Here is a 56,229-nt window from a genome sequence, read left to right on the forward strand (position 1 = left end):
GGTCCTGCGATCGTCAGGGTGTGAAACGACCCCCGGCCCGCCACGATTCCGGCCCACGGATGCACCCGGTCACACCCCAACGACCACCCAGAACCGGACATCCCGCCCAGCCAAGCATGTTTTGGGGAGGATCCCCGGGGTGATCGACTCGGGATTCTGGATGTCGGGGGGTCCCGGTCCTTCGGATGCCCCGGTTTCCAGGAACGCGAGTCGATCAGCGCGGCTGTCCGCATCGGGACGCGCCACAGGCCGTGGGGAGGCGTGACGTGGGGCTGGCGCCCGTCGCAAGATCCGACGGGCGCCAGCCTGAGGTGCGATCCGGGCACTGCCCGGTGGTGGTGCCGGTTAGTGCGCGGCCCCGCCGAAGCGCTGGCGGCGACGCCAGGCCAGGGTCAGCAGCAGCATGATCGCGCCGGCGCCGACGAGGCCGCCGCCGAGCTTGATGGGCGTACCGATGCTGTCACCGGTGACGGGCAGCGGCTGCCTCTTGTGCAGCACCCGCAGCTCGGCGGTGGCGGTCCGGCCGGATTCCCGGCCCGTGGCGGTGAAGGTCAGGTGACCGGTCACCGACGGCTTGTAGCTCTTGGTGAAGCGGCCCTGGGCATTGGTGAACGCCGTGAAGTTGAGCGGAGCGCTCGCCTGGAACGCTACCGGCGCCATGGCCACGGTGGTGCCGTCGCTGCGACGCGCCGGTGCCTGACCTCCTGCCGGAGCGGCGAACGGGGCCACCGTCACCACGATGTCGACGGTCTCGTTGGGGCCGAAGCCCGTGCCGGTCAGGATGACCGTCTCGCCGAGGAAGATCGTCGGCCGGTTGACGGTCAGGTTCGGGCCGGTCGGCGGGTACGGGGGCGGCTGGGGCGGGTCGGTGGTCGCGCTCGGCTGCGGCTGCGGCGCAGCCGCCCCCGCTGCCGTCGGCACGGCCACCACGGCCAGGCCGACCGTGAGCGCCATGATGATGCGGGATAGCCGCATGATTGGTTCCCTCCTACTGGTCACAGCTTGGTGCGGAATGAACTTGGGTGGTCCACGGGCTGGCGGTGGGGGTCAGCCACAGCTCGGCCTGCCCGACGCCGGTCTTGGCCGTCAGAACGGTGACCTCCAGCGCCCGCTCGGCGCCGGGGCCGATGTCGACGTTGGCCGTCGCCACCTGGCGGCGGCGTTCGATACCGCTGCCAACTGCCGTCTCGGCCCCGTCGAGCCGGGCTTCGAGGACGGTGCCGCCAGCCGGACTGAAGATCGACACCAAGGTGCGAACGGTGTACGGATCACCGGCCAGGCCGAGGCCGAGGACCGACTTGCTCAGTCCTGACTTCGGCGCCGTCGAGCGCAGGGTCACCCGCAGCCGGAGCTCGCGGCGGCCGTCGGGCCGGCATTCGCCGACCGTGAGGCTCGCCGTCGGCCGCAGGTAGTAGCCGAGCTTCGCGCCGCTGCCGTCGTTGAGGAACACGCCGACCGTCGGCACGGTGTCCTGTTCTGGAAGCGTCCCGGCCATCCGGCTGTCACCGAATGTCCGCTGTTCTTCAGGTCGGGCACTCCAGAACAATATCCGCCGTTCCGTGATAGCACGGTCGAATGCGGACAACAACACCCTCGGGTTGACATTCTTCTTGAAGAAGGCGTCGAACACCGCGGCGGCGGAGGACGCGAAGTACGCGTCCTGTTGCGCCGTGTCCAGCCTCTGGTAGGTCTCGTTGAGCAGGGTCTGCACGACCTTCTCGCTGGCCAGCGGCACACCACCGGGCACCAGCACCGGCCCGGTCGCCTTGAGCAGGTAGGACAGCACCACCGGGTCGACAGCGAGCACGCCGTCGACAGTGGTTCCGGTCTTGCGTCGGAACATCTCTCGGTACAGAGCGGCAGCGGTCGGGAAGTGCGGGGTGAGGTTGACGTCGGCGGGATAGATGCCCGGCAGGTCGGTCCAGACCGCCCGGGTCTCGGCGGGCAGCTTCAGCGCAGGCGTGAACCGGCCGAGAGAGGCGCTGCTGCCCTGCTGGCCCATCCGGACGCGACCGTTCTCGGCCTCGATCATCGCGTACGCGCCGAACATGCCGCCGGTCGCGCGCAGCTCGGCCAGGTTCTGCGACACGAGCAGGTAGCGCCGCGGGCCACCCGCGCCGAGCAGCGGCGGCAGCAGCCGCGCGCCCTGGTCGGCAGCCGCCGTGAGGCTGGCCAGTCGGTCGATCTCACCGCGCAGGTCGGTCAACGCCTGGCGGACCTGGCTGACCAGCCGGTCGGCGGGCACGGCGTCCAGGTCACGACGGGTGCCCTGCACCGCGTCGTTCACGCGGGTCAGCTCGGCGGAGACCGACGTGAGCCGGGGCAGGTCCAACCGGCCCTCGGCCGGCACCAGGCTGGTCAGGTCCGTCCGCAGCAGGGACGGAAACGCCCGCCGGGCCAGGTCGTCGATGGCGACGGCGATCTGCCGGACCGCGTCGAGGTCGTCGCCGGCGAGGGGGGTACGCCGACCGAGCTTCCAGCTGGGGTCGGAGGTGGCGGCCCGGGCGGCGCCGGACTGCTCCTGCAGGGCCGACAGAGTCCGCAGGGCCCGATCGGTGTCCCCGCCGACCACCTGCGCGCTCAGTTCCCGGGCCAGGCCGGCGGCGTTGAGCAGGTGGGCACGCGCCTGCCAGCCGCGGAAACCGACCCATCCGCCGGCGGCCAGCAGCAGCGATCCGACGACCAGGGCACCGAGCAGGGCCCGTCGCAGTCTCGCCCGCCGGCGACGCCGCGATCGGCTTCGCCGTCGACGCGGCCGTTCGCTCTCCGTCACACCCACACTCCCGTTTGCCCGAACCGGACAGTACGTCGGATTCCCTGACGTTCTTAGCACGTCGAGGGGAATCTCGTACCGTTATGGCGTTTCTCGTCCTTTACGCGAGGTTTCCTCGCGGCTCCCCCGCCGCCTGCGGATTCCGGCCGGCGGCCTCGTGCAGCAGCCGTTCGATCCGGTCCACGCCGGCCGTCAGCGACATCTCCCGCAGGTACGTCTGTCGACCCCGGCGGCCCATCTCGGTACGCGCTGGCGGCGGGATGGTGGCGGCCAACCAGAAACGGTCGGCCAGCGCGGCCCAGTCCTCCGGCGGGCAGGACAGGCCGGCACGGGCGCGTTCGACCAGCTCAGCGGTGTCCCCACCGGCCGACGCCACCACCGGCGCGGCGCAGGAGAGCGCGGCCTGGAGCTTGCCGGGCACCATGCCGCGAAGTTCCGGCAGGTCGCGCAGCATGATCAGCTGGTAGTCGGCGGCGGCGTACAGCTCGGGCATGTCGACAGGGGACCGCCGCTCCAGGAAGCGCACGTTCTCCGCCTTCAGGTCGGCGGCGAGCCCGCGCACCCGCCGCTCGTCCGCGCCCGACCCGACCAGGACCAGGTCCATGGTGCGGTCCAGCGCGGCAGCGGCCCGTACCGCCGTCTCCAGCCCCTGGCGCGCGCCGATGGTCCCGGCGTGCATGACCACGCACCGGCGGTCCCGGCGGACCATCTGCCGGGCCGCCGCGCCGGGTGTCGCCGGGTAGAAGATGCGCTCGTCGGTCCAGTTCAGCACCAGCTGGACCCGGGACGGATCCGCCCCGGCGGCGACCACGAGATCCCGCATCGACGGCGCGGCCACCGCGACCCGCGCGGCGGTCCGGTAGATGCGGGTCATCGCGGCACCCATCCGCGCCGACCAGCGTCCCTCGCCCGCCGCGTCCACCCCGTCGCGTGCCCACACATCCTGTACGTGCAGCACGGCCGGCACCTTCGGAAGCAGCCGGAACACCGCGGCGGTGGCGAACGTGGTGGCCGGCAGTTGGAAGACGTAGAGCGCGTCCACGTCCCCGAGGAACCGACGCGCCGCCAGTGACGCGCTGCCGGCGAACGACAGGTAGCTGGCCATCCGCGCGCCCGTGGAGGCGGCCCCGCCGGAGAAGCGCGGCACCCGCCGGACCGCCAGCCGTTGACTGTGCGTCTCGTGGTGCCAGCGCTGCCGCCACCCCGGATAGATGTGGCCGCCGGGGTAGTCCGGGAACCCGGTGAGCACGCGGACCTCGTGTCCGCGCGCGGCCAGTTCCTCGGCGAGGCTGCCGGGGATGAAGGCGGGCTCGGGCGGGAAGTGGTACGACAGGATGCCGATCTTCACCGGGGCACCGCCGGCGAGCACGGATCGGCCTCGGCCGGCGCGGCACCGCGGCCGGTGGGCGTGACGCCCGCGTACGATGCCGACAACCCCTCCCCGCGCGGCCAGCGGCGTCGACGCACCGCCCTCGCGGTGTGGCGACCCCTGTCCGCACCCACGAGAGGGCTTCCGATGGCCGACCGCGTGTTGTTCGTCTGCCACGCCAACCTGTGCCGTTCGCCGATGGCCGAGTACCTGGCCCGCAGGCTGCTGGCCGACCGGCCCGTGCTGGTGTCCAGCGCCGGCACCGACGCGATGGACGGGATGGCCATGCACCCGTACGCCGCGCAGATCGCCGCCGAGGGCGGCGGCGACCCGGCGGCGTTCGCCAGCCGGACGCTGCGTCCCGAATACCTGGCGGACGCGGCGCTCGTGCTGACCGCGACGCGGCGGCAGCGTTCGGTCTGCACCGCGCTGGCGCCCGGCGCGCTGCACCGGACGTTCACCCTGCGCCAGTTCGGCCGGCTGGCGGCGGCGGCCGAGCCGCCCGACGGGTCGCGCGACGACCCACTGGCCGCCGCCATCGCCGCCGCCGCCCACGCCCGGGGGCGGTTGCAACCCGCCGCCCCGGACGCGGACGACCTGCGGGACCCGATCGGCGGGACCGCCGCCGACTTCCGTCGTTGCGCTGAGGAGATCGAACGCTCGCTACGACCCCTCGCCGCGCTCATCGGGGCAACCGGGTGAGTTCCTGCGTGCGGTCGCTGACGCCGTTGACCCCGGCGCCCTCGCTGTGTCGGGCGGCGGTGGCCCGGTCGGTCGGCACCGACGGCGTGGCCTGCGAGGCGACCACCCGGTAGGCCTCGTACTGGTACGCCTCGGCCTTGGCCACCTTGGCCATGTTCAGCACACAGCCGAGCAACCGCACCGAGACCGAGTGCAGCGAGCGGGCGGCAGCTGCCACCTGGGCTCGAGACGTACGGCCCTGCTGACTCACCAGCAGCGCGCCGTCGGCCTGCACGGCCACCACGACACCGTCGGTCACCGCGAGCAGCGGCGCGGTGTCGATGATCACGATGTCCGCGGACTCCCGCAGCGCGAGCAGCAGATCCGCCATCGCCTTGGAGCCGAGCAGTTCGCTCGGGTTCGGCGGCGCGGAGCCGCTGGGCAGCACCAACAGGGACTTGTCGCCCCACCGCTGCACCACGTCACCGACCTGGACGTCGCCGACAAGCACGTCGGTGAGTCCGACCCCCGCGTCCAGGCCCAGGTACTCGTCGACCTTCGGGCGGCGCAGGTCCGCGTCGACAAGCAGCACCCGCCAACCCGCCTCGGCCAGCGCGATGGCCAGGTTGCAGGAGAGCGTCGTCTTGCCCTCGCCCTGCAGGGCGCTGGTCACGGCGATGACGCGGGCCGGCTCGTGTACGTCCACGAAGCGCAGGTTGGTCCGCAGCTTGCGGATCGCCTCGGCACGGGCCGAACTCGCGGCCTCACCGATGATCAGCGGCGAGGTACGGGCGCTGCTCTCGAAGGGAATGTCACCGAGCAGCGGGCTGCCGGTGGCGCGTTGCAGGCCGGCGGCGTCCCGCAGGCGGATGTCGGCGACGCCGCGCAGGATCGCCAGGCCGACGCCGAGCACCAGACCGACCAGACCGCCGAGGGTGAGGTTGCGCATCGGTCGCGGTGAGACGGGGCTGGCGCTGACCCGGGGGCCGCTCACCACCTCGATCTTGATCGGCGCCTTGCCCTCGGGCGGCGTCTCGACCTTCTGCACGAGCTCGACGAACTTCGTGGCGAGGGTTTCGGTCACCCGCAACGCACGGGCCTGGTCGGTGTCGGTGACGGAGGCGCGCAGCAGGACGGTGCCCGTCTCGGTGGAGGTGGTCACCCGGTGCTGGACCTCGTCCGCGGTGAGCCCGACCGGGGTCTCGGCCACCACGCTCTGCGCGAGACGGTCGCTGCTGAGCAGGTCGGCGTACGACTTGACACGCTGCTGAAGGAACAGCCCACCCTGGTAGGCGTCGGTGACGCCCTGGTTGGGGGTGGTGACGAAGAAGGTCACCGAGGCGACGTACCGGGGCTGGGCCCGTACGGTCAGGAACGCCGAAATGCCCAGGGTCACCATGACCGTGACCAGCACGACCCACCAGTGCCGACGCACGTGGCGCAATTGGCGGAGCAGGTCCATCAGGAGTGCCTCCGTGCGGGTCCGGTTACGCCAAAGAACTTCACGAAAACCCCCAAGGTCGTCTGCCAACTCGTGAAACCATTAAAGCCGCTCATACGGCTTATGTCCGGAGTTACGTAGTTTCGGGGGCGAACAAGTGCGCCCGCATGACCAACCCGGCAAAGGGCCATTCGGCTGCGGCGATATCCGGGAAAAGTCCACGACCAATCGCCGGCACCTCGACCTGCGCCCGGCACCCGGGCCGGCGACGGACCTTCTTCGGGGCGGAGCTGGCCCCAAGCGCAAGTTCGTGGTCGACGACCTCCGGGGGCCGCGAGGCGGGCGCTTCCGGTGGTGGCCGCCATGGGCGGCGAGATGGTGCTGCCCGCGCCGACCTGGATGAGTAAAGCCTCACTCAGGCCGGGGCTGGGGTCTCGGCGTGGGGCGCTGGCCAACGACCGTGTCCGCCCCCACGAAGGGGACCGAGGGTCACCGCGTGCCGGCCGTGCTCGCGGTGGTCAGCCCACACCTGACACCGGCCGGCAGAAAGTGGCGGTCGCGGACGGAAACTCGTCGGCCGTGACCGGAAGGACGCCGACGGTCGCCCGCACGGGGCGACCGTCGGCATGGGGAACGCGTCAGCGGCGGCGCTCGTTGGGCCGGCGCTCCTCGGTCTCGTCGGCCAGCGCGTCGGTCGTCGGCGCGGTGAGATCGTCGCCGGGCACCGCCACCTCCTCCGCGAGATCCTGCTCGTCGGGCTTGCCGCCGGGCTGGGGCTCGGGAGCGGTGGCGCCGCCGGCGTAGCCGTACTCGTTCGGTTCGTCGTGCCGGCTCATGTGGTTATCCTCCCGCTTTTCCCTGTTTCGCTGCTACCGCCCACGCTAAGTGGTGGTCGTCGTCCGCGCAGCGCGGCGGGGATTGTCGACGCGACCATGGCGGCGTGAAACTCAACGCCGCCGCGAGCAGTTGGCGCAGCGCGACGATCGCCGCCGCGGTGGCCAGTCCACCCCACTGCGGATCACCTGCGAGGCGGAGCAGACCGGCCGCCGTCAGCAGGTCCAACAGCACCCGGACCGCGACCCGGAGGGCACCGGTGCACAGCGCCGTCACCACACCGGCGACCAGGGCCAACGCGGTCACCACCTCGACCAGCGCGCCGATCACGACCGCTGCTGCCCATCGCTGACCTGTCGCTGCTCCTGCCGGATCTCTCGGCCCAGGAAGTAGTTGAGCGCCGTCCGGATGGTGGCGATCGCCGCCAGCTGGCCGATCTGGGTGAACGACGGCGACACGGCGGTCCGCAGGACGTCGGCCGCCAGTTGGAACTCCAGACCGAGCGTCAGAAAGCGGCCCAGGGACAGCCGGATCGGGGTGAAGACGGCGGCGGTGCGGTGCCGCAGCCCTTCGACCGCGAACCGCACCGCCGCCCACAGGGCGCCCACGAAGATCACCAGGGCCCCGGCCACCTCCACCACGGCGACAAGCACCTCGTCGCCGTGGCGCAGCAGCTCCGCCGGCTCCACCCGCAGGCGTTACCCGCCAGCGGCGCAGCTAGTCGGTGCTCAGGTCAGCTCGTTGACGGCCTCCAGGATCAGCCAGAGGCCACTGATGGCGAAGAGCACCGCGGCGCCGTACCTGATGGTCTTCTCCGGCAGGCGGCGGCCGAGCATCCGGCCGACCAGGATGGCCAGCGCGTCCGCGGCCACCATGCCGATCGTGGAGCCGAGCCAGGTGCCGAACCAGCCGTACTTGGTGGCCAGGGTGATCGTCGCGAGCATCGTCTTGTCGCCCAGCTCGGCCAGGAAGAACGCCACAGACACCGCCACGATCGCTCTCTTGCTGGTCCTCTCGGCCTTGCGCTTCTCCTCCTCGGTGAGCGTGTCACCGCGTAGCGTCCACGCGCCGAAGCCGAGGAACGCCACACCGGCCACCAGGGAGATCCACTCGGTGGGCAGCACGGCGCCGAGACCCGAACCGATGGCGACCGACGCCAGGTGCACCACCGCCGTGGCGACGGTGATGCCGATCAGCACCGGCACCGGTTTGAACCGCGTGGCGAACGTCAGCGCCATCAACTGGGACTTGTCTCCCAGCTCGGCCACGAAAATGACGCCGAAGCTGACGACCAGCGCGGCGAGGAATCCCTCCATGACATCCTTCCCGTTCACGCCGGGAGGAGGTACGGGGGCGCCCTCGACCCGGCTGCAACAGCCTGAGTCGAAGGTCTCGCCCGCCCCGGAGACCGGGGCCGCGTGGCCGGGTGCGGAACGCACCAGTATGTCGACCACGACATTGGGGGCTACTCCCCTTCGCGCGACAAGCCTAACCGATCACCGAACGGGCCGGGTGTCGTGGGTGAACAGCCTCATCGTGCCTGCGCCAACGTCACCCCGAAGAGCCCGTCCGGGTCGGTCCAGAAGTGTGCCGCCGCGAAGCCCGCGTCGCGCAGCTCGGCGGCCACCCCCTCCGGGCGGAACTTCGCCGACACCTCCGTCCGCAGCTCCTCCCCCGCAGCGAACTCGACAGTCAGGTCCAGCACCCGGACCCGCATCGGCCGCGTCGCCCGCAGCCGCATCTCGATCCACTCGTGGTCCGAGTCCCAGTGAGCGACGTGCGCGAACGCCTCCGGGTCGAAGTCGGCGCCCAGCTCCCGGTTGATCACGTACAGCACGTTGCGGTTGAACTCCGCCGTGACCCCCGCCGCGTCGTCGTACGCGGGCACGATCACCGACGGGTCCTTCACCAGGTCGGTGCCGAGCAGCAGCCAGTCACCCACCTCCAGCGCGGCGCGCATCGCCGCCAGGAAGTCGGCCCGCTCGGCCGGCAACAGGTTGCCGATCGTGCCACCCAGGAACACCACCAACCGCCGACCACCGGTGGGCAGCCGGTCGAGGTGGCGGGTGAAGTCCCCCACGATGCCCCGGACCCGCAGCCCCGGATAGTCGACGGCGATCTGCGCAGTCGACCCCAGCAGGGCACTTACCGACACGTCCAGCGGTACGAACGTGCCCAGACCGCCCCGACGGGTGAACGCGTCCAGCAGCAGCCGGGTCTTCTCCGACGAGCCGGAGCCCAGCTCGATCAGGGTCTTGACATCCGTCAGCGCGGCGATGTCAGGTGCGTGCGCGGCCAGCACCGCCCGCTCCGCCCGGGTCGGGTAGTACTCGGGCAGCCGGGTGATCTCCTCGAACAGCTCACTGCCCCGCGAGTCGTAGAACCACTTCGGCGGCAGCCACTTCGCCTCGGCGGTCAACCCGGCCCGGACGTCCTGACGCAGACCACGCTCCAGGTCCTGCGGCTCAAGGTAGATCTCCAACGGTTCCGCGGTCATCGGTCCTGCCTCTCTGCTCCGTCACACACCTCGCGTTGCCCGACCGGCGCGACTCACGCGGTCGGCAGTGGGCACATCCGCACCTCGTCCACGGTGGCGGTGACCAGGTGTTCCTCCGGTACCGGCCGCCACCCGGGGTCGTCGTCGTGTGGCTCGGAGGCCACCAGCACCGAGCCCGCCGCCGCGCGCACCGACAGCGCATGCCCGGACGTGGTGGCCACCACCCGCCGCCCGTCGGTGAGCAGCACGTTCAGCCGCGACCCCGGGGCGGCCCCGGCGACCTCGGCCACCGTCGCGGCCACCGCCTCCGCCGGGTCGTCACCGGCGCGCAGCCGGTGCCGCACCAGCGCCCACAACAGCGCCGAGTCGGTGGCCGCGTCCAGGGTCAGCAGGTCACGCACCGGCAGGCCGGCGGCGAGCGGCACCACCGCGTCCGGCCAGCCCCGGACCACACCGTTGTGGCTGAACAGCCACCGCCCCTCGGCGAACGGCGCGGCGGCGCCGTCGAGCACCGCCATCCCGACGGTCGCCGAGCGGACCGCGGCCAGCACCGCGCCGGTGCGGGTCACCGCCGCCAACTCGGCGATCGTCGGGTCGCTCCAGATCGGCTGGGCACGCCGGTACCGCACCGGATCGCCGTCGTCCGGATACCAGCCGACCCCGAACCCGTCGGCGTTGATCGTGCCGCCGCCGCGCATGTCGCGCGGCGCCCACGACTGGCGTACGAGGGCGTGCGCCGGCTCGAACAGCAGCTCGGCAAGCGTGACCGGCGGCCCCAGATAGGCCAGGTGACGACACATCAGCGCAACCCGGCCGCCAGCGCGCCGGCCCCGTGGGACGTCACCGCTGCGACTCGTCCGGACCGGCGTCGCGGGCGCAGCGGAAACCGCTGAAGATCTGCCGCCGGATCGGATAGTCCCAGTTGCGGAACGTCCCCCGGCACGCCGACCGGTCCGTGCCGAACGACCCGCCGCGCAACACCCGGTAGTCGTCGCCGAAGAAGACCTCCGAGTATTCGCGGTACGGAAACGCGGTGAAGCCCGGATGCCCACGGAAGGTTGTCGACGTCCACTCCCAGACGTCCCCGATGAGCTGGTGCACACCCAGCGGCGACGCGCCGGCCGGGTACGCGCCCACCGGCGCCGGGCGCAGGTGACGCTGGTCGAGGTTGGCGTACGCCTCGGTCGGGTCCCCGTCGCCCCACGGGTAGCGGCGCGACCGGCCCGTCGCCGGATCCCACCGGGCGGCCTTCTCCCACTCCGCCTCGGTCGGCAGACGCTTGCCGGCCCACGCGGCGTACGCCTGCGCCTCGTAGAAGCACACGTGCACCACCGGCTCGTCGGCGCGCACCCGATCCCACCGGCCGAACCGCCGGTACGCCCAGCCGTCGCCGTCGCGGCGCCAGTGCATCGGCGCGACGAGTTGCTCGGAAACCCGGTGCTCCCAGCCCGCCGCGCTCCACCAGCGCGGATCGGCGTAGCCGCCGTCGGCGATGAACGCCTCGTACTCGCCGTTGGTGACGGGTGTGGCATCGATGACGTACGCGGGCAGGTCGACGCGATGCGCGGGGCGTTCGTTGTCCAGCGCCCACGGGTCGGTGTCGGTGCCCATCGTGAACTCGCCCGCCGGCACCAGCACCTCGCCGCCGACCCGGGCGGTCGGCTCGGGCGGTGGCGGGGCGTGCAGAACCGCCGCACCCGCCCGCAGCTGGTGGGTCGCGAGCATCGTCTCGTCGTGCTGCTGCTCGTGCTGCACGATCATGCCGAAGGCGAACCCGTCGGCGACCAACGGCCGATCGGTGAAGCTCACGGCGTCGAGCAGGTCGTGCACCTTGTCGCGGACCGTACCCAGATAGGCGCGCGCCTCCGCCGGTGGCAGCAGCGGCAGCGCGGGCCGGTCCCGGCGGGGCTGCTTGAACGCGTCGTACAGCTCGTCGATGTCACAACGGACCGGCTCGCGGCCACCCACATCACGGACCAACCAGAGCTCCTCCTGATTGCCCACGTGCGCCAGATCCCAGACCAACGGCGACATCAACGGAGAGTGCTGACGCATCAGGTCGTCGTCGTCGACCGCCTCGGTCAGCAGAGCCGTACGGGACCGGGCGCGTGCCAACTCCTCCGCGATCCGGCCCCGCAAAACCTCCCCCTCGGGATGTTCCGTCGTGCGTACGCTCACCGTCTCGCCCTCCACCGCTTTCCTCGCGCTCACCGGTCTCCCCTCTGTGCGGCGGCCAGCCGCCGCCGTACGCCTCGTTGGACCTCGTCGTGGGTGTCGGCCGGCAGTTCCAGGCGGGGCAGTGCCGCCAGGGCCAGGTCGAGAAGCGCGGCCGCGGCGGCGGCCAGCGGCGGGTCGGACAGGCCGTGCCGGGCGGCAGCCGACCAGCGGTGCGCCACCGGCGCGGCGATCGCGTACGCCGCCCGCACGGTGCCCGCGTCGACGAACAGCGCGCTCAGCACCGCCAGCGGGAGGCGCCAGTCCCGGTCGGGCTGAGCGTCCAGATAGCGCAGCTCCAGGTAACCGCGTGGGCGCACGGGTGGAAAGAGGGTGCTGACGTGGTAGTCGAGATCATCGGTGGTGGGCGGGCGAGGCAGCGCGCCGTCGAGCCAGTCGGCGAAGGTGACACCCGGCGGCGGAGCCCAGTCCGGGCCGCGTCGACGCAGGCAGAGCAGCGGCGCGGCGAGCACGTACCGGATCCAGGTGGCCGTCGGGTCCTCGTCGGCGTTGCCGGGCACCCACACCGGGCGGGTGCGGGCCGGGTCGATGGCCAACCAGGCGGCCATCCGCGCGGACGCCCAACCGGTGCGCCGCCCGGCGTGCCGGCTGGCCGAGGCGAACGCCGCGAGCAACGGCGGCCCGACCGCGTGGGCCGCCGCCCAACGCGCCGCCAGCTGGTCGGGCTCGCCGATGTCGAGGCAGACCTGCAGACCGGCGGTGCTGTACATCATCGTCCGGCCGGCCGGACCGCGCCTGTCGAAGGCGCGACGCATGGCGCGGTAACGGGGGGTGTCCACCACCGGGCGAGGCCGACGGTGGGGATCGATGCCGGTGCGACCGAGGGTCAGCCCCGCGGCGGCCAGCAGGCCGGTGACCTGGGCGATGTCGGCCTCGGTGGCCCGGATCAGGGAGCCGGTCGAGGAGCGCGGCGGGGTGGAGATCTCCAACTGGCCGCCCGGTTCGACTGTCACCGTGCCGCCGTGGCGCAGCGGCTCGGCGGGACTCGTGGCGTCCAGCGTGACGGGGCTGTGACGCCCCAGCGCCGCCCGCAGCCGCACCGGATCGACAGGTCGGGCAGGGTCGGCGGCGTCGTGCACGGTCCATTCCAGTTCGACGCCCGTGTATGTCGGGGGGCCGGTCTTGAAGCAGATGCGGGCGAGATGCCGGCCCGCGGCGGCGGACTCCCGCAGGATCGCGCTGCGGTCCAGCTCGGGTGACGTCACCATGGGTGCAGCCTCCTTCGTCGTGCGCCAGCTCCGGGACACTGTGCCACCGTAAACCCACCCACCGACACTCTCGGCGGCGTCGACAGTGCCACCAACCCCTGTCTAACAGACGAATTTCCCGGTGCACGCCAGAACGAACCGCACCGGCCGGACGCTCAGTCCCGAGCCGGTCCCGCCGGGTGGGAGGGCTTGATCCGCGCCGATCCGGGCGGCGTCGCCGCTGTCGACGGTTCGGCGGGGGGAGACGGCCGCGCCGGGTCGGACGGCGCCGCCGACGGGGACGGTCCCGCCGGAGCGGACGGCTTCGCCTCGGGCACCAGGCGCTGGCAGTACGCCTCGACGGCGCCGACGCCACCGGCGGCCGTCACCAGCCGCTGGAAGGACGGCGTCCGCAGCGCCTTCTCCCGCTGCTCGGGCTTCTTGGCCAGCCAGGCCCGACACAGTCCGTGCAGCTGACCGTTCGGGGTGGGTCCGACGGACGGAGTGCGGGACGAGGACGGCGGGCCGGACGGCGTCGACCGGTCCGGCGAGGCCGGCGGGGCCGACGCGGTCGCTGCGGGGCCACTGCCGGTCGGTGGCGCGCTGCTCGGCGCCGGCGGCAGCGGGTCGGGTGCCCGGTCCAGGCCGGCTGCGGCGAACGCGGCGCCCGCGGTGGCGGTGGCGGTCAGCGCGCCGATCCACGCCAACGCACCGGTGGTGAGCCGCCGGCGGCGGGGACGTCGGGCCGCAGGTGACACCGGGGCGGCGGTCCGGGCGGCCCGGAACGCGGCCAGCGCGGCCTCCTCGCCCGCCAGCTCCCCCGGCCGGACCGGGCCGGCAGCGGCGGAAAGCAGCCGCGCCAACGGGTCGGCCGCCGCAGCCGAGGCGGCGGTCGCGCCGGATCGCTCGGTCGCGTCGAGGTCGAGGGTCGCGTCGGAGTCCATGGCCGCGTCGACGCGGGTGCCGTCGAGACCGGGAGACGCCTCGGAGTCGAGAGACGGGTCAGGGCGGAGAGACGCCTCGGGATCGACTGCCGCGTCGATGCGGGTGGCGTCGAGCAGCCGTTCGGTCTCGGCACGGCCGCCGTGGCGGTCCGGCCGGTACGGGTTCATCCGGAATCCCCTCACGTCAGCCGTCCGCCTGCTCGGCGTGTGACGTCCGCCGGGATCGGCCGGTCCGCCCGCGACGTGGCGGAACCACCTCGGCGCCGACCGACGGTACGACGCCGTCGGCGCCGAGGGCCGGCGCCGAGGTCGCGTCCGGCGCGGACCCCGGGCCCGGCGCACCGGGCGCAGGCGCAGGCACCGTGTTCGGCGGGCCCTGCGCCTCGGGCGCAGGCCGTGCGGACGCCGGGCCCTGCCCGCCGGGCGCAGGGGCAGGCCGCGCGGACACCGGGTCCGGTACGCCTGTCGCCCGGGTCGCGCCGGCGCCCTCGGCCGGCGGCTCGGTCCCCGTCTGCCGGTCCAGCAGGGTGGCCAGCCGCCGCAGCCCACGGTGGGCGGCGGTCCGGACTGCTCCGGCCCGGCGTCCCAACACCCGACCGGCCGACTCCGCGTCCAGCCCGATCACGGCCCGCAACAGCACCGCCTCGGCCTCGCGCGGCGGCAGCGTGGCGATCAGCGCCAGGGCCCCTTCGGTGCTGATCGTCTCGTCGGCCCGCTCGGCGGTGTCGCCGTCGCCGGCCAGGTCGGTGAGCGCCTGCACCGGGACCGGCAGCGACGGTCGTCGACGCAGCCGGCGCAGATGGTCCATGGCCCGGTTACGGGCGATGGTGACCGTCCAGGCGCGGAACTCGCCGCCGGTGAAGCGGGGCAGGTCACGGGAGATCTGCAACCAGGTCTCCGACGCCACGTCCTCGGCGTCCGCGCCGACCAGGGCGGTCAGGTAGCGGAGCAGACCCGGCTGGAGGCTGCGGTACAGGAAACGGAAGGCGTCCTCGTCCCCGGCCTGCGCGGCGATGACCGCCTCGGACAACTCGCCGGTCATCGGCGGCTCGCGGGTGGCTCGGGGTTGCGGCCCGGCCCGACGCGCCGCGCCGGCGCTGTCCGCGCGCGAACCGTCGGCCCCACCGGCTCCCGCACCCGCACCGCCCTCCACCGAATCCGCTGTCGCGCCCGTGTCCGGGCCGGCCGGGCGTCCGCGCCGGCGCGAGGGCTCTCGACGCGCGGCCCGCCGGACGGCTCCGAGCCGGGCTAACGGTAGGAGGCGGCCATCGGAGCGACAAGCCGGGATCGCGTCACGGAAGAGTGACAATTATCAAGCCGTCCGAACGGCGTGCCGCCGTAACAGGTGCGAAACACCTGACGCTCCCCGCGCCGGGACACGGACCGCGGCGGTTATCCGCCAAGCGTACGCCGGAATGTGTCGGGTTTTGTCACATGCTGCTGTCGCACCGTCACAGAGAGGCCGCGTCCATAAAGGTCAGACCGGACGGACCGGAGGGTACGACCACGTGGCCGATCAACCGCAGCGCGCCGTTGTCCGCCACTCTGGGTACGGTAATGCTGTGTTGTCATCGGAGGTCGTGCTCAGCGGGCGGTACCGCCTGGACGAACGTGTCGCCACCGGCGGCATGGGAGACGTCTGGCGTGCCTCGGACCTGGTCCTCGGCCGACAGGTCGCGGTAAAGGTCCTGCTGCCGGCACTGGTCTCCGACCCGGACTTCATCGCCCGCTTCCGGGCCGAGGCGCGGATCATGGCAGCTCTGCGGCACCCCGGCATCGTGCAGGTGTACGACTCCGGTGAGGACGACCTGCCCGACGGCGGCCGTGCGGACTATCTGGTCATGGAGTTCGTCGAGGGTGAGCCGCTGTCCAAGCGGATCGAGGCGGCCGGCCGACTCGACGTGGCCGAGACGATGTCGATCGTGGCCCAGGCGGCGCACGCGCTGGGCGCGGCGCACCGCGGCGGCATCGTGCACCGCGACGTCAAGCCCAGCAATCTGCTGGTCCAGGAGGACGGCACCGTCGTCCTTGTCGACTTCGGCGTCGCCCGTTCCACGAACGTGACAAGCATTACCAGCACCAACGCGGTGCCGGGCACCGCTCTCTACATGGCGCCCGAGCAGGCCGCGGGCCGTCCGGTAAGCGGCGCTACCGACATCTACGCGCTCGGCGCGGTCGCCTACTGCTGCCTCACCGGCGGTCCACCGTTCACCGGGGACAACCCCCTCCAGGTCGCCATCCGCCACCTGGACGACGAGCCGCCGGAGCTGCCGCACGACATGCCGGAGGCGGTCCGCGCCCTCGTGTCGCGGGCCCTCGCGAAGGATCCGCTGGATCGCTTCACCAGCGGCTCGGCGATGGCCGAGGCCGCCCGCACCGCGGTCACCGGTGGCGAGCCGCCGACCGCGATGGCGGCGGCGGTCCCCCTGCGCGAGGCAGGGTCGGGCACCCGCACCGACGCTCCGGTCGGCGCGGCGGTGGCGAGCCCGGCGGACGCCGGCCGGCTGCGACGGCGCGGGCCACTTGTCGGCGCGGCGGCCGCGATGCTTGTCGCCCTGATCGGCCTGGCGGCGGCATTGGGCGCGGCGCGCAACACCGGCGACGACGAGCCGGCCGTCCGGCTGCCAACGACCTCCGTGACGCCTGGCCCGACCCAGCAGGCGGAGTTGCCGGCGGCGAACGAGCAGGTCACCGACGACCCGCAGCGCCCCAACCGGCCGACCGCCCCGGACGCCACCGTGTCGGCGTCGACCACCGCCACGCCGAGCGTGCAGCCCTCCCAGTCGTCCACCCCGCCGTCGGCGACGCCGAACGCCACCACCGCGCCGCCGCCCAGCGACCCGCCGAAGAGCGATCCGCCGCCGAGCAACCCGCCGCCACCGTCCGACCCGGCCCCCAGCACGGGGGCGTCGACCGGTCCGGAGGACCCGGCGGGCGAGTGACCCGGCGCCCCACCAGCACCGATATCCCCAAAACGGACTTACGCCGCCGAAGACCCCTCTAGGCTCTCAGCAGGTCATTTCACCATCTGCCGCGGGAGCCCGGGTGAGCGCTGAGAAGCTGGTCGTGATCGGCCAGGGGTACGTCGGACTGCCGCTGGCCATGCGCGCCGTCGAGGCGGGCCTGGACGTCGTCGGCCTCGACGTCGACGCCGACCGGGTGAAGCGGCTCGCCTCCGGTGAGTCCTTCGTGGAGGACATCCCCACCGACCGGCTCGGCCGCGCGCTGGGCAGCGGTCGGTATCACCCCAGCACGGAGTACACCGACGCCGAGGGTTTCGACATCTGCGTCATCACGGTGCCCACCCCGCTGCGCGACGGCACCCCGGACCTGAGCTTCGTCGAGCAGGCGGGTGTCGGCATCGGCCCGTACGTGCGGCCGGACTGCACGGTGATCCTGGAGTCGACCACCTATCCGGGCACCACCGAGGAGCTGCTCCGACCGCTGCTGGAGTCGGCCAGCGGGCTGACCAGCCCCGGCGACTTCCACCTCGGCTACAGCCCGGAGCGGATCGACCCGGGCAACCCGACCTGGCGACTGGAGAACACCCCGAAGGTGGTGTCAGGTGTCGACTCGGTGTCGCTGGCCCGGGTGCAGGGGTTCTACCAGCGCCTCGTGGAGCGCACCGTCGCGGTGGACTCCACGAGGGTCGCCGAGCTGACAAAGCTGATCGAGAACACGTTCCGCCAGGTCAACATCGCGCTGATCAACGAGCTGACGATGCTCTCGCACCACCTGGACATCGACGTCTGGCAGGCGATCGACGCCGCCGAGACCAAGCCGTTCGGGTTCCTGCCGTTCCGGCCCGGCCCCGGCGTCGGCGGGCACTGCCTGCCGATCGACCCGTGCTACCTGTCCTGGCAGGTCAAGCGGCGTCTCGGCCGGCAGTTCCGGTTCATCGAGCTGGCCAACGACATCAACCACGAGATGCCCGAGCACGTGGCGCAGCGGATCATGGCGGGCCTGAACCGCGCCGGTCGGGCCGTGAGCGGCGCACGACTGCTGCTGCTCGGGCTCGCGTACAAGAAGAACACAGGCGACATGCGGGACTCCCCCGCCGTCGACGTGGCCCGCCGGTTGCAGGCCCTCGGCGCCGAGGTCCACGCGGTCGAGCCGTACGCGGAGGCCCACCAGATCCCCGCCGGGGTCACAGTCGTCGGGCTCACCGAGCGGGAGGTGCGGGCCGCGGACGCGGTGGTGGTGGTCACCGACCACGACAGCTTCGACTACGACCTGGTGGTCCGGCACGCCCGCTACGTCTTCGACACCCGTAACCGCTGCGTCGGCGAGATGGTGGAGCGCCTCTAGACCCGGCACCGCTGGCCGGTCCCGCCGCCGGGGTAGACGGCGGGGCCGGCCGGCGGATGTCCGCCCGGGGGCCGCGAGGCAGAACGGGCCGGGATCACGTGTCGGCGAGCGCCTCCACGACGGGCCTCGACAGCGCCCGGCGGGCCGGCAGCACCGAGGCGGCCAGGGCGGCCAGCACGGCCACGCCGAGGATCAGCCCGAGCTGGCCGAGCGGCAGCACCACGTGGAAGTCCCCACCGAGGCGGGCCAGCAGGGCCATCGCGGCGGCGCTGACGCCGGTGCCCAGTCCGATGCCGAGCACCGCGCCGACGAGCGCCATCAGGACCGCCTCCACCGCGAGCATGGCCCGCATCCGGGCCCGGGTCAGACCGACCGCCCGCAGCACCGCGTTCTCCCGGGTGCGCTCGACCACCGACAGGCTCAGCGTGTTCGCCACACCGACCAGGGCGATCACCACGGCCAGGCCGAGCAGCGCGGTGACGAAGGCCAGCAGCATGTCGACGGTGCCGGTGAGCATCTTCTTGTACGCCCCCTGGTCCATCAGGTTCACCGTCGGATAGCGGGCCAGCACGGTCTCGATCGCGGCGCGGGCCTGTTCGGCGCTGACGCCGCCGGCGGGGTCGATCTCGGCCAGGAAGCCCCGCTCGCGGGGAAAGAGCGCGGCGAAGTCCGCGTCGTCCAGGTCGATGACGTGCCCCTCGGGCACCGAGCCGGCGACCATGTCCGGCGCGTCGTCGGCGACGACCGCCGCCACCGTCAACGCCCGTCCCGCGACGGTGACCGGGGAGCCGACCTGCCAGCCGCGCGCCCGCGCCAACTCCCGGTGCACCAGGACCTGCCCCGGCCCGAGCCGTCCGACGTCCCCGGCCAGCACGGCGCTCAGCGTCCGACCGACAAGTGCCGGGTGGGCGGCCCGGACCTCGATGCCGCCGGTGACGATGCTGCGCTGTTCGTGCACCACACCCAGCTCGGGTCGCGCGGCCAACTCACCGGCGAGCGTGGCGGGCAGGTTCTGACCGATGCCGCTGACCACGAAGTCCGTCCCGATCTCGGCGTCGACGCTGCGTTCGATGCCGTCCTTGGTGCTGCGCGCGCCGACCACGAACGCCGACACCAGTCCGATCCCGATCACCAGGGCGGTCGCCGTGGCGGCGATCCGGCGCGGATTGCGGACCGCGTTCGCCACCGCCAGGCCGGCGGTCATCCCGAACAGCCGGCGGGCCGGCCACCCGATCACCCGGACCAGCGCCGGGACGAGCACCGGCCCGAACAGCACGATCCCGAAGAACGCCAACACGCCGCCGACGGCCACGAGCAGCACCTGACCGGCGCTGGCGGCACCGGCGAGGGCCGCGACGCCCGCGCCGAGCACCACCGCGCCGAAGATCAGGCGCAGCCGGCCGGCGCCCCGGCTGGGCTGCACCGCCGCGTCGGTGAGCGCGGCCACCGGGGCGACCCGGGTACCGCGCCAGGCGGGCAGCAGGGCGGACGCCACGGTGAGCACGGTGCCGACGAGCAGGCTGGTCAACACCGTCGAGCCGGCGACGGTCAGCCCACCGGAGAACGGCACCTCCAGCTGGGACATCAGCAGCCGCATGCCGGCGGCGAGGGCCACCCCGAGCAGCACCCCCAGCACGGAGGCGACGAACCCGACAAGCGCGGACTCCAGCACTGCGGCCCGGAAGACCTGTCCACGGGTGGCACCCACCAGGCGCAGTAGCGCGGTCCGTCGGGTGCGCTGCGCCAGCACGATCGCGAAGGTGTTGGCGATCACGAAGCCGGCCACCACCACCGCGACCCCGACGAAGATGAGCAGCAGCATCATGAACTGGTTCAGGTTGCGGACCGCCTCGTCGACGGCGTCGTCGAGGATCTGCTGACGGTCCTTCACGGTGGTGCCGGTGCCGGCGACGGCCCGCACCCGGTCGACCAACACGGCTTCGGAGGTGCCCGGCCGGGCCGCCACCATGATCCGGCCGTACCCGCGCATGTCGGCGACCGCGAGCGCGTCCGGCCCGACGAGGCCGATGAACGGCCCGCCGATGTCGCGGACCGTGCCGGCCACGTCGACGGTGCCGACCAGGGTGTACGGGCGGGCCGCTCCACCGGTGCCGCCGATCTGGACCGGGGCGCCGAGGCTGAAGCCCTCCTCGGCCACCGTGGGCGCGTCGAGCACCACCTCGCCCGCGCGGTCGGGCAGGCGGCCGGCGACCACGTCGTACGAGCGCAGGGCGGGCTCGGTGGGGATGGCGGCGAGCACGGCGTAGCCGAGCACCGGCCGGCCGTCGGCGCCGAGAAGTCCGCCGGTGGCGGTCAGCTCCCCGGCTGCGGCGGCCACGCCGTCGACGGCGCGGACCCGATCGACGAGGCTGGCCGGCAGCGCCTTGTCGCCGCTGGGGTAGACGCCGAGGTCGGTGTGCCTGTCGAAGGTGCCGGCCCGGTCGTACGCGCCGGCGCGCATGCCGTCGACGAAGATCAGGGTGCCGGCGATGAACGCGACGCCGAGCACGACGGCCAGCGCGGAGAGCAGCATGCGCAGCGCCTCGGCGCGCAGCGAGCGCAGGGTCAATCGGATCATGTGCGGGCTCCCGGTGCAGGTGCGGATCGGACCCCTCCGACGCTATGGCCGGTCCACCGGGATTGATCTCCACCTGCGCGCTCGACGCGTGTACGCCCGAGGTAGCGCCCGATCCGCCGGCCGTACGACCCGGGTCGTACGGCGTGTCACCGGCCGGGCGTGACCAGGCCGCTCTCGTACGCCAGCACGACCGCCTGGACCCGGTCGCGCAGGTGCAACTTCGCCAGGATCCGCCCGACGTGGGTCTTCACCGTGGCCTCGGCCACGTGCACCTTGGCGGCGATCTCGGCGTTGGACAGGCCCTGCGCGACCAGCAGCAGCACCTCCCGCTCCCGCTCGGTGAGCTGGGCCAGTCGGGGGTCGGCGGTCGGGCCGGCGCCGAGCTGACCGGCGAAGCGGTCCAGCAGCCGCCGCGTGATCGACGGGGCGACGACCGAGTCGCCGGCCGCCACGACCCGGATCGCCTCGATCAGCTCCTCCGGCGGCACGTTCTTGAGCAGGAAGCCGCTGGCACCGGCCTGGAGCGCGGCGAACGCGTCCGCCTCGGTGTCGAAGGTGGTCAGCACCAGCACCCGGGGCGGGCCGGACGGCCGGTCGGCGCAGAGCCGGCGGGTCGCCTCCACACCGTCCATGGTCGGCATCCGGATGTCCATCACCACCACGTCGGCCTCGATGCGGGCCAGCACCCGCAGGGCGTCCGCGCCGTCGATGGCCTCCCCGACCACCTCCAGGTCGGGCTGCGAGCTCAGCACCATCCGGAACCCGGCGCGCACCAGCGCCTGGTCGTCCACGATCACCACCCGGACCGTCATGCCGCGATCACCTCCGTTGCGGGTTCCGACGGTAGCGGTAGCCGGACCTCGACCTGCCAACCCCCGGTCGCCTGAGCGCCGGCGGTGAGGCTGCCGTCGTACACCGTCACCCGCTCGCGCATGCCGAGCAGACCGTGACCGCCCGACGGCGCCGGGCTGACCACGGGGCGGCCCCGGCCGTCGTCGGCGACCCGGACCACGACGGCGTCGGCGCCGTACGCCAGGGTGACGTCGACGGCGGCCCCGACGCCCGCGTGTTTGAGCGCGTTGGTGAGCGCCTCCTGCACGACGCGGTAGACCGTCAGCTCCAGGCCGGGCGGCAGGGTCGGCGTCTCGCCGGTGGTGGTGTCGTGGATGCGCAGGCCGGCGGCGCGGAAGCGGGCCAGCAGGTCGGGCAGCTCGGCGAGAGCCAGCCGCCGGTGCTCCGGGTCGGCGGCCACCACCGATCCGGCGGAGGGACCGGCGTCGCGCAGGACGCCGACCAGCCGGCGCATCTCCTCCAGGGCCGCGCGGCCGGTGTCGGCGACCACCTTCACGGCGGTACGGGCCTGCTCGGGGTCACGGTCGAGCATGAACCGCGCCCCGTCCGCCTGGACGATCATGACGGCCATGCTGTGCGCCACCACGTCGTGCAGCTCGCGGGCGATGCGGGTGCGCTCCTCGGCGACCGCGGCCCGGGACTCGGCCTCCCGCTCGCGTTCCAGGGTGGTGGCGCGCTCCTCCAGGGTGAGCACGTAGAGCCGACGGGTCCGCACGTTCAGCGCGACGAGCCAGACCGCGCCGGTGACAAGCGCGTACCACAGCGCGGTCGCCCACCAGGCGCCGACGCCGGGGGTCTGCGCGGCGGCGAGCAGCACGCCCACGGCGGCGACCGCGCCGGCCAGCACGCCGTCGCGCAGGCGCTCGCCGTACTTCACCACGCTGTAGAGCGCGATGAGGACGGCGACGTCGTAGGGGAGCGGGCCCCACCGGGCGATCACCTGGACCAACGCCAGCGCCGCGACCACCACTGTCACCGCGCTCGGATGGGTGCGGCGCAACAGCAGCACCACCGCCATTGCCGCGCCGACACCTGTGGAAGCCCAGCCACCCGGCTGGTTCACCGCCGCGGTGAGGCTGAAGAGCACGACCACGCCGGAGACGGCCACGTCGAAGGCGACGCCGCGCAGGGGGCGGCCGAACAGCGTGCGTCTCACGGTCACCCAGCGTACGTGTCGTGGCTGGTGGTGGCCGGGCGGCAGTCGGTCAGGGCGGGGTCAGCTCGCGCAGGCGGGCGATCTCGATGGCCTGTTCGGTGGCGAGCGAGGTGGCCAGCTCGTTGAGGGTCGCGTCGACGCCTACCGACAGCAGGTCGGTGGCCATGGTGACGGCCCCCTGGTGGTGGTCGGTCATCATCGCGATGAAGAGCCTGTCGAACTCGACCCCTCGGGCTGCGGTCAGCCGCTTCATCGCCTCGGGTGACTGCATCCCCCGCATCCCGGCGTGGTCGTGGCCGGGTGCCGTCTCGGGCAGCCCGCGGCTGGCGAGCCAGCTGCGCAGGACCTTGATCTCCGGGCCCTGGCCGGCGCGGATCCGGTCGGCGTAGGCGCGGAGCCGGGGATCGGCCGCGCGCTCCTGGGCGAGCGTGCTCATCTCCAGCGCCTGCTGGTGGTGCGGGATCATCATCTGGACGTAGATCGTGTCCAGGCCGTTGTGGCGGGGCGGGGTGTCGTCGCGCAACTCCTGGGCGGACCGGGCGACGGCGGGCTCGCCGGGGCGGCCCGGCACGAGCACCGGCGGGGGCGGGGGGCCGGTGGGGCCGGCCGCCGTCGGGCTGGGCGACGCCGAGCGGGCCGAGGCGGCCGGGCGGCCGGGGTCACCGGTGGCCCGGACGGCCAGCACCGCCAGCACCACAATGAGGGCCGCCGTTATGACGACGGCCAGTAACCGACCACGTCGGACGGTCATGCCGTACCCCCCTCAGGTCGAGGTCGCAGCGATCCTATCCATTGACGAGTCGGCGCAGATGTGACCCGGGTCACATCGATGATCTCCGAGGGTCGGTAAGGTACCGACCATCGCCATCCCCTTTCGAAGGGCGCCGCCGATGATCCGATTGGCCACCGCACGGCTCCGACAACTCCGCATCGTCAGCCTGGCCGCAACAGGTCTGCTGCTGACAAGCGTCGCCGTGGCGACGCCGAGCAGCGCCCAGGAGGCCGCGCCAGCGGCGGCACCACAGGCCGCCGCGAGCGACATCCCGGGCGTCGACGAGATCCGCAGCAGCCCCAACCTGCGGCAGATCGCCAACCTCCCCAAGCAGGCGCCGTTCGACACGACGGCCGCACTCAACAGCGACATGGCGTTCCAGGGCAAGTACGCCTTCGCGGGCAACTACAACGGGTTCGTCGTCTACGACATCTCCCGGCCCAGCGCCCCGAAGATCACGGCGCAGGTGTCCTGCCCGGGCTCGCAGAACGACATCTCCGTCTACGGCGACCTGCTGTTCGTCTCCACCGACTCGTCGCGCAGTGACGACTCGTGCGCGAGCGTCGCCCAGCCCGCCTCGGTGAAGGAGTCGTGGGAGGGCATCAAGGTCTTCGACATCAGCGACAAGGCCAACCCGCGCTACATCAAGTCGGTGGAGACCGCCTGCGGGTCGCACACCCACACGCTGGTGCCGGGCAAGGACCGCAAGAACGTCTACCTGTACGTCTCGTCGTACAGCCCGCGGGCCGAGTTCCCCGACTGCCAGCCGCCGCACGACTCCATCTCCATCGTCAAGGTGCCGGTGAAGAAGCCGACCCAGGCGGCTGTCATCTCGACGCCGAACCTCTTCCCGGACGGCGGTTTCCCGGGCAGCGAGACCGGCTCGGCGACCGCCGGCTGCCACGACATCACCGCGTACCCGGCGAAGGACCTGGCCGCCGGCGCCTGCATGGGTGACGGCATCCTGCTCGACATCAAGAACCGCGAAGCGCCCCGGGTGATCACCCAGGTCCGGGACACGGTCAACTTCGCCTTCTGGCACTCGGCCACCTTCAACAACGCCGGCACCAAGGTCGTCTTCACCGACGAGCTGGGCGGCGGCGGGGCGGCCACCTGCAACGAGACCGTCGGCCCCAACCGTGGGGCGGACGCCATCTACGACATCACCGGTCGCGGTGACGCCCGGACGTTGGCGTTCCGCAGCTACTACAAGATCCCCCGGACGAACGCCGAGACCGAGAACTGCGTGGCGCACAACGGCTCGCTGATCCCGGTGCTCGGCCGGGACATCATGGTGCAGGCGTGGTACCAGGGCGGCATCTCCGTCTGGGACTTCACCGACTCGCGCCAACCCAAGGAGATCGCGTACTGGGAGCGCGGCCCGCTCTCCGCCACCGAGCCCATCACCGGCGGCGCGTGGTCGACGTACTACTACAACGGCAACATCTACTCCAACGACATCCAGAAGGGCCTGGACGTTCTGGAGCTGAACGACTGGCGGACCTGGACGGCCAACCTGGTCCGGTTCAACGAGCTGAACGTGCAGACCCAGCCCGGTTACCTGAGCTGGTAGCACCGACCGCGCGATCCGGGCCCGGCCTCTCGTCGAGGGGCCGGGCCCGGCCACGTCCGCCGGGTGAACCAGGCCCCGCGCGCCGATCGGGGGTGCCACGGTGGGGCCGGTCACCTCAGCGGGGGTTGGCAGCCGGCTGACCGAACTCTGTGCGACCGTGGTCAGCTGTGAAGTCTGCCGCTGGCGCGCCGCCGGCCCCGCCCGAGCCGACCGCGCGCTGGCGTCCCCATCCGCTCGACGTGGTGGCGGTCGTCCTCGCGGTGGCCGGTGCGGCCTGCGCGCTGAGCGGGCTGCTGCCCCGCGCCGAGACCACTGCCACCCTGCACCGCATCCTGCCGCTGCTGCTCTTCCTCGGCACCGTGATCGTGCTGGCCGAGCTGACCGCCGTGGCGGGCGTCTTCGACGTGCTGGCCAGCCGGCTGGCCATCGCCTCCCGGGGCCGCTGGGCGGCGCTGTTCCTGCTCTGTGGTGGCCTCGCCACGGTCACCACCCTCGTGCTCAACCTCGACACCACTGCCGTGCTGCTCACCCCGGTGCTGCTCGCGCTGGCCCGCGGCCTGCGCGTCCCGGCCGGGCCGCTCGCAGTCACCACGGTCTGGCTGGCGAACACCGCCAGCCTGCTGCTGCCGGTGTCCAACCTGACGAACCTGCTGGCCGCCGACCGGGTCGGGCTCACTCCACTGGCGTACGCCGAGCGGATGGCACTGCCGCAGCTCGCCGCCGTGACGGTGACCATGGTGCTGCTCTGGTACGCCTGGTGGCGGCGCGAACGGCCGGCCGCCGGACGCTTCGTCCCGCCGGCACCGCACGTGCCGGCCGACCCGGTGCTGCACCGCACCGCGCTGGCCGGTTGCCTGCTCTTCGTCGCCGGGATCCTCGCCGGGGTGGAGATCGGGCTCGCTTCCAGCGTCGCGCTCGCGCTGGTGCTGCTCGGCTTCGTGGTCCGCTCCCCCACGACGCTGCGCGCCGGGTTGGTGCCCGTACGGCTGCTGCTCTTCGTCGTCGGCCTGTTCCTGGTGGTGCAGACCCTCGGCCGGCACGGACTGGACGACCTGGTCGCCGATCTGGTCGGCGCGGACGGCGGGGCGGCCGGCGCGCTGCGGGCCGGCGGCACCGGAGCGCTGTTGGCCAACGCGGTGAACAACCTGCCGGCGTACCTGGCCGGTGAGGCGGTGCTGCCCAGTGCCGACCACACCCGCCTGCTGGCCCTGCTGATCGGCACGAACGTCGGCCCGCTTGCCGCGCCGTGGGCGTCGCTGGCCACCCTGCTGTGGTTCGAGCGGTGCCGGGCGGCCGGCGTGGCGGTGCCGGTGCGACGGTTCGTGCTGACCAGCACCCTGCTCGCCGTCGTCGGCACGCTCGCCGCGGTCGGCGCGCTGCTGCTGGTGAGCTGACGGTCGTCAGCCGGCGGCCCGCTCCACCACGAACATGAAGCAGCCGTAGACCACGTTGCGGCTGTGCAGCTGGCGCACCCGGGGGTCGGCGAACAGCTCCGCGATCACCGTCTCCGGGTCGGTGCCGTCGTGCAGCCGGCCACCGCAGATCCGTCCCTCCCTGTCGTACGCCCGCAGGACCTGGGGACGTCCCCGCCAGGCCGGCGGGTGGCCGCCGCCGTGGTCCGGGCCGGGGCAGGCGGCGGCGTGCGCGAAGACCGGCCCGATCTCCCGGTACGGGTCGGCGTCGATCGGCGGGGCGTACCCGAACAGCAGCAGCGCCTCGCCCGCCTGGGCGTCTCGCAGGCAACAGCGCAGCGGTTCCCCGCCGCCGGCAAGGCACGCTTCGACCCGATGACCGCCGGCGTCGCGGCCGGTGCGACGGACGAGGTCGAGCGCCGTGGCCGGCACGGCGTGGACGCGGAAGGTGGCGGTGGTCGTCATGCGTCAAGCCTTCTCCGCTGGCGGCGACGATGCTGGCGGCGATCGGACCTGGCGTTGGCGCGCGATTTCCGCCGTGTCGTCGTGTTCTCGCCATACCGTGCCGAATGACCGTTTATCCTGGTCAGGACCCATACGAGTAGGGAGAACCCATGACAGCGCACCGCGAGCTGGAGACCACCGAGACGGCCGTGCCGGACTACCGGCCGCCGACGATCCGGCGCCTCGGCACCCTCGCCGAGCTGACCAAGGGCGGCACGGTGGGCCCGGACGACGGCCTGGGCGGCGGGGGCGACGGCTCGCTCTGAGCGGTCCCCACCAGTGGGAACACCGCCGATGCTGTCCGTCCGCCGGGCCCAGCGCCGGTTCGGCCGTCGGGTGATCTTCACGGACCTCGACCTCGACGTGTCGGCGGGCGCCCGCGTCTTTCTGGGCGGCAGCAACGGATCCGGCAAGACCACGCTGCTGCGGTGCCTGTCCGGCACGCTGACCCTCAGCGCCGGACAGGCCACCGTCGGCGGCCACCCCGTCGGGTCGCTGCCCGCGAGACGTCTGACAGGTGTGTGTCTCGCCCCGGAGCAGGGCCTGTACGAGAAACTGTCGGCGCGGGAGAACCTGGCTCTCGTCGCCCGGCTCCGACTGCCCCGGCGGGCCGTCGCCCCGGCCGTCGCCGACCTTGAGCAGGAACTCGACCTGACCGGCTACGCCACCGTCCCGGTGGAGCGCTGTTCGGCGGGAATGCGGGCCCGGGTGAGCATCGCGCGGGCCCTCGTCGGCGCGCCCGCCCTGCTGCTGCTCGACGAGCCCAGCCGGTCGCTCGACGATCCCTCCCGGCTGCTGCTGTGGCAGGCGCTGGACCGGCGACCCGAGCTGAGCTGCGTGATCGCCTCGCACCACGTCGACGACCGACGCCGGTGCCAGTCCGCCCTGACACTCGCGGCGGCGGCATGACCCCGACCGCCGCGACCGCCGCCCGCGCCACCGGCCGCCGGGTGGGCAGAGCCGGCAGGGCGGGTGGGGCCACCGCGGTGGGCATGGTCCTCGCGCTGGTCCGTCGCGACCTCGGCGACCCGCGTCAGTTCCGGCTGCCGCTGCTGCTGGACGTCGCCTTCGGCGTCGTGAACCTGGTCGTCTTCCTGTTCATCTCAAGGGTGCTGACGCCGGCCACCGGCACCGACCTGACCCGCTCGCCCAGCTACTTCGACTTCGTGGCGGTCGGCATCACCTTCCTGCTCGTCCTGCAGGCCGCGAGCACCCAACTGACCGGTCGGGTGATCCGGGAACAGCGCAGTGGAACCCTGGAGCTGCTGGCGGCGCAACCCGTCCCGGTTTCCGCGCTGGCCATCGGGACCGCGGGCTACCCGTTCCTGTTCGTGCTGCTGCGCTCCGGCGTCTACCTGGCGATCCTGGCCACGGTGCTCGGTCTACGCACGGAGCACGCCGACTGGTGGGGTGTGACTGTGGTGCTGGTCGCCGGCAGCGCGGCCATGATGGGCGTCGGTATCGGGCTGGCGGCGTTCACCATCGCGGTCGGGCACGGTGACGGCGCCGCCCGGCTCGTCGTCGTCGGGCTGTCCTTCGTGTCCGGCACGTACTTTCCGGTGTCCGAGCTTCCCGGCCCGCTGCCGGAGGTGACCGCGGTGCTGCCCAGCCGGATCGCCCTGGACGGCCTGCGCGCCGCCCTCACCGGCGGTCACTGGGCCGGTTCGGCGGCCGCGCTGCTGGTGGCCACCGCCCTGCTGCTGCCGTCGGCGAGCTGGGCCTTCGGCCGGGCGCTGCGCGTCGCCGCTCGCCGGGGCACCCTGAAACGCGATTGAGGTGACAGTGCTCCGTCCGACCTCGTTCGACATCTCCACCGGAACGGTGCTGGGTGTCGCCCCGCCACGTCGGCCCACGCCTACCGGCTCGCCATTGCCGCGTCCACCCATGCCCACCGGTCCGTCGGACCCGCTCGGCGCGCTCGACGCCGCCGTACTACCCGGCCTGGCCCGACCGCCGTGCGTGATCAGCTTCTCCGGCGGGTTGGACTCGTCGCTGGTCCTGGCGGTCGCCGTCCGGGCCGCCCGCCGGGAGGGCCTGCCCGACCCGATCCCGGTCACCTGGCGGTTCGCCGGGGCGCCCCGGGCCAACGAGTCCGACTGGCAGGAACGGGTGATCCGGGCGCTGCGTCTGGACGGCTCCTGGCAGATCCTGCGGGCCGACGACGAGCTGGATCTGGTGGGGCCTGTCGCCCGCCGGCTGCTGCGCCGCTACGGGGTGGTCCATCCGGTCAACCTGCACCTGCACCTGCCCCTCGCCGAGCTGGCCGCCGGCGGTTCGCTGCTCACCGGCGGTGGCGGGGACCAGATCCTGGCCGGGTGGCGTCGCCCTCCGGCGACCTCTCTGCGCGCCCGGCTGTGGTGGCTGCGGCACGACCTGCGGACTCGGCAGGGGCCGGTGGAGCAGTTCGGGTGGCTTCGCCCCGAGGTGGCCCGCGAGGTGCAGCGGGCGCACCGGGCCGAGGAGCGCGCCGAACCGCGCCGGCTGCGGCACCGGATCGCCTGGCACGCCCGCCGTCGAGACCTGCTGCTGACCTGCGCGGCACTGTCCAGGATGGCCGGCGATCACCAGGCCGCGGCGATCCAGCCTCTGCTCGACGAGGGGTTCCTGGCCGCGGTGGCGCACTGCGGCGGCGATCGGCGCGGGGTGGGGCGGGACGCGCTGCTCGCGGAGATCGTCGGGGACGCCCTGCCGGCCGAGGTCATCGCGCCGCGCCGCAAGGCACGGTTCAGTGCGGTGTTCCTCCGGGAGCCGACGCGGGAGTTCGTCAGGTCGTGGGACGGCACCGGTGCCGACACCGACCTGGTGGATCCGGACCGGCTGCGGGACCTGTGGTCGCGCTGGCCGATTCCCGGCGGCACGGCCAGCCTGGTGCAACAGCTCTGGCTGGCCGCGTACCCCGCCGAGCGGGCGGGCGGCGCCAGGCCCGCGGGCCCACCGACGGGGTCCGACACCGGCGTGGAGATGCGGCCGTGACGCAGGAGGCCGGCACCGGGCGGGATCGGCCGGGCACGGTCAGCCGCGGTTGCGGCGTCGGGCCTCGCGCACCTCTCCCAGCGTGGCCGGGAGCCGACCGGCGTTGCGGGCCAGTCGGGTGAGGTGCGCCGCCAGCAGCCCGACCCGGCCGCGCCGGGCCAGCGGGCTGGCGTGACGCATCGACGCCGACGTCGGAAACAGTCGCGGCCCGAGGTGCCGCAACCTGCCGCTCAGCGTGGGCAGCTCGGCGAGCTGGGCCAGCGCCACCGCACCGGGAGATGCCCGGTGGGCGCGCAGCCACCGCGCCGCCGAGCGGTGCCCGGGCAGGGAGAGCGTGGCGGCCAGGGCGGCGCCGGCCGGGGTCAGGCGCAGGCCGAGCGCGAACGACGCGACCGCCCCGGTCCGCTCGGCGAGGTCGGCCGCCGCCCGCCAGATCTCGGCGGGTAAGACCTCCACGGCCCGCGCCAGATCGGCGCGCGGCCGGTCGGACAACCCCGGTGCGGCGGCGTGCAGCGCCACCAGCAGGGCCGCTCCCGCCTCGTCGGGTACGGCGATCGTGCCGCCGGCCAGCGCGATGCGCTCCGCCGAGGCGGACAGCACCGCCCAGAGCGCGTCGGGATCGTCCACGCCGTGGAAGCCGCGATGCAGGTCGACGGTGAGGGACAGTGGGCCGGGCAGCAGCCACGGCCGCTCGTACCAGTGCGACCGGTGGTCGGGTCGCCCCTCGGGGAGGGCGCTGCGGCAGCCGAGGTTCGCCAGCGCCGCCTGCGCCCGGTCGAACGACTCCGGGGCGACCAGCAGGTCGACGTCGGTGTAGACGCGGTGCCGCTCCTGGCCCAGCCGGCGGGCCAGCCCCGCGCCCTTGAGCAGGACGGCGTCGACGCCGCGCTCGGCCAGTGCCGCGCTGACGGTCACGGCTGCCGCGTCGAGGCTCAGACAGCGCACCGCCTGCGGCAGGGCGGTCATCGGGCCGACCCCACGGCTCGGTTGGCGGCGATCGTCTCGGCGAGCAGCCGGTGGGTGGCGTCGAGGGCGGCCCAGTCGCGGGGCCGGGTCAGGTCCCATCCCGGCAGGGCCGCGATCGACAACAGTGCCTCCGGGTCGGACGGCAACTCGCCGAACGACCGCAGGCCGGCGAGCCGGGTCAGCAGGACGGTCTGCGGCAGCCGGGTCAGGCCCACCGTCGCGCCCCAGCGCAGGAACAGCCAGCCACCGAGGGGAACGTGAGGCGCGATCGGGGCCAGCCCGACCCGCAGGCGGTCGCCGGCACGCACCCGCCGGCTGGGCAACGTCACCCCCGGCACGGGTTGTCGCAGGTCGACGCAGCGCGGGCCGGCGAACGCGGCGACGCCGTCGGTCACCAGGATGTCGTCGGTCAGCACCGGCACACCCCGCGCGGCCAGGGCCGCGAGCAGGCTGCTCTTGCCTGCGGTACGCGGGCCGAGCACCGCCCAGGCGCGACCGGCCAGAACGAAGGCACCACTGTGGAAGGCCTCCCGCCCGGCCCACCTGTTGACAGTGGTAGCCACCGGCGCGAGGTAGGGGTGGGCCAGCACGTCCGGGGTGAGCGGCGGCCCGTAGAAGGTGGCGGTGCCGTGCTCCCGGTCGACGGCGAGGGTACGCCCGTCCGCGAGGACCCTCGTGCCCCGCCTGTCGTCCAGCGGCACCGGCGGTGGTGGGGGTGTGTCGTATTGGCTGACCTGCACCGCGGGCCAGTCCAGGGCGGCGTCGTCGGCCGGTGGGAGGTCGGCGACCTCGTCCAACCCGTGCACCCGCAGCCCGTACGCCGCTCGGCCGGATGTGGGCATGGTTCCCCCGTTCATGCGCTGGTCAACGACCTTTGGCGTGCGACGGTGCGGGTGACGCTCGTGGTGACGCGCCACCCGCACCCTCATCTTTTGAACGTCAGCGCAGCGTGCCGCGCTCGACTGTCAACTTCTGCGACTCCTTCAGCCGCTTGGCTTCCGCCGCGCGCTGCTTGGCCGCCTTCTCGCCCTTCGCCGACGCCGCGACAGTGGGGACGACGCCCCCGCCGAGCGCGTCGACGTCGTACGCCAGCCACCACGATCCGGGTGTGTCCACCGCCAGGGTCAGCGCGATGTGGATCGACGCGCCCGGCGCGAGCCCACCCAGGTCGATGGGGATCGTCAGGGTGGTGCCCAGCCCACCACCCGGCGGGCTGGTGGCCGGCGTGTCCATGGACAGGTTGCGCACCAGCAACGTCCGGCCGTCGCTGATGGTGACCGAGGTGGTCGCGTTGGTCGGGTTGACCAAACGCAGGTTGGAGTGCACCTGCGGCGACGACCCACCGGGGTACGGTGCGCCGTTCTCCGCGCTCAGCGACGTGATCCGGATGCGGGCCTGGGTGATCGGCGCGGACGACCTGTTGGTTAGCGTCCGCCGGATCACCAGGCTGTTCGCGGTGCGGACCCGGTTCGGCACGGCCGACACGGCCACGTTCGGATCGAACAGCGTCGACTGCACGGCCGCGTTCTGCTGGTAGGTGCCCAGCGTGTTCTGCGGTGAGGGACTACCGAGTGTGGACGGCACCCCGTTGATCGGCCCGATCACCGTGGCGACCAGCCGGAAGTCGGCCACGTTGTTGGCGGTGTCCTTCAGGTTGCCCCCGATGCGCAGACGGTTCCAGGCGAAGGGAACGAACGGCGGCGAGTTGAAGGCGGGCAGGGGCGGGCCCTCGGAGAAGCCCGCCGTCGACCCGGCCCGGTCGGTGACCGTGTGCGCCGCGTCCGGTGCGACAAGCCGGAAACCGCCCTGACCGAGGCTGGGGACGATGAGGTCGGGTTGGATGTTGAACAGGGAGTAGTTGGTGGCCGCGATCAGGTAGCCCCGCTTGGGCGGCAGCGGCCGCGCGCTGCCCGGGATGGTGATGGACAGTCCGCCGGGCGCCTCGACCTTGAACCCGGCGATCGGCAGGTTGATCGCCGTGCCGTTCACGATCGAGACGAACTGGTCGGCGATGCCGCTGATGCCGGACTGCGCGAACTGGTCGATGACCAGCTGGCGCGGTGCGGCCGAGACCTCGATGGCGACCTCGTTGGACACCGCCTCGCCCAGGGGGCCGGTCCCGTCGTACTGCGCTCGGAACTGGTTGTGACCGAACGCCGGCACGTAGACCTGGAAGGTGGCCACATTCAGGTTCAGCGGGAAGGTGCCCAGTGGGGTCTCCACCCCGTTGGGCAGCTCGTCGATGAGGGTGACGCTGCCCTCGGCGACGCCGGGGCCGACAATGACCTGGAACTGCACCGAGCTGCCGAAGTTGATGGCATTGGTGGACACGCTCAGCGTGGCCACGCTCTTGGGCTGGATCAGGATCCGGATCGCCCGGTTGGCGGCGAAGCCGTTGGCGTCGGTCACCCGGACCGTCGACGGGTACGCGCCGACAGTTGTCGGCCGGCCGGACAGCAGGCCGGTCGTCGGTTCGAGGGTCAGGCCGGGCGGAAGCGTCCCGGAGGGCAGGGACCAGGTGAACGGCCCGGTGCCGCCGATCACGTTGAGCTGCTCGGAGTAGGGCGCGTCGACCTCACCGAGTGGCGGCGCCGGGAAGCTCAGGATCGGCGCCTTGTTGACCACCAGGGTGATCAGCCTGGTGCCGGTCTCGCCGTCCGCGTCGACGACCCGGATCACCACCGGGTAGACGCCCGCGGTGGTCGGCACGCCGGAGATGCCGTTGGTGACGGGATTGAGCGAGATGCCGGGCGGCAGGGTGCCCGAGTCGACGCTCCAGGTGTAGGGCGGCACGCCGTGCGTGATGTTCAGGGTGGCGGTGTACGCGATGCCGACCGTCGCGTCGTTCGGGTGGTCGAACAGCAGCGTCGGCGAGACGTTGGCGATCACCTCGTCCGAAAGGACGGACTCGGGGCCGACGCCCTCGGCGGTGCGGGCCGCCACCGTGAACCGGTAGGCGGTGGTGGGGAACAGGCCGGTGACCGTGTTGGTGGTGGACGCCCCGAAGGTCTGGGCCGGCTGCCGTACGCCGTTGACCCAGGGGGTGACGATGTAGTTGGTGATCGGTGACCCGCCGTTCGGGCCGGGCTTCCAGCTAATCAGTGCCGTGGCGGTGTCGGCGGTGACCGCGATGATGGTCGGCGCGCCCGGCAACGCCATGATCTTGGCGCCCTTGGACGCCCTGCTGGCCGGGCCGGTGCCCTCGGCGTTCTTCGCGGCGACGGTGAAGGTGTAGGTGCCCTTGGCGGTCAGCCCCTCGACCTTCTGGCTGGTCTTCGACGCGTCGAAGGTCGCCGTCTTGACCTTCTTGGCGTTGCGGTAGGCGGTGACCACGTAGCCGGTGAGGGCGGCGCCGTGGTCGGCGGGCGCCTTCCAGTGCACGGTCGCGGTGCCCGCCCGCCAGGACGCGGTGGGCGTCGCCGGCGCGGCAGGTGGTTGCGCCGGTGCGGCTGCCACGGCCACCCGCTCCAGGGCGGCGGCCGGCGCGGTGACCGGGGCGGCCGCGGCTGTCGGTGTACGACTCGGGGCACGGGCAGAGGCCGCCGTGGGGGCGACCAGCAGGCTGACGAGCAGCGCCAGGATGGCGGCGCACGCGGTGACGACCCGTGGACGGGCGCGGAGCAGTGGGGACATCGATGTTCTCCCTCTCCGGGGGACGAGGACCGCAACGGATGGAGGAAGAAGGCGGGCGACCGGGACTGTCCACGGTGGCCGCTCGCCTGGTGCCCCCGGCCGCAGGGCGACTGGTAGAAACACGATCCGCCGCTCGCGAAACGACTTTCGCGTATTGATCGACGCATCTATTGTGGTTCTAGCAGTTTTCCCAGGTCAGAGGCCATGTGCGCTGCGGGAAACCGTCCCCCTGAACGCACAGCCTGTCCGGAACCCGACTGCCGTCGCGTCCTTTTGCCGAGGACGCGACGGCAGCGCGACGCTCAGGCGCGGTCGACGGTGAGCTGGAGTTCGGTGACGCCCTGCTCCGGCGCGTCCTGGCAATATTCCAGGTACACCTCGCGGGCGAATCCGTCGGTGCGGTAACCGTTCTCCTCGATCCACCGGGCGAGCACCTCGATGCTCTGCTCGACGTCGTCCATGTCGCCATGGTGGACGATCGTCGCGGCAGTGCCCACCGCCGGCAGGTCCCGTACCGCCAGGTCGTGAAGTGCCAGAACGCCGGTGCCGACGGTCACTCCGGCGTGCACGACGACCGCGTCGCCGTCGCCGTCGGCGGCGGGCTCGTACCAGGCGATGGCCGGGCCCGTCGGGGTGATCCCGGCCTCGGCCAGCCGGCGGAACAGCTCCGGGTAGAGCGGCTGGATCACCGGGCCGATGTCCTGGCTCGCATAGCTGGGCGCGACGGCCGTCACCTCCGCGACGCGCACCGGCGCGATCTCCTTGAGTACGACGTCCTGGGTGGTCATCCGACCCTCCGATTCGATCATCCGGAGCCTCGCCTCGACTGCCGCGAGCCGGGCGGTGTCGGCGGCCAGTTGTGCCGCGAGCTGGCTGCGCCTCAACCGCAGCATGCCCCGCAGCTCGGCCACGTCGACGGCGTCGTCCAGGATCGCCCGCACCTGGTCCAGGGTGAGACCCAGGTCCTTGAGGGCGATCACCCGGTTGAGCCGACGCAGCTGGTCCGCCCGATAGAAGCGGTAGCCGGTGTGCGCGTCGACGTCGGCCGGCCGGAGCAGGCCGATGCTGTCGTAGTGGCGCAGCATCCGCACCGACACACGGCCCAGTCGGGCGAAGTCTCCGATGGTGAACATGGTCCCCTCACGCTCGTCCCTGACACGGTGTCAGAGTCAAGCGGCCGGTGGGTGCTCAGGCGACGGGTGAGCGGCGGGGCGGGCGGGGTCCGACCAGTCGGCGAACCATCGGCGCGGCGTTCCACTTCGCCGCCCCGACCAGGTCGCGGGCGTGTTCCAGGACCGTGTAGTCGGGCCGGTTCATCCCGTCGGCGATGGCCCGGTCCAGGTCGTTGCCGCAGCGGCTGAGCACTGTGTCGAAATCCCGGCGGACCGGTTCCAGCAGGTCGTAGCCGAACGACCTGTGCATCCGGGCGAACAGCGGCTTGTAGAGCCGGACCCGTTCGTGCAGCCCGGTGGAGTACGACATGGGGTTCTTCGGCCGGCGCAGGACGTAGTCGGGCAGCACGTCGGCGAACGCCCGCCGCACGATCCACTTCTCCTGGCCGTCGCGTACCTTCAGATCCAGGGGCAGACGCATCGCCAACTCCACCACGCTGAGGTCGAGGAACGGCACCCGCGCCTCCACCCCGTGTGCCATGGCGGTCCGGTCGACCCGCTGCAACTCCGTACGGCACAGGTTGCGGATGCGGTGCAGGAACAGGCGGCGCGACGCGATCGGGTCGACCTGGCGGTACATGGGGTATCCGCCGAACAGCTCGTCGGAGCCGTCGCCGGTGAGCACCACCTTGACGCCCAGGTCGCGCAGTCGCCGGAAGATCGGCACCGAGACGACGGCGTTGATGATGTCGCCGTACTCGGTCAGCTCGGAGATCCGGATGGCCTCGCGCACGTCGGCCAGCCGGATGTCGCGCGGACGCAGCTCGACCACCACGTGCGGCACGTCGAGGTCGGCGGCGAGCCGCCGCGCGTACGCCACGTCGGGGCTGTCCGGGACACCGACGGTCACGGCTACGCAGTCCGGGTGGATGTCGCGCACCTGCCGCAGCGTCAACGAGCTGTCCAGCCCGCCGGAGAGCACCACCCCGACGGTCAGGTCGGTCTCCACCCGCATTCGGATGGCGTCGGTCAGGGCGGCCCGGACGAGCAGTGTGGCCTCGTCCGGGTCGTCGATGACCGGCAGACCCGCGCCGATGGTGAGCAGGTCGACGTACGGGCGCAGCCGCACCGGCCCGTCCGGCTCGGCCCAGCCGTGGTGTCCGGGTGGCACCTCGGCGACCGGGGCGTGGTGGCCGACGAGCGCCTTCACCTCGGAGGCGAGGTACAGGCAGCCGGGTCGCCGGGACCAGTAGAGCGGCTTCACCCCGAGCGGGTCCCGGGCCAGGTACGCCCGGCCGGTGGCGCGTTCCACGATCGCGAAGGCGTACTCGCCGCGCAGCCGCGTCACCGCCGACTCGCCCCACTGTTGGAACGCGGCCAGCAGCACCTCGGTGTCGCTGTCGGTGCGGAACGCCTGCCCGAGCCGGGTGAGCTGCGCGCGCAGCTCCCGGTGGTTGAAGATCTCGCCGTTGAAGCAGAGCAGCCAGCGCTCGTCGGTCGAGGTCCAGGGCTGCACCGCCCGGTCCCGGTCGACGACGCGCAGTCGTCGGGTGCCGGCGAGCAGCCCGTTCTCGGAGCGGGTCTCGGTGACCTCGCCACGTGGGGCGAGGACGGCGAGCATCCGCCGGAAGGTCGCCGGGTCGGCTTCGGGGCCGAGGCTCAACGCGATGCCGCACACGGGTTCAGACCCCCATCTCGGCCTCGTATGCCCGGCGCAGACGACGCCGGGCGCCGGGCGCGAGACACAGGTGCCACGCCTGTCCCTCGTCGATCACGTTCAGCTCGCCGGCGTCCTGGCGGGCCAGCAGCAGCTCCGCGAGCGTGTCGCGGGCACCGAACCGCTCGAACCAGGCCAGCTCGACGTCCGCCGAGTAGCCGAGGCAGTGCCCGCTGGGCAGCATCGCGGCGTAGCCCAGGCGACGCAGCCGGTACTGGTGTTCGGTGCTGCGGACGAGGCTTGTCACCCACAGCGGCGGGGTGGCCGGTGGCGCGGCGGCGGCGAACTCCCGGCCAAGCTCGTTGAGCAGGGCCACCACCTCCCGGCGGGCACGACGGAACAGCAGCCCGGCGGTGTGCGGGCTCGCGTCGGGGCGCAGTCGCCGACGCAGTCCGCGCGCGGCGCGGCCCAGGAGGGTGGCGGGTTGCTGCTGGTACCGGAAGCGCAGCAGATCCCGACGGCGTAGCCACTCCAGGTCGACGAGGTCCGTGCTGCCGTTGACCTGGTCGTCGGTGACGAAGATCGGGGCGTTCTGCCACCACAGCACGTCGATGCGGGAGAGCAGGTAGATCCGGACCAGCGCGGTGAGGTCCCGGGCGGAGGTGCGGTCGTTCGGCTGGTAGCGGGCCATCTCCAGCAGTAACGTCTCGCGCGCGCCGAGCAGGCCCTGCGGGGTGGCGTCGAGCACGGCCGCCAGGGCCGGCTCGCGCAGCCGTTCGTCGATGAGCACCTGGCGGGCCCGTGTGCTGGTGGCGTCGGCCAGCGCGCCCACCTCGACCAGCAGGTCGGCCACGGCCGCGCGGTAGGCGGCGAGGTCGGGCGGGGCGGTGGGCGGCCGGCGGGCGGCGGTGCTGGGCGGCCTGCGGCGGGCGGGGGCGGTGGGCGACGCGGGCGGTCCGGGCTGCTGGCCCGGACTACGGCTGGGCACTCGCATGACGGGGTCCCTTCTCCGGTCACGGCGCTGGGTATATCGCCCTGAACACACCGTAATCATCGAGATCGGGCACAGACCGAACATTCCTCCGATCTACCCCGAAGGGACGGCCCACCCGTCAGTCGCCGTGCGTCGACACCAGGCCCTGCACCTCGGCGTACGACGGCAGTCCCGCCGCCACGGTGAGTCCGCCGGCTCGGACGGCGTCGGCGGCGTCGACCGCGGCGCCCAGCGCGGCTCGGAACAGCAGGGAGCCGGTGCTGACCCTGGCCACCCCGGCCCGGCCCAGCTCGGCCAGACCCGGCCCGCCCGGCTGGTACAGCGCGTTGACCGGCGCGTCGAGTCGTTCGGTGAGCACGCGCAGCGTCGCCGGGTCGACGGTGCCCGGCGCGAAGATGCCGTCCGCCCCTGCCGCCCGGTAGGCGCGAGCGCGGGCGAGGGCCTCCGGCAGCGGGTCGGCCGCCCCGAGCCACCACGTGTCGGTACGTGCGTTGACGAACAGGTCCGGCACCGCCGCCTTCACTGCCGCGATCTTGTCGGCGACGCACTCGGGTTCGGCGAGGCTGCCGTCCGGGCGACCGTCCTCCAGGTTGATCCCGACCACGCCGAGGCCGGCCAGCTCCGCCACGTAACCGGCGACCTCCGCCGGGTCGTCGCTGAACCCGGCCTCCACGTCGACGCTGAGCAGCACCGGCAGTCGAGCCAGTCGCCGGGCCAGCGCCAGGGTCTCCCCCGCGGTGGCCGCCGTGCCGTCGGGGAGGCCGGCGGTCGCGGCGACACCGAGGCTTGTGGTGCCGATCGCCGGGTGGCCACGCGCGGCGAGCGCCGCCGCCGAGGCGTGGTCCCAGGCGTTGGGCAGCAGCAGGGGACGGCCGGTGTGGTGCAGGGCGTGGAACGCGGCACGGCGCTCGGTCATCGGACGCTCACCTCCAGGCGGGTCGGTACACGCAGGGTCGGGTGCGGCTCGTGGCGCAGCGGGGTCGGGGTGCGCCGGCAGCGCTCCCGCAGCACGTCGAGCACCCCGCCGGCCAGGGCGAGGGCGTGCCGGTCGCCGGGGCAGCCGCGCTCCCCCGCCCCGAACGTGAGCAGATCGGCCCCCGGGCGGCCGGGTCGGAAGACCTCCGGTTCGGCGAACGCCCGCGGGTCGCGGTTGGCCGCGTCGAAGCGCACCAGCACCGGGCCGCCCGCCGGCAGGTCCCGTCCGCCCAGTCGTACCGCGTCGACGGTGACCCGTCGGGTGGCCCGGACCGGCGGGTCGAGGCGCAGCACCTCGGTCAGCAGGTCGGCGGTCCGCGCCGCGACCGGGACGGCCGGAGAGAGCACGTGGTGGGCGGCGGCGCCGATCAGGCCGGCGGTCGCGTCGCACGCCTGGACCAGCAGACCGATCAGGTTCGCCCGTACCTCCGGGGGGCCTTCCGGCGTGAGCGCCAGCAGCGCCGCCACCGCCCGGTCGGCCCGTGCGACGAGAGCAGGGTCAACACCCGGGTGGTACGCGGTGGCAACGACCTCCACCGCCGTCCCGGCGGCGACCGGTTCCGAGAAACCCAGCCGCCGGGCCAGCACCCGCAACGGCACCGGGCGGGCCAGTTCGGTCATCACGTCCAGGCGGTCACCGGCCCGGTCCAGGATCGTCATCGTCAGCCGGGCCGCCTCGTGGCGCAGCTCGTCCGGGTCCAGCGCGGCCAGCGCGCCGACCCCGACCGCCCGGCGTTCGGCGTGCCGTTGGGGCGGACTGAACCGGCTGACCGAGGCGCGCAACCAGGCGAGCGCGCCGGGCGGGCCGGTCTCGACGGCCGGCACCTGGAACGCTGGATCGGTAAGCGCGGCCCGCACGTCGGCGTGGCGCGTCACCCACCACACGCCGTCGGCGTCGAGCGCGGGCGGCCCGCACGCAGGTGTTTCCGGGGCGGGCGCGATGACGGGCCAGGTGTCGGTCACCGCCCGACCATAAAACCCGAACCGTTCGGCGCTCACCGAACGATCCGCGTGCGTCGAGGGAGGAACACCGCGCCGATCGTGCCGTTTCGGTCGTCGGCATGGGTGTCGTGCCCCTGGAGAAGGCGCACGATCGCGCAGCAGGGGCCGCCCTGGTGCCGACCGGTCAGGCGCGGCGACCGGTGGGCGACGCGGGCGGGGCGAGAGTGTGTTCCGGGACGGAGAGGGCGGCGGCGAGGGCGGGCCGTCCGGTGGCGGTGAGGCGGATCGCCCGGCCGCCGCCCCGAGTGGTCCAGCCCAGGTCGGAGAAGCGACGGCAGAGTGCCGCGCCGAGAGCCCCGGCCAGGTGCGGGCGGCGTTCGGTCCAGTCCAGGCAGTCGCGCACCAGCGGGCGTCGGGTGGCGCGCAGCTCGTCGACCGGCACGCCCAGTCCGGTCAGCCAGGCCCAGCCGTCGGCGGTAAGCGTCAGTCCACTGACCCGCTCCAGCCGACCGTCGGCAAGCAGCGCGTCGTACATCAGCACGCCCAGCCGCCCGGCGAGGTGGTCGTAGCAGGTCCGCGCGTACGCCAGGGCGGCGGTGGCGTTCGCCGTGCGCAGCGACCGGGTCGGTGTGGGCGCACTCGGCGCGTGCCCGGCCAGGTCCTCGATCAGCTGGGCCACCGACGGCCCGGCCAGGCGCAGGTAGCGGTGCCGGCCCTGCCGTTCCTCGACGAGCAGCCCACCCCGGACGAGGCGGTTGAGGTGGTCAGTGGCCGTCGACGGGGCGACGCCCGCCCGCCGGGCCAGCTCACCCGCCGTCCACGCCCGGCCGTCGAGCAACGCCACGCAGATGCCGGCCCGGGTGCCGTCGGCCAGCAGGGCGGCCAGCTCGGCCATCGCCCGACCGTCGGTGCCTACGTTCATCGGCCCAGTCTAGGGAAGAACTCTTTACAACGTTGTATCCAACGTTGTAAGAACGGAGGGCACACCGCCCACTCCCCCGAGGCAGGTCCACATGCGACATCTCCGCCGCGGCGGCGCGCTCGCCGCCGTGCTCGGTCTGCTCCTGGCCGTGCCCCCGTCCACGTCGGCAGCCGGATCCGACGGCCCGTCCCGCTACCGCAACCCGGTCTCCGCCGACGTCGGCGACACCTTCGCCGACCCGGTCGTCGTCCGGGGCGACGACGGCTTCTGGTACGCCTACGGCACCACCGACCCGCTGCGCGAGGGCGAGGGCGTGTTCCACCGGGTGCCCACCGCCCGCTCGGCCGACCTGGTCGACTGGACGTACGTCGGCGACGCCTTCGGCCCCGACCAGCGCCCGCCCTACGCGGCGTCCGGCGCGGCGTACTGGGCGCCCGACGTGCGCCGTCTGGGCGACCGCTGGGTCATGTACGTGACGGTCACCGACACCACAGTCTCCGCCGAGGGCAGCGACTACGCCATCGGTGCGGCCACCGCCCCCAGCCCGACCGGGCCGTGGACCTTCGCCGACGAGCCGGTCGTCGCCCCGCGCCCCGGCGGCGGTGGCGGCTGGCTGTGGACGATCGACCCGAGCCAGTTCACCGACGTCGACGGCCGCGCCTACCTCTACTACGGCAGCTACTACGGCGGCATCTCGGTCACCGAACTCAGCCCGGACGGCCTGCGCGCGGTAGGCGCGTCGACGCCTGTGGCGATCGACAACAAGTTCGAGGGCAGTTACGTGCTGCGCCACGACGGTTGGTACTACCTGTTCGCGTCCACGGCGAACTGCTGCGCCGGCCCGGCCACCGGCTACTCCGTCCAGGTCGGGCGTGCGCGCAGCCCCCGCGGCCCGTTCACCGACCGCGAGGGCGTCGCCCTGACCGCGTCTCGGGCCGGCGGCACCCCGGTGCTCACCCAGAACGGCAACCGCTGGATCGGTACCGGGCACAACGGGTTCCTCACCGACCTGTCCGGTCAGGACTGGATCGTCTACCACGCCATCGACCGTGCCGACCCGTACCTCGACGAGCCCTTCGGCATCAACGAGCGCCCGATGCTGGTCGACCGGCTGGACTGGATCGACGGCTGGCCGACTGTCAACGCCGGCGCCGGCCCGTCCGAGGGTGCCCGCCCGGCACCTGTCACGACCGGTCGTGTGGACGAACGCTTCGACACCGCGAGCCTCGCCGGCTGGCAGCGCGCCGGCCAGTGGCGGGTCGCCGACGGCCGGCTCGGCGGCAGCGGCGCGCTCACCAGCCGTACCACAGTGGGCCCGGACGTGCGCGCGGAGGCCGACCTGCGGCTCACCGGCGCGACAAGCGCCGGGGTCACCCTCGGCGACCGGGTCGAGGTCCGGGTGGACGCGGCCGCCGGCCGGCTGGTCGCCCGCGACGGCCGCCGCCAGACCAGCACGCCGCTGCCCGCCGGGCTCGACCTGGGCAACCGACACAACCTGGCCATCGAGGTACGCGGACAGCAGCTCACCGCCGAGCTGAGCCCCGCCCGCCTCGGTGACCAGCTCGCCGTGGTGTCGCTTCGGCTGGACCGCCCGATCGCCGGCCGACCCGGGCTGACGGCCGGCGGCGGCACAGCCGAATTCGACAATGTCAGCGTTGCGCGGCTGTACCAACCGGCGAAGCGGGCGGTGCCCGAGCCCCGGGTCGGCGCACGCCTCACCGCGTACTCCGACGAATTCGGCGACGGGCTCGACGACCGCTGGCAGTGGGTACGCGCGGACCCGGCCGCCACCGTCGCCGACGGGGCGCTGCGCTGGCCCGTGCAGTCCGCCGACCTGACCGGCACGGGCAACACGGCAGGCGTGCTGCTGCGCGACGCCCCGAGCGGCGACTACGTCGCCGAGACGACCGTGACGCTGGACCTGGGTGAGGAGACGGTCCGCAACTACCAGCAGGCAGGCCTGGTCGCCTACGTCGACGACGACCGGTTCGCCCGCCTGACCCAGGTGGCGATCTGGAACACCCGGCAGGTCGAGTACGGCTACGAGCTGCCCTTCGCCGGCCAGCCGGTGTACGGCGGCAGCATCGTCGGAACGCCGGCCACCACCACCTGGCTCCGGTTGGCGCACCACGTCGACCGGGCCACCGGGGAGCACGAGTTCCGGGCCGGGTCCAGCCGCGACGGACGTACCTGGACGTGGGGTGCGGTGTGGACGTTCCCGGCCGACACCACCCCCCGGATCGGGCTGGTCGCGCACGGCGGCGCCGAACCGGCGGTCACCGCGAAGTTCGACTACCTGCGCTTCTACCGCTGATCGCTACCGGACGGCCCGGGGGCGCGACCCCCCGGGCCGTCCGGACTGGACCTGGCGGGGCTCAGCGGATGTGGCGTTCCGCGGCGGCATGCCACCAGCCCGGTGGGCTCGGACCGCTGACCGTCGCGGTCGGCTGGTCGGGGTGCAGGCCGAGCCGACGGAGAGCAGCACCCTGGATACGAATGTCGACCCAACCGTGCCAATGACCATCAACCCCAACCCCGCAGGAAAGACCCCACGTGATCGCGGTCGCCTCGAACGGCATCCAGTCGATGCCCCGATCACGCAGTCAGGCGCGGACGGCGGCCATCGGCTGCGGACAACCACGGGTGCTCTCGTAGGCCACTACGGTGACCCATTCGACTTGCGACGCATCCATGACGAGCACTGTAACGCGGGGACGGCTCACCGACGTCGTCGTCGCCACCCCACCATGCGACGGATGGCCGGACGGCAGGCATCGATCAGATCGACGTCGAGCTCCACGGCATGCCGTGCCCGGTGCTCGGCCGGCAACGGTACGTTCCTGCTCTCCGGCACGACCCGCTCCACCCAGCCGTCGCGCAGCACATGCGGAGTGAGCACGCGGTCGGCACAGTCCAGTTGTGCGAGGAGCGTTGGCAACTCGATCCGGCTGTGGTGTCCGCCGCTCAGCGCCCTGAAGATCGTCTCGTGCAGGCCGCCCTCGAATCCGATGATCGAGGAGACACTCAGGATGCCCCGGCTTGGACGAGGCGTGCCAGCAGCGGACGGAGCATCGGCGGCGGCGTGCAGGACGTTGAACGGTAGTTCGGCGAACCATCCCTGGGCCGACCACAAGATGATTCTCCTCGTCGGTGGGCTCACATGGACCCGCGACGCGCCGCCGTCGATCCCGGTCCAATCCGGCCACCGGCGGCAGAAGTAGTCGCTGACGCCGCTCGCCCACTGCTGACCCAGCCCCGACTCCTGTAGACACTTCAGGTGGCACTGGCCGTAGCGGCCGTCGGCGAAGGATCGATCCGTACCGAGGAAGTACGGTGCGAGATAGAAATCCTGCCCCACCAGGCCGAGCGTCAGCCGGCGGCAGAAGCAGCAGGGTGCCGGAACAGCCCCGTCACGCACCTCAACACGGTCGTGGTCTGGCACAGTCACTGCTGGCCAAAGAGCAGCTGTTCGAGCTCTTCGAGCTGTTGCCGAGTCAGCCGAGGAGGACGCCAACCGAGAGCCTCCGCGTGGCGGAGGAACTCCTGCGGAAGGCCCACCCGATACCTCTCCACGTAGTACGGCAGGTCACTCGGCCACGACCACTCACCGTCGGTGAGTATGGAGAGTGGTGCGATCTCAGGCCGCTCCGCGTCCAGTTCGTCGTACGCGTAGCCGGCCGACGCCGCCAGCACGGAACCGCCGGTGAGGTAGCCGACGACCGGACCCACCAGCTCTACGGTCAGCTTGCCGCTGGCCTCGCGTAGGCCCATCTCCGTTGGTTGCCCGTGCGGGAGGTCGTTGAAATGGCCGATATCCCGCACCTGGCTCACCTCCGCTTCGAACAACGCCGATCAGCCTAATCGAGCATGGTCCACCGCTCGCTGCCTCCGACGGACCGCGTGGTCGAGGGGATGCATCTCCGCATCCGACTCGGCCTTGGCCTCCTGTCCTACCCTGAAGGGGCCGCGACGCCACTTCGGCAGGTCGAGGCCCTAGCGCTCGCACCTTGGGCGGATGGACGTGCCGCATGAACTGGACGACGTTCCGCAGCGACCGCACCCCTCGCCGACTCCGCGCCGTGGCCGACCTACGGTTTCCCGTTAGCGGGCGCGAGCATCTACGGAATCGGTATCCCCAGCTCAGCGAGGACGACCTCGTGCTCGTCGAGACCGCGACCCGGCAGTGGTTCCGGCTCACCGCCCGCCAGACCGGCGCGAAGCTGGCGATGCCGTCGGTGGTCGCGGGTGAGCTGTGGCGGGAACTGACTCTGCACACGCGGGACTACGCCGCCTTCTGCGACGCCGCGTTCGGGCGTCTCCTGCCCCACCAGGTCGGGTCCGCGACAGGCGGCGCCCCGTTGCTCGCCACGCTGAGCCACGGCCGCCGGGACGAGGACTGCGGCCCGACCGGCCTCCCCCTGCTGTTCCGGGTGGACCAGGAGCTCAGCATCCCGGACGGCAACCGCTACCTGGCCGACTGCGGAGGCCGTGGCGAATGCTTCCCGACCTCCAACCGGGTCTGCCTGCAACACCTCGGGGGGCCGGGTAAACGACTCAAGCCGCGCGGCATTCGCGGCGACCTGCCCCTCAACGACGGCCGTCACGGGTACGCCGGCGGCGCCGGCGGCAGCGGCGCTGGTGGCGGCGGCGATTTCAGTGGCGGGGGTGGCGACGGCGGTGGAGGCGGCAACTGACTGTGCACGGCCGACTGCCGCCCGAACGGCCTAGAGGACGTCGAACTCGTTGCCCTCCGGGTCGGCCATCGTCACGTGGTCGGGCGTCCCATCGAGTTCGTCCACCCGGAGCACGGCCCCGCCCGCCGCCACCAACCTGTCCACCACCACCTGGACCCGCGGCCAGCGCACCTCGAACGGCTCCTGGCGGCCACCGCCGGCGCGGATGTCAAAGTGCATCCGGTTCTTGACCACCTTCGGCTCCGGCACCTTCAGGAACGACACACCGGGCCGGACGCCGCCCGGGTCCTCGATGAAAGCGCCGTCGTCCCATTCGTCCTCGGGAACCTTGAAATGGGTCTGCCACGCCTCCCAGGTGGTGAACCCCTCCGGTGGCGCGGCCGGGACGTACCCCAGCGCGAGGCACCAGAACGCGGCCAGCTCGCGCGGGCGCGCGCAGTCGACGGTAAGCGACCACTGCTCGGACACCGCCACACCATAGACCGCAAACGTCACACCGGCGGACGGGTCAACGGGGTCGCCGTCCGGTCCGTGCCGTCGTAGCTGCGGGCGGCGTCGAACGAGCCCGTCGGGCGCTGCCCACCGGTCACGGCGCGGGCCAGCCGCAGGTCCGCGTCGCGGAAGCGCAGCGCCAGGCTGAGGTGCGGCACCCACGCTCCGGGGGCGTGCCAGGGGCGCTGCCCGTCGGCCTCGGCGAGGGCGTCCCAGACCGCGGCGTGCAGCGCGGTAAGCGCCGGTGTGGGTCGTACGAGCCAGACCAGCGGGGCGCTGCCGTCGAGGACGACGACCCGGTCGAGCGTGACAGGCACCGGCAGCGCGGCGTCGAACAACTCGGCCAGGCGGTGTTCGACACCGGCCGGGAACTCGTCGACGGCGGCGAGGGTCAGATGCGGCCGGTTGGTCGGATGGATGTTGCGGGCGAGGCTGGGCAACCTGGCGGCCGCCAACCGACTCCAGACCGTCCGGATCGCGGCGTCCAACCCCGCCGAGCACACCAGTTCCACCGTACGCACCCCGCCACGCTAGCGGGAACGGCCCTGGCCGTACGGGTGACTGGCTCCGCCACCGACCGCGGGGTTGACCCCACCGGCGAGCCGCGCCCGGATCGTCAGGCTGAACGCGGCGACGACGGTGATGGTCGCCGCGCCCAGCAGACCCACCGCCAGCGGCGGGAGTCGCGCCGCCACCGGGCTGAGGATCAGGCAGGCCACCACCGACGCGAGGCAGTGCTTCGTCAACTGGCCGAACACCCATGCCTCGAAGATCAGCCGCCCGACGAGGAAGAGCAGGGGCCCGACCAGGATCGCGACCACGTTCCCGGCCGACATACGGCCGCCGGGCGCCTTCAGCATCAGCTCTCCGCCGATGCCGGTGAGCAGGATGCCCCCCACCATCAGCAGATGGGTGTAGCCGGCCCGCAGGTTGACCCGGTACGGGTCGACGGCCACGTTGATCTTCACGGCGAGGCTGCTCGTCGTCCGGTAGAAGTAGGTCCACCAGAGGAAGACGACGGTCCAGAAGGTGATCAGGAAGGCAGCGGTGTCCTCCAGGTCCCGCGACGACTCTCGGTAGAAGTTGCCAGTGGCCAGGATCGTCTCGCCGAGAGCCAGGATGATGAACTGGCGGTACCGCTCGGCCAGGTGTTCGCCCGAGAGACGCCACTCCCCAGCCGTGGCCCGGCCAAGCCCCGGCACCCGCCAGCGCAACGCCGGCGCCCCGTAGTCGATCGCCAGCGCGCAGATCCAGAACAGGGCCCGCGCATTGCCGTGGGACGCGGCCCCGGCGAACCACAGCGTCCCGGACAGCAGATACCAGATCACGCCCCGGACCGGCCGGCGCCAGGCGGGCGTGGCCCGCAGATAAAAGGCCATGACCAGGGTACGTCCCAGGTGGATCCCGAGGTACGCGCCCGCGAAGACGAATGCCTGATCGCCGAAAGCGTCCGGCACGTTTATCGACATCAACAGGCTGCCGAGCATCACGCAAATGATCAGAACCTGCACAACGGGACGTTCACAGTCGAGGCTGTCGGTGGCCAGGTTGGTGTTGTACCAGATCCACCAGAACGCGAGCAGGAAGATCACCGCGTGGAGGGCGGCGACCCAGCTCGGCTCCTCGGCCAGGGTCGACGACAAACGGCCGAGGGTGAAGATGAAGACGAGGTCGAAGAACAGTTCGACGGCACTCGACCGCACCGGATTGACCGGACCCGCCGCGACCTCCCTGCGCATCAACCCATCATTACATCCAATTCGGACATAAGAGGGCGACTGGTCTGATCGGCCGACGCACGATCCTGCCCGTGGCGCCGACCGACGGAGACCAGCTTCCGGGAGCAGGCGGGGATGCTCGGATCAGCGTCGCTCGTCAAGGTGGTTGCGCAGGGACCTGCCTGCTCCCCGCGCTCGGCGAGGCAGCCAGATCGCGCCGATCACCAGCAGGACGATCACAAGGATGAGCAGCCAGCGCATCACGACCTCCGTGTCCGGGGGCGCCTCACCACGTCCCAGGTGCAGGCTTGCTTGCCCCGCCGCCGGCCTCCGTCAAACCACATGACCGAGGCCGGGGCTGACGGGCTTGAGGCCGTCGTGAGCACGTGGCAGGCTCACGATCCGTGATCGACGACTTCGCGAAGACGTACCTGCACAGCGATCTGCGGGATGTGCGCGAGGCGGTCCTCTGGAAACTCGAAGGGCTCAATGAGTACGACATCCGCCGCCCCCTGACCTCTACCGGCACCAACCTTCTCGGCCTGGTCAAACACCTCGCGGTGTGGGAGGCCCGGTACTTCGGCGAAGTCTTCGGGCGACCGTTTCCTGAACCACTGGCCCGCTGGGACGACACCGACGCGAACGACCACGACATGTGGGCCACCGAGCACGAGACCCGCGAGGAGATCATCGACCACTACCGCCGCGTATGGGCCCACTCGGACGCGACGATCGACGCACTGCCCCTCGATGCGACCGGCCACGTGCCCTGGTGGCCGCGCCCACAGGTCACGTTGTTCGCCATCATGGTGCACATCCTCACCGAGACGAGCCGGCACGCCGGACACGCCGACATCCTGCGCGAACAGCTCGACGGCTCGACAGGGATAGCGGCCTGGGATCTCAACGCTCAGCGTGACCCGGCCATCGGCGAAGCCCGACGCGCACAGATCGAACGGGCCGCCCGCGCAGCCGCCGGCCCTACGGCTTTTGGAGCGCGGTCGGAGAGCCGCTGAGGGCGCTGGCCGTCCGCTGCGGCTGCCCGCCGGGTCGATGTGCTGTTGAGCCATATACCTCAGAGGTATGAATATGACTCTGAGGTATACCGCTCACGACCACATCCGCCGCCACGGAGGTGACCGACGGTCACCTCCGGTCGTCGACTGCGCCCATCGCCCCAGCCAGGGTTAGGAATTGCTCGTCTAGTGCTGGGCTCGCGCGAAGCCGACGAAGTCTCGCCACGCCCGCGGCGCGAAGGTAAGCGTCCCGCCGTCACGGTCCTTCGTGTCCCGAACCAGGACGACGCCGGGCAGGTTGTCGGCGACCTCCACGCACGCCCCGCCGTTGTTGCCGCTCTTCGTACTCTTACGCCACTGCGCGCCGGTCAGGTCCATGATGATGCCGCTTCCCTGAGCAGGTCTAGGGACTGTCCACGGGAGAGAGCCTCCCCGCGGATGCGTTCCCATCGTCGGTCAAGGGTAGCAATTTCCCCCTGCTGCTCGGTTATCTGCGCCTGTGCCTGCCCGTCAACATGGGCAACACGACCGCCGCCCTCCAATTCGGCGATGATGAACGGCCCACCCAGACCCGGATACATGCCAACGGTTGCCGGCACGACGTAGACCTGCACCGACGGGAGTTGCGCACATCTAGCGAGATGCTCGCACTGCTCGCGCATGAGAGACCGGTCGCCGTAGGCCGACCGTCGCAGCACCGACTCGTCCAGAACGGCGATCAGTAGCGGTGGCTGGTCGCGGTGGAGGACCGACTGCCGCACCATACGTCCCTGGACGAGATGGTCAAGGTCGTTGGAGGACAGCAACTCACCGGCCAGTGTGGCCCGCGCGTATGCCTCGGTCTGCAGCAGGCCGGGCACCCAGGCCAGTTCGTACCACCGCAGCGCGACCGCCTCGCGTTCAATGTCAGCCCATGGCCGGAACCACACCGGCTCGCGGCGCTTCAGGACGTCCGGCCACAGGTCGACCACCTCTCGGCCGAGGATCGCGGCGACCTGGGAACGATGTCGGGTCTGCGGAATCCGTCCCGGGTTTGCCCACCGCGCGGCCGTCTTCGGATCGACCCCGGTCTGAGCTGCGAGAGAGTCGGCGGTCTCACCGCACTGGGTCATGGCCTCCACAACGGCGTGATTCATCCTCTGTCCTCCCCGGATATCCCGAACGTCCAAACGCCATAGTGCAACGGAGTGTAGTTGCATCGCAACAGCCGGCAGGCTAGTCGTAGACGGCGCGGCCGGCAGGGACCCGAGACCCGGCGGACGCGTTCGTGCCGGGGCCGCCTCGCGGGCGAGCACTCAGGGGCGGCCCCTCCCAACGAGCGACAGGAAGAAAGCCGTGCCGGAATGCCCCGCGGCGAGCGCCCGCCCGATCAGGGCCGCTGACGTCCTGCGCCTGAACGGCGAAGACGAGCGCACGGTTCGTCCGCGGAACGGAGGTGTCGCGTGAGGGGTCGACGCCTTCCCCACCTGGCGACCCGTCCCACCTGGCGTTGCCAGTCGTGCGGGGTCGCCTGGCCGTGCTCGGCGGCGAAGTTGAGTCTCCTCGGTGAGTACCGCGAGAAACGGGCAGCCCTGGTGGACTACCTGATGGCCCTGCGGGACGAGGCCGCCGAGCAGTGCCACGGCACGACGGCGGCCGACCTCGACGACCGGTTCGTCGCCTGGGCGCGATCCCGATAGCCGGGCAGTGCAAAGGACAGCCGAAGGGTCAGAGCCAGCCGCTGTCCCGGGCGGTACGCACCGCCTCGGCCCGGTCGGCCGCGCCGAGCTTCTGCACCGCCGCGGACAGGTGGTTGCGGACGGTGCCGGTCGACAGGTGCACACGGCGGGCGATCACCGCGACCGGTGCGCCGAACTCGGCCAGCCGCAGCGTCTCCAGTTCCCGCGGGGTCAGCGGGCACGGCGGCAGGGTCAGCGCGTCAGCAGCCAGCGACGGGTCCACGTACCGGCCGCCGGCGTGCACCCGCCGGATCACGTCGGCGAGCGCGCCGCCTGGCGCGCCCTTGCGCAGGAAGCCTCGCGCGCCGGCGGTCAGCGCCTGCCGCAGGTGACCCGGCCGGCCGTGCCCGGTGAGGACCACCACCGCACACTCGGGTCGGACGCGGGCCAGTTCGGCGGCCACCGCAAGGCCGTCCAGTCCGGGCATCTCCAGGTCCACCACTGCCACGTCCGGGCGGTGCGCGAGCGTCGCGGTGACAGCCGTCGGCCCGTCGGCGGCCTGGGCCACGACGTCGATGTCCGGTTCCAGGCTGAGCAGCGCGGCGACCGCGACGCGGATCAGGTCCTCGTCGTCGGCGAGCAGGACGCGGATCACGACGGCGCCGGGACGGTGATGTCGAGGGTGAACACCGCGTCCTCGCGGCGAACCCGCAACTCGCCCCCGACCGCGGCGATCCGGTCGGCGATGCCGCGCAGGCCGTGGCTGTGCTCGTCCGGTCCCCGATCATCGGCGCCGTCGTTGGCGACAGTCATCCTGACCACACTGTCCTCCCGGTCGATGTCGATGCGACACCATTGGGCCTGACTGTGCCGCAGCACGTTGGTGCCGGCCTCGCGAAGCACCGCCGCCAGTTCGGTGGCGGCCGACTGCGGCAGGTCGACAGGTGACGACTGCACCGTGCAGCGCACGCCGCAGGACCGCAGCACCCCCGCGACGGCGGCCAACTGCTCACCGAGGTCGACTGCACGGTACCCGTGCACGGTCTCGCGGACCTCGGCCAACGCCGACGCGGCGAGTCGCTGCGCCTCGGCGGCCTCCCGGCCGGCCCGTTCCGGGTCGACAGGCGCCAGTCGGGCGGCGAGTTCGGCCTTCAACGCGATCACTGTGAGGTGGTGCCCCAGCACGTCGTGCACGTCACGGGCGAAGCGCAGCCGTTCCTCGGCGGCTGCCAGTCGGGCCTGGGCGGCCTGGCCCTGCCGGGCCTCCACGAGCAGACTCCAGAACCAGACCTGGAACCAGTTGACCGCCGCCACGCCCACCCCGATCCCGCCCGTCACGGCCAGGTTCCGGCCGACGGAGCCGCCGGTCCACCAGGCCACGGCCGCCGAGACGAGCAGGGTGCCGGCGGTGACCGCAAGCGCGCCCGGGAGGCGGACCAGCAGCGGCGCCATCCCCACCAGGGCGGCGCCGATCCAGGCCCAGGTGGGCCAGACACCGGTCGCGACGGGGGCGACAAGCGGCACGGTCAGCGCCGCCACGACGATCAGACCGAGTTGGGCGCGGCGTCGCCACCGAGACGCGAGCCACGGGGTGACAGCCGCGTACAGCATGGCGGTCTGGGCGACCGCGAACGCGAGGATGCCGACCGCGCCGAGCACGACGCGGTTGCGGTCCGGCTCCCGGGTCAGGCCGATCGCGGGCAGCAGCACACTCGCCCACACACCGGTGGCCAGCGACAGCAGCGTCGCCTGGCGAGCACGGTGCAGCCGGCGGTCCGCCCGGGGAATCACCGTCTCGCTCGCCACGCGTCGATCCTAGGACCGGCCGGCGCACGACCCACCCCTGCGAGTTGTCACGGTCGGACCATGCGCGCCGCACAGCTTTCCCGTGACGGACGCTCCTGCCCCTCGCGCCGGAACGCCGGCAGGGTCAACGGCATGGAGAAAACACAGATGTACGCGGACAGCCCTACCCCCGTACGGCAGCCCGGGTCGCTGCCCACCGCGCAGTCGGCACCCTCCGACGCGGCGCCCTCCCACGGCATCCGGCGGCTGCTGTGGCACCTGGCCGAGATGGCGCTGGCGATGGTCGCCGGGATGGTGCTGCTCGGGCCGCTCTGGGAGATGGCCGGCACGGCCCTGGGCGTTGCCGGCGCACTGGCCCGGCCGGAGGTGGCCGCCCTGGTGATGGCCACGAACATGACAGTCGGGATGACTGTGTGGATGCGCTACCGGGCGCACCACTGGCGCGGGGTCGGCGAGATGGCCGCCGCGATGTACGTCCCGTTCCTGCTGCTGCTCGTACCGTTCTGGGCCGGGCTGCTGGACGGCGACGCCGTGCTGCTCGGCGGTCATCTGCTGATGGTGCCGGCCATGGTGCTTGTGGTGCTGCGCCACCGGCACGAACCACCGGTGGTGATACGCCGACACCCGGCAGTGGTGGCGCTCGCCCGCCGCTGGCCGGCCGGACTCGCGCTGCTGCTGACCGCGGACCTGTGGGTCGACCCGATGGTGCTCAGCCCGTGGACGATGCTGGTGCTGCCCGGCGGGTACCTGCTGATCGGCGTGGCCCGGCGGACGCTGCGCGGGCCGGGCGTGCTCGCCACCCAGCTCGTCGGCCTGGTCGCCTGGGTGACCGTGACGCTTGTCGCGGTCGCGGCCGGCGGGCGGACGGCCGCGTGGCTGGTGGCGTTCGGGTGGCTTGTGCACGCCGGGTGGGACCTGGTCAACCACCGCACCGGCCGGGTGGTGCCGCGCGGGTACGCCGAGTTCTGCGGCGTGCTCGACACCGCTCTCGGCGGAATGATGATCCTGGCGATCCTGACCACCACCTGACCCGCCGAGCCGCCCGCCGCCAAGATCCGGGGCGGCCGGGGGCGCTCTTGTGCCGGTCGGCGCAGCGGCCCCGACGGCGTGATGAAAGGCTTGACCCATGAGTTCCGCACCTGCACAGCACGACGCACCGACCGACGCACCGATCGACGCCGCCCCCGCCGACGCCGAAGAGGTGTACGCCTTCACCGAGCTCGGGCTGCGTCCCGAGCTGCTGGGCGCGCTGTCCGCCCTCGGCTACGAGGAGCCGACCCCGATCCAGAGGGAGGCCATCCCGCCGCTGCTCGACGGCCGGGACCTGCTGGGTCAGGCGGCCACCGGCACCGGCAAGACGGCGGCGTTCGCGCTGCCACTGCTGAACCGGATGTCGGCGCACCGCGACGGCGGAGACCCGGTGGCGCTGGTGCTGGTGCCGACGCGGGAGCTGGCGGTGCAGGTGTCCGAGGCGTTCCACCGCTACGGCAAGGACCTGGGCGCGCGGGTGCTGCCGATCTACGGTGGGCAGCCGATCGGGCGGCAGTTGCGGGCGCTGGACAGCGGGGTCGACGTGGTGGTGGCCACCCCCGGGCGGGCCCTCGACCACATCGCCCGTGGCACCCTGCGCCTCGGTGGCCTGGCCACGGTGGTGCTCGACGAGGCCGACGAGATGCTCGACATGGGCTTCGCCGAGGACATCGAGGCGATCCTGGAGCACGCTCCCGCAGAGCGTCAGACGGTGCTCTTCTCGGCGACCATGCCGTCGCGCATCGACGGGATGGCCCGCCAGCACCTGCGCGAGCCGGTCCGGATCGAGATCGGCCGGGAGCAGACGGTCGCGGGCGAGGCGCCCCGGGTGCGGCAGAGCGCGTACATCGTGACGCGCGCGCACAAGCCGGCCGCGCTGGGCCGGGTCCTCGACGTGGAGTCGCCCACGGCGGCGATCGTGTTCTGCCGCAGCCGTGAGGAGGTGGACCGGCTGACCGAGACGATGAACGGCCGGGGCTACCGCTCCGAGGCGCTGCACGGCGGCATGAGCCAGGAGCAGCGCGACCGGGTGATGGGCCGGCTGCGGGCGGGCACCGCCGACCTGCTGGTGGCCACCGACGTGGCGGCCCGTGGGCTCGACGTCGAGCAGCTCACCCACGTGGTCAACTACGACGTGCCGTCGGCGCCTGAGTCGTACGTGCACCGGATCGGCCGGGTGGGCCGGGCCGGCCGGGAGGGCGTGGCGATCACCCTCGCCGAGCCGCGCGAGCACCGGATGCTCAAGACGATCGAGCGGGTCACCGGCCAGCGGATCACCATCGACAAGATCCCCACCGTGGCCGACATGCGGACCCGCCGGCTGGAGCTCACGCAGGCGGCGCTGCGGGAGAGCCTGCTGGAGGACGACCTCGACCCGTTCCGGGTGATCGTGGAGACGCTCACCGACGAGTTCGACCTGATGGAGGTCGCGCTCGCCGCGGTGAAGCTGGCGCACGAGGTGACGTCGCCGGGCTCGGACGACGAGGAGGAGATCCCGCAGGCGCCGGTGCGCGGCCCGCGCGAGGGTCGGCCGGAGGCCGGTGGCCGGGGCGGCGACCGGAGAGGCGGGGGTCGGCCCCGTTCGGGTGGCGGCAACACCGTCCAGGTCTTCGTCGGGCTGGGTCGGCGCGCGGGGGTCCGCCCGCAGGACCTGGTCGGCGCCATCACCGGCGAGACCGGCATCCGCGGCCGGGACATCGGTTCGATCGAGATCGCCGACCGCTTCTCGCTGGTGGAGGTGCCGCAGGGGGTGGCCGACGAGGTGATCTCCGGGCTGCGTTCCAGCACCATCAAGGGCCGCAAGGCCACGGTGCGTCGCGACCGCGGCGGCGAGGGGCGCTGAGCGCGCCGCCGGCGACCGCCGGGATACGACGGTCGCCGGCGCGTCAGCTCAGAAGGAGTACGGCCCGAAGCGGCCCCAGGCGACCACCGCGGCGAGGACGAGCAGCACGGCGCAGGTGATCGCGCCCTGGATCTCCATGCGGCGCTCGGCCGCCGTTTCGCGCTTCTTCCTGTCGCGCAGGTGCACCAGGATGGCGCCGATCATGACGATGACCAGCCCGACGGCGGCCAGCGGCGTGAGCACTGTGGCGATGCCGGTCAGCGCCGGCAGCACGAGCCCGACGGCGGCCAGCACCTCGACCGCGCCGAGGGCCTTGACCTGCGACGGCGGGACCGGGTCGACCCAGGCCATCCGGTCGCGCAGCTTCTCCTTGGGCTGGGTCAGCTTGGCCAGGCCGGCGCCGACGAAGACGACGGCGAGCAGGATCTGGATGATCCAGAGCACCAGGTTCACGGGGGTTACCTCCGGGGACACCGCCTCGCGGCGGAGAGGTGATTGAGCGTTCCCGCGAGACAGTAGCCCCCCATGCGCGAACATCGATGACCCCCGCCGTCACAGGACGGCGGGGGTCATCGGGCTCGAGAACGTCAGACCGTGAAGAGCGCCGGTCCGTCGAGCGCCTGGACGTCGGCCGGGCGCAGCGCCAGGGCGAGCACGTCGGCCACGTCGGCCAGGGTGTGCAC

General features: G+C 72.7%; 55 protein-coding genes (1 of these 55 only partly in view). 15 read left to right on the forward strand and 40 right to left on the reverse strand.

Annotated features, from left to right (window positions below):
* Positions 1–345: 345 nt before the first annotated feature.
* The 3 genes from ACLQ26_RS31135 to ACLQ26_RS31145 form a co-directional block, all read right to left on the reverse strand.
* Complete coding sequence (locus tag ACLQ26_RS31135) at positions 346–975, reverse strand: hypothetical protein (RefSeq protein WP_425747935.1); 630 nt, start codon at positions 973–975, stop codon at positions 346–348.
* A 13-nt stretch (positions 976–988) separates the two neighbouring features.
* The gene (locus ACLQ26_RS31140) at positions 989–2,773 is read right to left on the reverse strand and encodes a DUF4012 domain-containing protein (protein WP_425747936.1); all 1,785 of its coding nucleotides are present in this window, start codon (positions 2,771–2,773) and stop codon (positions 989–991) included.
* 100 nt (positions 2,774–2,873) lie between these two features.
* A complete protein-coding gene (locus ACLQ26_RS31145) occupies positions 2,874–4,121 on the reverse strand; it encodes a glycosyltransferase family 4 protein (protein WP_425747937.1) in 1,248 nt (415 codons plus the stop codon).
* Positions 4,122–4,289: 168 nt separating this feature from the next.
* Between ACLQ26_RS31145 and ACLQ26_RS31150 the strand changes: the two genes are divergently transcribed.
* Positions 4,290–4,844, forward strand: a complete 555-nt coding sequence (locus ACLQ26_RS31150; protein ID WP_425747938.1) for a low molecular weight phosphatase family protein — start codon at positions 4,290–4,292, stop codon at positions 4,842–4,844.
* Here ACLQ26_RS31150 and ACLQ26_RS31155 read toward each other — a convergent pair.
* The 11 genes from ACLQ26_RS31155 to ACLQ26_RS31205 all read right to left on the reverse strand — a co-directional run bounded on the left by ACLQ26_RS31155 (position 4,825) and on the right by ACLQ26_RS31205 (position 15,003).
* Positions 4,825–6,285, reverse strand: a complete 1,461-nt coding sequence (locus ACLQ26_RS31155; protein ID WP_425747939.1) for a polysaccharide biosynthesis tyrosine autokinase — start codon at positions 6,283–6,285, stop codon at positions 4,825–4,827. The two genes, ACLQ26_RS31150 and ACLQ26_RS31155, sit on opposite strands and share 20 nt — an antisense overlap.
* A 617-nt stretch (positions 6,286–6,902) precedes the next feature.
* Positions 6,903–7,100 (reverse strand): hypothetical protein, encoded by a 198-nt coding sequence (locus tag ACLQ26_RS31160; protein ID WP_393292305.1) that lies wholly within the window; start codon positions 7,098–7,100, stop codon positions 6,903–6,905.
* Positions 7,101–7,104: 4 nt separating this feature from the next.
* The gene (locus tag ACLQ26_RS31165) at positions 7,105–7,428 is read right to left on the reverse strand and encodes a hypothetical protein (protein WP_425747940.1); all 324 of its coding nucleotides are present in this window, start codon (positions 7,426–7,428) and stop codon (positions 7,105–7,107) included.
* On the reverse strand, positions 7,425–7,787 hold the full coding sequence (locus ACLQ26_RS31170) for a DUF1622 domain-containing protein (protein ID WP_363687961.1): 363 nt from the start codon (positions 7,785–7,787) through the stop codon (positions 7,425–7,427). The genes ACLQ26_RS31165 and ACLQ26_RS31170 overlap by 4 nt, the downstream gene beginning before the upstream one ends.
* A 39-nt stretch (positions 7,788–7,826) precedes the next feature.
* Positions 7,827–8,414 carry a TMEM165/GDT1 family protein gene (locus ACLQ26_RS31175; protein WP_425747942.1) on the reverse strand — a complete coding sequence of 196 codons (588 nt, stop codon included), beginning with the start codon at positions 8,412–8,414 and terminating at the stop codon, positions 7,827–7,829.
* Between the two features lie 215 nt (positions 8,415–8,629).
* The gene (gene egtD / locus ACLQ26_RS31180) at positions 8,630–9,595 is read right to left on the reverse strand and encodes an L-histidine N(alpha)-methyltransferase (RefSeq protein WP_425747943.1); all 966 of its coding nucleotides are present in this window, start codon (positions 9,593–9,595) and stop codon (positions 8,630–8,632) included.
* Between the two features lie 53 nt (positions 9,596–9,648).
* A complete protein-coding gene (gene egtC, locus ACLQ26_RS31185; RefSeq protein WP_425747944.1) occupies positions 9,649–10,395 on the reverse strand; it encodes an ergothioneine biosynthesis protein EgtC in 747 nt (248 codons plus the stop codon).
* A gap of 40 nt (positions 10,396–10,435) precedes the next feature.
* The gene (gene egtB, locus ACLQ26_RS31190; RefSeq protein ID WP_425748024.1) at positions 10,436–11,773 is read right to left on the reverse strand and encodes an ergothioneine biosynthesis protein EgtB; all 1,338 of its coding nucleotides are present in this window, start codon (positions 11,771–11,773) and stop codon (positions 10,436–10,438) included.
* 29 nt (positions 11,774–11,802) lie between these two features.
* On the reverse strand, positions 11,803–13,038 hold the full coding sequence (gene egtA / locus ACLQ26_RS31195) for an ergothioneine biosynthesis glutamate--cysteine ligase EgtA (protein ID WP_425747945.1): 1,236 nt from the start codon (positions 13,036–13,038) through the stop codon (positions 11,803–11,805).
* A gap of 155 nt (positions 13,039–13,193) precedes the next feature.
* Entirely contained in the window at positions 13,194–14,129 is a 936-nt protein-coding gene (locus tag ACLQ26_RS31200) for a hypothetical protein (protein ID WP_425747946.1), read from the reverse strand.
* A 16-nt stretch (positions 14,130–14,145) separates the two neighbouring features.
* On the reverse strand, positions 14,146–15,003 hold the full coding sequence (locus tag ACLQ26_RS31205) for a sigma-70 family RNA polymerase sigma factor (RefSeq protein WP_425747947.1): 858 nt from the start codon (positions 15,001–15,003) through the stop codon (positions 14,146–14,148).
* Positions 15,004–15,523: 520 nt separating this feature from the next.
* On the opposite strand from ACLQ26_RS31205, the gene ACLQ26_RS31210 reads away from it, so the two are divergent.
* Together ACLQ26_RS31210 and ACLQ26_RS31215 are read left to right on the forward strand one after the other, a co-directional pair.
* Positions 15,524–16,903 (forward strand): protein kinase domain-containing protein, encoded by a 1,380-nt coding sequence (locus ACLQ26_RS31210; protein WP_425747948.1) that lies wholly within the window; start codon positions 15,524–15,526, stop codon positions 16,901–16,903.
* Between the two features lie 103 nt (positions 16,904–17,006).
* Positions 17,007–18,269 carry a nucleotide sugar dehydrogenase gene (locus tag ACLQ26_RS31215; protein ID WP_425747949.1) on the forward strand — a complete coding sequence of 421 codons (1,263 nt, stop codon included), beginning with the start codon at positions 17,007–17,009 and terminating at the stop codon, positions 18,267–18,269.
* A gap of 94 nt (positions 18,270–18,363) precedes the next feature.
* On the opposite strand, the gene ACLQ26_RS31220 is transcribed toward ACLQ26_RS31215, so the two are convergent.
* From ACLQ26_RS31220 to ACLQ26_RS31235, 4 genes are all read right to left on the reverse strand, one after another.
* A complete protein-coding gene (locus ACLQ26_RS31220; RefSeq protein WP_425747950.1) occupies positions 18,364–20,847 on the reverse strand; it encodes an ABC transporter permease in 2,484 nt (827 codons plus the stop codon).
* Positions 20,848–20,993: 146 nt separating this feature from the next.
* Positions 20,994–21,659 carry a response regulator gene (locus ACLQ26_RS31225; RefSeq protein WP_425747951.1) on the reverse strand — a complete coding sequence of 222 codons (666 nt, stop codon included), beginning with the start codon at positions 21,657–21,659 and terminating at the stop codon, positions 20,994–20,996.
* Positions 21,656–22,861, reverse strand: coding sequence for a sensor histidine kinase (locus ACLQ26_RS31230; protein WP_425747952.1), 1,206 nt, complete (start codon positions 22,859–22,861; stop codon positions 21,656–21,658). Before ACLQ26_RS31230 ends, ACLQ26_RS31225 begins: the two co-directional genes overlap by 4 nt.
* Positions 22,862–22,904: 43 nt before the next feature.
* Entirely contained in the window at positions 22,905–23,606 is a 702-nt protein-coding gene (locus ACLQ26_RS31235) for a DUF305 domain-containing protein (protein WP_425747953.1), read from the reverse strand.
* A 139-nt stretch (positions 23,607–23,745) separates the two neighbouring features.
* Here ACLQ26_RS31235 and ACLQ26_RS31240 point away from each other — a divergent pair, with 139 nt between their 5' ends.
* Both ACLQ26_RS31240 and ACLQ26_RS31245 read left to right on the forward strand, forming a co-directional pair.
* The gene (locus ACLQ26_RS31240; protein ID WP_425747954.1) at positions 23,746–25,200 is read left to right on the forward strand and encodes an LVIVD repeat-containing protein; all 1,455 of its coding nucleotides are present in this window, start codon (positions 23,746–23,748) and stop codon (positions 25,198–25,200) included.
* A 167-nt stretch (positions 25,201–25,367) separates the two neighbouring features.
* Positions 25,368–26,594 (forward strand): SLC13 family permease, encoded by a 1,227-nt coding sequence (locus ACLQ26_RS31245; RefSeq protein ID WP_425747955.1) that lies wholly within the window; start codon positions 25,368–25,370, stop codon positions 26,592–26,594.
* Between the two features lie 6 nt (positions 26,595–26,600).
* Here the strand turns inward: ACLQ26_RS31245 and ACLQ26_RS31250 are convergent, their stop codons facing one another.
* Positions 26,601–27,077 (reverse strand): DUF1203 domain-containing protein, encoded by a 477-nt coding sequence (locus tag ACLQ26_RS31250; RefSeq protein ID WP_425747956.1) that lies wholly within the window; start codon positions 27,075–27,077, stop codon positions 26,601–26,603.
* A gap of 149 nt (positions 27,078–27,226) precedes the next feature.
* On the opposite strand from ACLQ26_RS31250, the gene ACLQ26_RS31255 reads away from it, so the two are divergent.
* The 4 genes from ACLQ26_RS31255 (at position 27,227) to ACLQ26_RS31270 (ending at position 30,089) form a co-directional block, all read left to right on the forward strand.
* Entirely contained in the window at positions 27,227–27,382 is a 156-nt protein-coding gene (locus ACLQ26_RS31255) for a lasso RiPP family leader peptide-containing protein (protein ID WP_266242711.1), read from the forward strand.
* A 28-nt stretch (positions 27,383–27,410) separates the two neighbouring features.
* Positions 27,411–28,025 carry an ABC transporter ATP-binding protein gene (locus tag ACLQ26_RS31260; RefSeq protein WP_425747957.1) on the forward strand — a complete coding sequence of 205 codons (615 nt, stop codon included), beginning with the start codon at positions 27,411–27,413 and terminating at the stop codon, positions 28,023–28,025.
* Positions 28,022–28,891, forward strand: coding sequence for an ABC transporter permease (locus ACLQ26_RS31265; protein ID WP_425747958.1), 870 nt, complete (start codon positions 28,022–28,024; stop codon positions 28,889–28,891). Before ACLQ26_RS31260 ends, ACLQ26_RS31265 begins: the two co-directional genes overlap by 4 nt.
* A 109-nt stretch (positions 28,892–29,000) precedes the next feature.
* Positions 29,001–30,089 (forward strand): asparagine synthase-related protein, encoded by a 1,089-nt coding sequence (locus ACLQ26_RS31270; RefSeq protein WP_425747959.1) that lies wholly within the window; start codon positions 29,001–29,003, stop codon positions 30,087–30,089.
* Between the two features lie 39 nt (positions 30,090–30,128).
* Here ACLQ26_RS31270 and ACLQ26_RS31275 read toward each other — a convergent pair whose 3' ends face one another.
* From ACLQ26_RS31275 to ACLQ26_RS31315, 9 genes are all read right to left on the reverse strand, one after another.
* Positions 30,129–31,055, reverse strand: a complete 927-nt coding sequence (locus tag ACLQ26_RS31275; protein WP_425747960.1) for a nucleotidyltransferase family protein — start codon at positions 31,053–31,055, stop codon at positions 30,129–30,131.
* Positions 31,052–31,897, reverse strand: coding sequence for a hypothetical protein (locus ACLQ26_RS31280; RefSeq protein WP_425747961.1), 846 nt, complete (start codon positions 31,895–31,897; stop codon positions 31,052–31,054). Before ACLQ26_RS31280 ends, ACLQ26_RS31275 begins: the two co-directional genes overlap by 4 nt.
* A 97-nt stretch (positions 31,898–31,994) precedes the next feature.
* Entirely contained in the window at positions 31,995–34,688 is a 2,694-nt protein-coding gene (locus ACLQ26_RS31285) for a fibronectin type III domain-containing protein (RefSeq protein WP_425747963.1), read from the reverse strand.
* Positions 34,689–34,990: 302 nt separating this feature from the next.
* Positions 34,991–35,821 carry a MerR family transcriptional regulator gene (locus ACLQ26_RS31290; protein ID WP_425747964.1) on the reverse strand — a complete coding sequence of 277 codons (831 nt, stop codon included), beginning with the start codon at positions 35,819–35,821 and terminating at the stop codon, positions 34,991–34,993.
* Between the two features lie 55 nt (positions 35,822–35,876).
* Entirely contained in the window at positions 35,877–37,478 is a 1,602-nt protein-coding gene (locus ACLQ26_RS31295; protein WP_425747965.1) for an asparagine synthetase B family protein, read from the reverse strand.
* A gap of 4 nt (positions 37,479–37,482) precedes the next feature.
* Positions 37,483–38,451 (reverse strand): hypothetical protein, encoded by a 969-nt coding sequence (locus ACLQ26_RS31300; protein ID WP_425747966.1) that lies wholly within the window; start codon positions 38,449–38,451, stop codon positions 37,483–37,485.
* A 118-nt stretch (positions 38,452–38,569) separates the two neighbouring features.
* On the reverse strand, positions 38,570–39,367 hold the full coding sequence (locus ACLQ26_RS31305) for an isocitrate lyase/PEP mutase family protein (protein WP_425747967.1): 798 nt from the start codon (positions 39,365–39,367) through the stop codon (positions 38,570–38,572).
* Positions 39,364–40,389, reverse strand: coding sequence for a cytochrome P450 (locus tag ACLQ26_RS31310; RefSeq protein WP_425747968.1), 1,026 nt, complete (start codon positions 40,387–40,389; stop codon positions 39,364–39,366). The genes ACLQ26_RS31305 and ACLQ26_RS31310 overlap by 4 nt, the downstream gene beginning before the upstream one ends.
* A gap of 163 nt (positions 40,390–40,552) precedes the next feature.
* On the reverse strand, positions 40,553–41,290 hold the full coding sequence (locus ACLQ26_RS31315) for an ArsR/SmtB family transcription factor (protein ID WP_425747969.1): 738 nt from the start codon (positions 41,288–41,290) through the stop codon (positions 40,553–40,555).
* Between the two features lie 91 nt (positions 41,291–41,381).
* Between ACLQ26_RS31315 and ACLQ26_RS31320 the strand changes: the two genes are divergently transcribed.
* On the forward strand, positions 41,382–43,604 hold the full coding sequence (locus ACLQ26_RS31320; protein ID WP_425747970.1) for a family 43 glycosylhydrolase: 2,223 nt from the start codon (positions 41,382–41,384) through the stop codon (positions 43,602–43,604).
* Positions 43,605–44,009: 405 nt separating this feature from the next.
* Here ACLQ26_RS31320 and ACLQ26_RS31325 read toward each other — a convergent pair whose 3' ends face one another.
* Together ACLQ26_RS31325 and ACLQ26_RS31330 are read right to left on the reverse strand one after the other, a co-directional pair.
* On the reverse strand, positions 44,010–44,732 hold the full coding sequence (locus ACLQ26_RS31325; RefSeq protein WP_425747971.1) for a hypothetical protein: 723 nt from the start codon (positions 44,730–44,732) through the stop codon (positions 44,010–44,012).
* A gap of 2 nt (positions 44,733–44,734) precedes the next feature.
* The gene (locus tag ACLQ26_RS31330; protein ID WP_425747972.1) at positions 44,735–45,136 is read right to left on the reverse strand and encodes a hypothetical protein; all 402 of its coding nucleotides are present in this window, start codon (positions 45,134–45,136) and stop codon (positions 44,735–44,737) included.
* A 311-nt stretch (positions 45,137–45,447) separates the two neighbouring features.
* On the opposite strand from ACLQ26_RS31330, the gene ACLQ26_RS31335 reads away from it, so the two are divergent.
* Positions 45,448–45,984, forward strand: coding sequence for a hypothetical protein (locus tag ACLQ26_RS31335; protein WP_425747973.1), 537 nt, complete (start codon positions 45,448–45,450; stop codon positions 45,982–45,984).
* Between the two features lie 30 nt (positions 45,985–46,014).
* Here ACLQ26_RS31335 and ACLQ26_RS31340 read toward each other — a convergent pair whose 3' ends face one another.
* The 4 genes from ACLQ26_RS31340 to ACLQ26_RS31355 all read right to left on the reverse strand — a co-directional run bounded on the left by ACLQ26_RS31340 (position 46,015) and on the right by ACLQ26_RS31355 (position 48,455).
* On the reverse strand, positions 46,015–46,452 hold the full coding sequence (locus ACLQ26_RS31340; protein ID WP_425747974.1) for a VOC family protein: 438 nt from the start codon (positions 46,450–46,452) through the stop codon (positions 46,015–46,017).
* 23 nt (positions 46,453–46,475) lie between these two features.
* Entirely contained in the window at positions 46,476–46,997 is a 522-nt protein-coding gene (locus tag ACLQ26_RS31345; protein WP_425747975.1) for a 2'-5' RNA ligase family protein, read from the reverse strand.
* A gap of 9 nt (positions 46,998–47,006) precedes the next feature.
* Positions 47,007–48,215, reverse strand: coding sequence for a low temperature requirement protein A (locus ACLQ26_RS31350; RefSeq protein ID WP_425747976.1), 1,209 nt, complete (start codon positions 48,213–48,215; stop codon positions 47,007–47,009).
* A gap of 123 nt (positions 48,216–48,338) precedes the next feature.
* On the reverse strand, positions 48,339–48,455 hold the full coding sequence (locus tag ACLQ26_RS31355) for a twin-arginine translocase TatA/TatE family subunit (protein WP_363688022.1): 117 nt from the start codon (positions 48,453–48,455) through the stop codon (positions 48,339–48,341).
* A gap of 143 nt (positions 48,456–48,598) precedes the next feature.
* On the opposite strand from ACLQ26_RS31355, the gene ACLQ26_RS31360 reads away from it, so the two are divergent.
* Positions 48,599–49,210: a DinB family protein gene (locus ACLQ26_RS31360; RefSeq protein WP_425747978.1), complete on the forward strand. Its 612-nt coding sequence runs from the start codon at positions 48,599–48,601 to the stop codon at positions 49,208–49,210.
* A gap of 186 nt (positions 49,211–49,396) precedes the next feature.
* Here the strand turns inward: ACLQ26_RS31360 and ACLQ26_RS31365 are convergent, their stop codons facing one another.
* Both ACLQ26_RS31365 and ACLQ26_RS31370 read right to left on the reverse strand, forming a co-directional pair.
* A complete protein-coding gene (locus ACLQ26_RS31365; RefSeq protein ID WP_425747979.1) occupies positions 49,397–49,588 on the reverse strand; it encodes a DUF397 domain-containing protein in 192 nt (63 codons plus the stop codon).
* The gene (locus ACLQ26_RS31370; RefSeq protein ID WP_425747980.1) at positions 49,579–50,346 is read right to left on the reverse strand and encodes a DUF5753 domain-containing protein; all 768 of its coding nucleotides are present in this window, start codon (positions 50,344–50,346) and stop codon (positions 49,579–49,581) included. Before ACLQ26_RS31370 ends, ACLQ26_RS31365 begins: the two co-directional genes overlap by 10 nt.
* Positions 50,347–50,652: 306 nt before the next feature.
* Between ACLQ26_RS31370 and ACLQ26_RS31375 the strand changes: the two genes are divergently transcribed.
* Entirely contained in the window at positions 50,653–50,889 is a 237-nt protein-coding gene (locus ACLQ26_RS31375; RefSeq protein WP_425747981.1) for a flavin reductase, read from the forward strand.
* Positions 50,890–50,917: 28 nt separating this feature from the next.
* Here the strand turns inward: ACLQ26_RS31375 and ACLQ26_RS31380 are convergent, their stop codons facing one another.
* Both ACLQ26_RS31380 and ACLQ26_RS31385 read right to left on the reverse strand, forming a co-directional pair.
* Positions 50,918–51,523, reverse strand: coding sequence for a response regulator transcription factor (locus ACLQ26_RS31380; protein ID WP_425747982.1), 606 nt, complete (start codon positions 51,521–51,523; stop codon positions 50,918–50,920).
* Positions 51,520–52,674, reverse strand: a complete 1,155-nt coding sequence (locus ACLQ26_RS31385; RefSeq protein ID WP_425747984.1) for a histidine kinase — start codon at positions 52,672–52,674, stop codon at positions 51,520–51,522. Before ACLQ26_RS31385 ends, ACLQ26_RS31380 begins: the two co-directional genes overlap by 4 nt.
* Positions 52,675–52,806: 132 nt before the next feature.
* On the opposite strand from ACLQ26_RS31385, the gene ACLQ26_RS31390 reads away from it, so the two are divergent.
* Complete coding sequence (locus ACLQ26_RS31390) at positions 52,807–53,703, forward strand: hypothetical protein (protein ID WP_425747985.1); 897 nt, start codon at positions 52,807–52,809, stop codon at positions 53,701–53,703.
* A 97-nt stretch (positions 53,704–53,800) separates the two neighbouring features.
* Positions 53,801–55,546 (forward strand): DEAD/DEAH box helicase, encoded by a 1,746-nt coding sequence (locus ACLQ26_RS31395; RefSeq protein ID WP_393292215.1) that lies wholly within the window; start codon positions 53,801–53,803, stop codon positions 55,544–55,546.
* A 48-nt stretch (positions 55,547–55,594) separates the two neighbouring features.
* On the opposite strand, the gene ACLQ26_RS31400 is transcribed toward ACLQ26_RS31395, so the two are convergent.
* Together ACLQ26_RS31400 and lon are read right to left on the reverse strand one after the other, a co-directional pair.
* Positions 55,595–55,999 carry a DoxX family protein gene (locus tag ACLQ26_RS31400; protein WP_425747986.1) on the reverse strand — a complete coding sequence of 135 codons (405 nt, stop codon included), beginning with the start codon at positions 55,997–55,999 and terminating at the stop codon, positions 55,595–55,597.
* A 134-nt stretch (positions 56,000–56,133) separates the two neighbouring features.
* Positions 56,134–56,229, reverse strand: partial view of an endopeptidase La gene (gene lon / locus ACLQ26_RS31405; RefSeq protein ID WP_425747987.1) — the end only. 2,235 nt of this gene lie beyond the right edge of the window; 96 of the gene's 2,331 nt are visible here — the last part of the coding sequence; the start codon falls outside the window, past its right edge; the stop codon is at positions 56,134–56,136.

This window comes from Micromonospora sp. DT43, assembly GCF_049841645.1.
Lineage (GTDB): Bacteria > Actinomycetota > Actinomycetes > Mycobacteriales > Micromonosporaceae > Micromonospora.

Coding starts and splice junctions, on each gene's coding strand:
- ACLQ26_RS31135 (WP_425747935.1), bottom strand. CDS start 975: ATGCGGCTATCCCGCATCATCATGGCGCTCACGGTCGGCCTGGCCGTG.
- ACLQ26_RS31150 (WP_425747938.1), top strand. CDS start 4,290: ATGGCCGACCGCGTGTTGTTCGTCTGCCACGCCAACCTGTGCCGTTCG.
- ACLQ26_RS31155 (WP_425747939.1), bottom strand. CDS start 6,285: ATGGACCTGCTCCGCCAATTGCGCCACGTGCGTCGGCACTGGTGGGTC.
- ACLQ26_RS31160 (WP_393292305.1), bottom strand. CDS start 7,100: ATGAGCCGGCACGACGAACCGAACGAGTACGGCTACGCCGGCGGCGCC.
- ACLQ26_RS31175 (WP_425747942.1), bottom strand. CDS start 8,414: ATGGAGGGATTCCTCGCCGCGCTGGTCGTCAGCTTCGGCGTCATTTTC.
- egtD (WP_425747943.1), bottom strand. CDS start 9,595: ATGACCGCGGAACCGTTGGAGATCTACCTTGAGCCGCAGGACCTGGAG.
- egtC (WP_425747944.1), bottom strand. CDS start 10,395: ATGTGTCGTCACCTGGCCTATCTGGGGCCGCCGGTCACGCTTGCCGAG.
- egtA (WP_425747945.1), bottom strand. CDS start 13,038: ATGGTGACGTCACCCGAGCTGGACCGCAGCGCGATCCTGCGGGAGTCC.
- ACLQ26_RS31200 (WP_425747946.1), bottom strand. CDS start 14,129: ATGAACCCGTACCGGCCGGACCGCCACGGCGGCCGTGCCGAGACCGAA.
- ACLQ26_RS31205 (WP_425747947.1), bottom strand. CDS start 15,003: ATGACCGGCGAGTTGTCCGAGGCGGTCATCGCCGCGCAGGCCGGGGAC.
- ACLQ26_RS31220 (WP_425747950.1), bottom strand. CDS start 20,847: ATGATCCGATTGACCCTGCGCTCGCTGCGCGCCGAGGCGCTGCGCATG.
- ACLQ26_RS31225 (WP_425747951.1), bottom strand. CDS start 21,659: ATGACGGTCCGGGTGGTGATCGTGGACGACCAGGCGCTGGTGCGCGCC.
- ACLQ26_RS31235 (WP_425747953.1), bottom strand. CDS start 23,606: ATGACCGTCCGACGTGGTCGGTTACTGGCCGTCGTCATAACGGCGGCC.
- ACLQ26_RS31240 (WP_425747954.1), top strand. CDS start 23,746: ATGATCCGATTGGCCACCGCACGGCTCCGACAACTCCGCATCGTCAGC.
- ACLQ26_RS31250 (WP_425747956.1), bottom strand. CDS start 27,077: ATGACGACCACCGCCACCTTCCGCGTCCACGCCGTGCCGGCCACGGCG.
- ACLQ26_RS31255 (WP_266242711.1), top strand. CDS start 27,227: ATGACAGCGCACCGCGAGCTGGAGACCACCGAGACGGCCGTGCCGGAC.
- ACLQ26_RS31260 (WP_425747957.1), top strand. CDS start 27,411: ATGCTGTCCGTCCGCCGGGCCCAGCGCCGGTTCGGCCGTCGGGTGATC.
- ACLQ26_RS31265 (WP_425747958.1), top strand. CDS start 28,022: ATGACCCCGACCGCCGCGACCGCCGCCCGCGCCACCGGCCGCCGGGTG.
- ACLQ26_RS31270 (WP_425747959.1), top strand. CDS start 29,001: ATGCCCACCGGTCCGTCGGACCCGCTCGGCGCGCTCGACGCCGCCGTA.
- ACLQ26_RS31275 (WP_425747960.1), bottom strand. CDS start 31,055: ATGACCGCCCTGCCGCAGGCGGTGCGCTGTCTGAGCCTCGACGCGGCA.
- ACLQ26_RS31280 (WP_425747961.1), bottom strand. CDS start 31,897: ATGCCCACATCCGGCCGAGCGGCGTACGGGCTGCGGGTGCACGGGTTG.
- ACLQ26_RS31285 (WP_425747963.1), bottom strand. CDS start 34,688: ATGTCCCCACTGCTCCGCGCCCGTCCACGGGTCGTCACCGCGTGCGCC.
- ACLQ26_RS31290 (WP_425747964.1), bottom strand. CDS start 35,821: ATGTTCACCATCGGAGACTTCGCCCGACTGGGCCGTGTGTCGGTGCGG.
- ACLQ26_RS31300 (WP_425747966.1), bottom strand. CDS start 38,451: ATGCGAGTGCCCAGCCGTAGTCCGGGCCAGCAGCCCGGACCGCCCGCG.
- ACLQ26_RS31305 (WP_425747967.1), bottom strand. CDS start 39,367: ATGACCGAGCGCCGTGCCGCGTTCCACGCCCTGCACCACACCGGCCGT.
- ACLQ26_RS31315 (WP_425747969.1), bottom strand. CDS start 41,290: ATGAACGTAGGCACCGACGGTCGGGCGATGGCCGAGCTGGCCGCCCTG.
- ACLQ26_RS31320 (WP_425747970.1), top strand. CDS start 41,382: ATGCGACATCTCCGCCGCGGCGGCGCGCTCGCCGCCGTGCTCGGTCTG.
- ACLQ26_RS31350 (WP_425747976.1), bottom strand. CDS start 48,215: ATGCGCAGGGAGGTCGCGGCGGGTCCGGTCAATCCGGTGCGGTCGAGT.
- ACLQ26_RS31355 (WP_363688022.1), bottom strand. CDS start 48,455: ATGCGCTGGCTGCTCATCCTTGTGATCGTCCTGCTGGTGATCGGCGCG.
- ACLQ26_RS31365 (WP_425747979.1), bottom strand. CDS start 49,588: ATGGACCTGACCGGCGCGCAGTGGCGTAAGAGTACGAAGAGCGGCAAC.
- ACLQ26_RS31370 (WP_425747980.1), bottom strand. CDS start 50,346: ATGAATCACGCCGTTGTGGAGGCCATGACCCAGTGCGGTGAGACCGCC.
- ACLQ26_RS31390 (WP_425747985.1), top strand. CDS start 52,807: ATGGAGAAAACACAGATGTACGCGGACAGCCCTACCCCCGTACGGCAG.
- ACLQ26_RS31395 (WP_393292215.1), top strand. CDS start 53,801: ATGAGTTCCGCACCTGCACAGCACGACGCACCGACCGACGCACCGATC.